This is a genomic window from uncultured Chitinibacter sp. (genome assembly GCF_945957625.1).
GTDB lineage: Bacteria > Pseudomonadota > Gammaproteobacteria > Burkholderiales > Chitinibacteraceae > Chitinibacter > Chitinibacter tainanensis.
This window is the reverse complement of sequence record NZ_CAMFLP010000004.1, coordinates 167,278-223,476: the sequence shown is the minus strand read 5'-3', so window position 1 is coordinate 223,476 and position 56,199 is coordinate 167,278. Positions and strand designations below refer to the sequence as shown.

General features: G+C 58.3%; 56 protein-coding genes and 1 riboswitch (2 of these 57 cut by a window edge). Of the genes, 37 read left to right on the top strand and 19 right to left on the bottom strand.

What is annotated here, in order from left to right; genetic code table 11:
• The 5 genes from QV747_RS07750 to QV747_RS07730 all read left to right on the top strand — a co-directional run.
• Nucleotides 1-923: the 3' portion of an HmuY family protein gene (locus tag QV747_RS07750; protein WP_273430188.1), read on the top strand. 343 nt of this gene lie to the left of the window's left edge; 923 of the gene's 1,266 nt are visible here — the last part of the coding sequence; its start codon lies off the left edge, out of view; its stop codon occupies nt 921-923.
• Between the two features lie 116 nt (nt 924-1,039).
• Nucleotides 1,040-2,089, top strand: coding sequence for a hemin-degrading factor (locus tag QV747_RS07745; protein WP_273430186.1), 1,050 nt, complete (start codon nt 1,040-1,042; stop codon nt 2,087-2,089).
• Between the two features lie 3 nt (nt 2,090-2,092).
• Nucleotides 2,093-2,947: a hemin ABC transporter substrate-binding protein gene (locus QV747_RS07740; protein ID WP_273430185.1), complete on the top strand. Its 855-nt coding sequence runs from the start codon at nt 2,093-2,095 to the stop codon at nt 2,945-2,947.
• Nucleotides 2,944-3,972, top strand: coding sequence for an iron ABC transporter permease (locus tag QV747_RS07735; RefSeq protein WP_273430183.1), 1,029 nt, complete (start codon nt 2,944-2,946; stop codon nt 3,970-3,972). The genes QV747_RS07740 and QV747_RS07735 overlap by 4 nt, the downstream gene beginning before the upstream one ends.
• A complete protein-coding gene (locus tag QV747_RS07730) occupies nt 3,972-4,772 on the top strand; it encodes a heme ABC transporter ATP-binding protein (protein WP_273430182.1) in 801 nt (266 codons plus the stop codon). The genes QV747_RS07735 and QV747_RS07730 overlap by 1 nt, the downstream gene beginning before the upstream one ends.
• On the opposite strand, the gene QV747_RS07725 is transcribed toward QV747_RS07730, so the two are convergent.
• The 9 genes from QV747_RS07725 to QV747_RS07685 form a co-directional block, all read right to left on the bottom strand.
• The gene (locus QV747_RS07725) at nt 4,769-5,167 is read right to left on the bottom strand and encodes a DUF2306 domain-containing protein (protein ID WP_273430180.1); all 399 of its coding nucleotides are present in this window, start codon (nt 5,165-5,167) and stop codon (nt 4,769-4,771) included. The genes QV747_RS07730 and QV747_RS07725 overlap by 4 nt on opposite strands.
• A gap of 33 nt (nt 5,168-5,200) precedes the next feature.
• Nucleotides 5,201-5,674, bottom strand: coding sequence for a DUF695 domain-containing protein (locus tag QV747_RS07720; protein WP_273430179.1), 474 nt, complete (start codon nt 5,672-5,674; stop codon nt 5,201-5,203).
• 196 nt (nt 5,675-5,870) lie between these two features.
• Nucleotides 5,871-6,929 (bottom strand): DUF1513 domain-containing protein, encoded by a 1,059-nt coding sequence (locus QV747_RS07715; RefSeq protein ID WP_273430178.1) that lies wholly within the window; start codon nt 6,927-6,929, stop codon nt 5,871-5,873.
• Nucleotides 6,930-6,942: 13 nt separating this feature from the next.
• Complete coding sequence (locus QV747_RS07710; RefSeq protein ID WP_273430176.1) at nt 6,943-7,935, bottom strand: imelysin family protein; 993 nt, start codon at nt 7,933-7,935, stop codon at nt 6,943-6,945.
• A gap of 13 nt (nt 7,936-7,948) precedes the next feature.
• Complete coding sequence (locus QV747_RS07705) at nt 7,949-9,340, bottom strand: di-heme oxidoredictase family protein (protein ID WP_273430175.1); 1,392 nt, start codon at nt 9,338-9,340, stop codon at nt 7,949-7,951.
• Nucleotides 9,341-9,436: 96 nt separating this feature from the next.
• The gene (locus tag QV747_RS07700; protein WP_273430174.1) at nt 9,437-9,676 is read right to left on the bottom strand and encodes a hypothetical protein; all 240 of its coding nucleotides are present in this window, start codon (nt 9,674-9,676) and stop codon (nt 9,437-9,439) included.
• Nucleotides 9,677-9,704: 28 nt separating this feature from the next.
• A complete protein-coding gene (locus tag QV747_RS07695; RefSeq protein WP_288791486.1) occupies nt 9,705-10,847 on the bottom strand; it encodes an imelysin family protein in 1,143 nt (380 codons plus the stop codon).
• A gap of 307 nt (nt 10,848-11,154) precedes the next feature.
• On the bottom strand, nt 11,155-12,015 hold the full coding sequence (locus QV747_RS07690; RefSeq protein WP_273430171.1) for a lysophospholipid acyltransferase family protein: 861 nt from the start codon (nt 12,013-12,015) through the stop codon (nt 11,155-11,157).
• A complete protein-coding gene (locus tag QV747_RS07685) occupies nt 12,012-12,899 on the bottom strand; it encodes a lysophospholipid acyltransferase family protein (protein ID WP_273430170.1) in 888 nt (295 codons plus the stop codon). The genes QV747_RS07690 and QV747_RS07685 overlap by 4 nt, the downstream gene beginning before the upstream one ends.
• Nucleotides 12,900-12,983: 84 nt before the next feature.
• On the opposite strand from QV747_RS07685, the gene metK reads away from it, so the two are divergent.
• The 5 genes from metK (at nt 12,984) to QV747_RS07660 (ending at nt 17,578) form a co-directional block, all read left to right on the top strand.
• The gene (metK, locus tag QV747_RS07680; RefSeq protein ID WP_028450260.1) at nt 12,984-14,153 is read left to right on the top strand and encodes a methionine adenosyltransferase; all 1,170 of its coding nucleotides are present in this window, start codon (nt 12,984-12,986) and stop codon (nt 14,151-14,153) included.
• Nucleotides 14,154-14,297: 144 nt separating this feature from the next.
• A complete protein-coding gene (locus tag QV747_RS07675) occupies nt 14,298-14,750 on the top strand; it encodes a hypothetical protein (RefSeq protein ID WP_273430169.1) in 453 nt (150 codons plus the stop codon).
• A gap of 79 nt (nt 14,751-14,829) precedes the next feature.
• Nucleotides 14,830-14,918: riboswitch (S-adenosyl-L-homocysteine riboswitch) on the top strand.
• 87 nt (nt 14,919-15,005) lie between these two features.
• Nucleotides 15,006-16,412 (top strand): adenosylhomocysteinase, encoded by a 1,407-nt coding sequence (gene ahcY / locus QV747_RS07670; RefSeq protein ID WP_373317294.1) that lies wholly within the window; start codon nt 15,006-15,008, stop codon nt 16,410-16,412.
• Between the two features lie 69 nt (nt 16,413-16,481).
• Entirely contained in the window at nt 16,482-16,748 is a 267-nt protein-coding gene (locus QV747_RS07665) for a Rho-binding antiterminator (protein ID WP_273430167.1), read from the top strand.
• A gap of 11 nt (nt 16,749-16,759) precedes the next feature.
• Nucleotides 16,760-17,578, top strand: a complete 819-nt coding sequence (locus QV747_RS07660; RefSeq protein ID WP_273430166.1) for a dienelactone hydrolase family protein — start codon at nt 16,760-16,762, stop codon at nt 17,576-17,578.
• On the opposite strand, the gene QV747_RS07655 is transcribed toward QV747_RS07660, so the two are convergent.
• Complete coding sequence (locus QV747_RS07655) at nt 17,559-18,410, bottom strand: LysR family transcriptional regulator (RefSeq protein ID WP_273430164.1); 852 nt, start codon at nt 18,408-18,410, stop codon at nt 17,559-17,561. The genes QV747_RS07660 and QV747_RS07655 overlap by 20 nt on opposite strands.
• Before the next feature lie 119 nt (nt 18,411-18,529).
• On the opposite strand from QV747_RS07655, the gene QV747_RS07650 reads away from it, so the two are divergent.
• Nucleotides 18,530-19,252, top strand: coding sequence for an SDR family oxidoreductase (locus QV747_RS07650; protein WP_273430163.1), 723 nt, complete (start codon nt 18,530-18,532; stop codon nt 19,250-19,252).
• Between the two features lie 14 nt (nt 19,253-19,266).
• On the opposite strand, the gene QV747_RS07645 is transcribed toward QV747_RS07650, so the two are convergent.
• From QV747_RS07645 to ftsY, 6 genes are all read right to left on the bottom strand, one after another.
• On the bottom strand, nt 19,267-23,196 hold the full coding sequence (locus tag QV747_RS07645; RefSeq protein WP_273430162.1) for an ATP-binding protein: 3,930 nt from the start codon (nt 23,194-23,196) through the stop codon (nt 19,267-19,269).
• 3 nt (nt 23,197-23,199) lie between these two features.
• A complete protein-coding gene (locus QV747_RS07640; RefSeq protein ID WP_273430161.1) occupies nt 23,200-24,738 on the bottom strand; it encodes a response regulator in 1,539 nt (512 codons plus the stop codon).
• A 141-nt stretch (nt 24,739-24,879) separates the two neighbouring features.
• Nucleotides 24,880-25,782 carry a permease-like cell division protein FtsX gene (ftsX, locus tag QV747_RS07635; RefSeq protein ID WP_028450253.1) on the bottom strand — a complete coding sequence of 301 codons (903 nt, stop codon included), beginning with the start codon at nt 25,780-25,782 and terminating at the stop codon, nt 24,880-24,882.
• Between the two features lie 10 nt (nt 25,783-25,792).
• Nucleotides 25,793-26,446 carry a cell division ATP-binding protein FtsE gene (ftsE, locus tag QV747_RS07630; protein WP_028450252.1) on the bottom strand — a complete coding sequence of 218 codons (654 nt, stop codon included), beginning with the start codon at nt 26,444-26,446 and terminating at the stop codon, nt 25,793-25,795.
• Nucleotides 26,447-26,454: 8 nt separating this feature from the next.
• Nucleotides 26,455-27,009 (bottom strand): GNAT family N-acetyltransferase, encoded by a 555-nt coding sequence (locus QV747_RS07625; protein WP_273430159.1) that lies wholly within the window; start codon nt 27,007-27,009, stop codon nt 26,455-26,457.
• Between the two features lie 30 nt (nt 27,010-27,039).
• The gene (gene ftsY / locus QV747_RS07620) at nt 27,040-28,272 is read right to left on the bottom strand and encodes a signal recognition particle-docking protein FtsY (protein ID WP_273430157.1); all 1,233 of its coding nucleotides are present in this window, start codon (nt 28,270-28,272) and stop codon (nt 27,040-27,042) included.
• Between the two features lie 69 nt (nt 28,273-28,341).
• Here ftsY and rsmD point away from each other — a divergent pair, with 69 nt between their 5' ends.
• From rsmD to QV747_RS07605, 3 genes are all read left to right on the top strand, one after another.
• Nucleotides 28,342-28,923, top strand: coding sequence for a 16S rRNA (guanine(966)-N(2))-methyltransferase RsmD (rsmD, locus tag QV747_RS07615; protein ID WP_028450250.1), 582 nt, complete (start codon nt 28,342-28,344; stop codon nt 28,921-28,923).
• Nucleotides 28,924-29,002: 79 nt separating this feature from the next.
• Entirely contained in the window at nt 29,003-29,254 is a 252-nt protein-coding gene (locus QV747_RS07610) for a YfhL family 4Fe-4S dicluster ferredoxin (protein WP_028450249.1), read from the top strand.
• Between the two features lie 139 nt (nt 29,255-29,393).
• Nucleotides 29,394-30,461, top strand: a complete 1,068-nt coding sequence (locus QV747_RS07605) for a hypothetical protein (RefSeq protein WP_273430156.1) — start codon at nt 29,394-29,396, stop codon at nt 30,459-30,461.
• A gap of 88 nt (nt 30,462-30,549) precedes the next feature.
• On the opposite strand, the gene QV747_RS07600 is transcribed toward QV747_RS07605, so the two are convergent.
• On the bottom strand, nt 30,550-31,302 hold the full coding sequence (locus tag QV747_RS07600; protein ID WP_273430154.1) for a DedA family protein: 753 nt from the start codon (nt 31,300-31,302) through the stop codon (nt 30,550-30,552).
• A 193-nt stretch (nt 31,303-31,495) separates the two neighbouring features.
• Between QV747_RS07600 and QV747_RS07595 the strand changes: the two genes are divergently transcribed.
• From QV747_RS07595 to QV747_RS07580, 4 genes are all read left to right on the top strand, one after another.
• A complete protein-coding gene (locus QV747_RS07595) occupies nt 31,496-32,440 on the top strand; it encodes a sodium-dependent bicarbonate transport family permease (RefSeq protein ID WP_028450246.1) in 945 nt (314 codons plus the stop codon).
• 9 nt (nt 32,441-32,449) lie between these two features.
• Nucleotides 32,450-32,752, top strand: a complete 303-nt coding sequence (locus QV747_RS07590) for a P-II family nitrogen regulator (protein WP_028450245.1) — start codon at nt 32,450-32,452, stop codon at nt 32,750-32,752.
• A 325-nt stretch (nt 32,753-33,077) separates the two neighbouring features.
• Nucleotides 33,078-33,935 carry an RNA polymerase sigma factor RpoH gene (gene rpoH, locus QV747_RS07585; RefSeq protein WP_047394953.1) on the top strand — a complete coding sequence of 286 codons (858 nt, stop codon included), beginning with the start codon at nt 33,078-33,080 and terminating at the stop codon, nt 33,933-33,935.
• A gap of 145 nt (nt 33,936-34,080) precedes the next feature.
• A complete protein-coding gene (locus QV747_RS07580) occupies nt 34,081-34,389 on the top strand; it encodes a hypothetical protein (RefSeq protein WP_047394956.1) in 309 nt (102 codons plus the stop codon).
• Nucleotides 34,390-34,396: 7 nt separating this feature from the next.
• Here the strand turns inward: QV747_RS07580 and QV747_RS07575 are convergent, their stop codons facing one another.
• Nucleotides 34,397-34,567: a hypothetical protein gene (locus QV747_RS07575; RefSeq protein ID WP_156129047.1), complete on the bottom strand. Its 171-nt coding sequence runs from the start codon at nt 34,565-34,567 to the stop codon at nt 34,397-34,399.
• 333 nt (nt 34,568-34,900) lie between these two features.
• On the opposite strand from QV747_RS07575, the gene mraZ reads away from it, so the two are divergent.
• From mraZ to msbA, 19 genes are all read left to right on the top strand, one after another.
• Entirely contained in the window at nt 34,901-35,338 is a 438-nt protein-coding gene (gene mraZ, locus QV747_RS07570) for a division/cell wall cluster transcriptional repressor MraZ (RefSeq protein WP_028450242.1), read from the top strand.
• Nucleotides 35,335-36,288, top strand: a complete 954-nt coding sequence (rsmH, locus tag QV747_RS07565; protein ID WP_273430153.1) for a 16S rRNA (cytosine(1402)-N(4))-methyltransferase RsmH — start codon at nt 35,335-35,337, stop codon at nt 36,286-36,288. Before mraZ ends, rsmH begins: the two co-directional genes overlap by 4 nt.
• Nucleotides 36,285-36,587, top strand: coding sequence for a cell division protein FtsL (gene ftsL / locus QV747_RS07560; protein WP_028450240.1), 303 nt, complete (start codon nt 36,285-36,287; stop codon nt 36,585-36,587). The genes rsmH and ftsL overlap by 4 nt, the downstream gene beginning before the upstream one ends.
• Nucleotides 36,584-38,437, top strand: coding sequence for a penicillin-binding protein 2 (locus QV747_RS07555; RefSeq protein ID WP_231550531.1), 1,854 nt, complete (start codon nt 36,584-36,586; stop codon nt 38,435-38,437). The genes ftsL and QV747_RS07555 overlap by 4 nt, the downstream gene beginning before the upstream one ends.
• Nucleotides 38,434-39,915, top strand: a complete 1,482-nt coding sequence (locus tag QV747_RS07550; protein ID WP_273430151.1) for a UDP-N-acetylmuramoyl-L-alanyl-D-glutamate--2,6-diaminopimelate ligase — start codon at nt 38,434-38,436, stop codon at nt 39,913-39,915. The genes QV747_RS07555 and QV747_RS07550 overlap by 4 nt, the downstream gene beginning before the upstream one ends.
• Entirely contained in the window at nt 39,915-41,294 is a 1,380-nt protein-coding gene (gene murF, locus QV747_RS07545) for a UDP-N-acetylmuramoyl-tripeptide--D-alanyl-D-alanine ligase (RefSeq protein WP_308445255.1), read from the top strand. The genes QV747_RS07550 and murF overlap by 1 nt, the downstream gene beginning before the upstream one ends.
• Before the next feature lie 3 nt (nt 41,295-41,297).
• Complete coding sequence (mraY, locus tag QV747_RS07540) at nt 41,298-42,383, top strand: phospho-N-acetylmuramoyl-pentapeptide-transferase (protein ID WP_028450236.1); 1,086 nt, start codon at nt 41,298-41,300, stop codon at nt 42,381-42,383.
• Between the two features lie 7 nt (nt 42,384-42,390).
• On the top strand, nt 42,391-43,800 hold the full coding sequence (murD, locus tag QV747_RS07535; protein ID WP_273430150.1) for a UDP-N-acetylmuramoyl-L-alanine--D-glutamate ligase: 1,410 nt from the start codon (nt 42,391-42,393) through the stop codon (nt 43,798-43,800).
• A complete protein-coding gene (gene ftsW, locus QV747_RS07530) occupies nt 43,800-44,987 on the top strand; it encodes a putative lipid II flippase FtsW (RefSeq protein WP_081986629.1) in 1,188 nt (395 codons plus the stop codon). Before murD ends, ftsW begins: the two co-directional genes overlap by 1 nt.
• Before the next feature lie 110 nt (nt 44,988-45,097).
• Entirely contained in the window at nt 45,098-46,165 is a 1,068-nt protein-coding gene (murG, locus tag QV747_RS07525) for an undecaprenyldiphospho-muramoylpentapeptide beta-N-acetylglucosaminyltransferase (protein ID WP_273430210.1), read from the top strand.
• Between the two features lie 65 nt (nt 46,166-46,230).
• A complete protein-coding gene (gene murC, locus QV747_RS07520; RefSeq protein ID WP_273430149.1) occupies nt 46,231-47,625 on the top strand; it encodes a UDP-N-acetylmuramate--L-alanine ligase in 1,395 nt (464 codons plus the stop codon).
• Nucleotides 47,622-48,533: a D-alanine--D-alanine ligase gene (locus QV747_RS07515; protein WP_273430148.1), complete on the top strand. Its 912-nt coding sequence runs from the start codon at nt 47,622-47,624 to the stop codon at nt 48,531-48,533. Before murC ends, QV747_RS07515 begins: the two co-directional genes overlap by 4 nt.
• A 91-nt stretch (nt 48,534-48,624) precedes the next feature.
• Nucleotides 48,625-49,395 (top strand): cell division protein FtsQ/DivIB, encoded by a 771-nt coding sequence (locus tag QV747_RS07510; RefSeq protein WP_028450230.1) that lies wholly within the window; start codon nt 48,625-48,627, stop codon nt 49,393-49,395.
• A 92-nt stretch (nt 49,396-49,487) separates the two neighbouring features.
• Nucleotides 49,488-50,720: a cell division protein FtsA gene (gene ftsA, locus QV747_RS07505; RefSeq protein WP_197053864.1), complete on the top strand. Its 1,233-nt coding sequence runs from the start codon at nt 49,488-49,490 to the stop codon at nt 50,718-50,720.
• Between the two features lie 44 nt (nt 50,721-50,764).
• Nucleotides 50,765-51,943 carry a cell division protein FtsZ gene (ftsZ, locus tag QV747_RS07500; RefSeq protein WP_051258975.1) on the top strand — a complete coding sequence of 393 codons (1,179 nt, stop codon included), beginning with the start codon at nt 50,765-50,767 and terminating at the stop codon, nt 51,941-51,943.
• Nucleotides 51,944-52,057: 114 nt separating this feature from the next.
• The gene (gene lpxC / locus QV747_RS07495) at nt 52,058-52,972 is read left to right on the top strand and encodes a UDP-3-O-acyl-N-acetylglucosamine deacetylase (RefSeq protein WP_028450227.1); all 915 of its coding nucleotides are present in this window, start codon (nt 52,058-52,060) and stop codon (nt 52,970-52,972) included.
• A 1-nt stretch (nt 52,973) separates the two neighbouring features.
• Nucleotides 52,974-53,159, top strand: coding sequence for a hypothetical protein (locus tag QV747_RS07490; protein WP_273430146.1), 186 nt, complete (start codon nt 52,974-52,976; stop codon nt 53,157-53,159).
• Between the two features lie 5 nt (nt 53,160-53,164).
• On the top strand, nt 53,165-53,896 hold the full coding sequence (locus tag QV747_RS07485) for a 16S rRNA (uracil(1498)-N(3))-methyltransferase (RefSeq protein WP_273430145.1): 732 nt from the start codon (nt 53,165-53,167) through the stop codon (nt 53,894-53,896).
• Nucleotides 53,897-53,962: 66 nt separating this feature from the next.
• Nucleotides 53,963-55,708, top strand: coding sequence for a lipid A export permease/ATP-binding protein MsbA (gene msbA / locus QV747_RS07480; protein WP_273430144.1), 1,746 nt, complete (start codon nt 53,963-53,965; stop codon nt 55,706-55,708).
• Nucleotides 55,709-55,728: 20 nt separating this feature from the next.
• On the opposite strand, the gene QV747_RS07475 is transcribed toward msbA, so the two are convergent.
• On the bottom strand, nt 55,729-56,199 hold the 3' portion of the coding sequence (locus QV747_RS07475) for a glycosyltransferase family 2 protein (RefSeq protein WP_273430143.1). 297 nt of this gene lie beyond the right edge of the window; only the last 471 of its 768 coding nucleotides appear in the window; its start codon lies beyond the right edge, outside the window; it ends in the stop codon at nt 55,729-55,731.

The following is a 56,199-nucleotide window of genomic DNA, read 5'->3' as shown; positions in this document are numbered from 1 at the left end:
CACTGCAAAAATGGCAGGCCGGCTTGCTCGACCCAACAACCGGGCAGGCGATTCCAGACACGCTGTATCTGAAAGACACCGCCGATAGCGTCTTTACCGGCAGCAATGGCATTCAAAGCAAGGCCTTTGAATATGGCGTGGGCGGCAGCAATGATCACAAGCTGTATCCGAATTTCCGCGTGTTCTTGGTGACCACCGACCATAGTGCGGCGAGTGCCACGGGCAATAGCACATCCCCGGTGTATGTGCTGCAAATGACCGGCTACTATGGCGGCCCAAGTGGTACCACCTCGGGGTATCCAAGTTTCCGCTGGGTTGACCGCAGTGTGGCCGGCGCGCCTGTGCGCACTGAGCAAGTCGATGCCCGCACCGGCTGGGTGTATTTCAACCTCACTAGCGGGCAAGCTGTGGCGGCGAGCGATGCATGGCATATCGCCTTTAACCGCTACAACGTGAAACTCAATAGCGGCACTTCGGGCACTGGCAAAGTCGGTGGCTTCCTCGCCAAAACCCCGGCGGGCTTCTACGCCGCCGATGGCAGCACCCCGGTGGCGGCGAAATTCACCGAAAACAATATTCTGGCTACGACCCTGCCTGACCTCACTGCCAGCGATTTGCAGCTGCCCACCCAAGCCAGCCAGTGGAAAAAAGACAGCGTGGCTTCCAAGCTCAACCCGGCTTATCAGGGCAATTACCCCGGCAAGCTCGATTTTGGTTGGTATAGCTACTACCCGGTGGCCAACGGCGCGATTGTGGCGCACAGCCAAGTGGCCAACCCGGATCGCGGCACGCTGCTGCGCTCGGCCGAGGGCAATAGCTACGCCCGCGTGCGGCTGAAGGAAATCCGCTACGCCACGCCGGGCAATGTGAGCAGCCAGCAAACCTGGCAGTTTGAATTCGAAACCTTGCCCGCGAACAAATAAGCCTCGGCGGCGCCCGCTGCAGCGCTGGCTGGCGGGCGCAAACCAAGCCTTTCTCTTTACGATCCGGCTGGCGTGCTGTGGCGCGCCGGCCAGCCTATTGCACAGGAAATTGAACCATGAATGCCATTACTTTTGCGGCCCAAGCTTCGGCTTTGCAAGCCAGTTACCAAAGCCTGAAAGACGCCGAGCCCAAGCTGCGCGCACGCGAGGCCGCTAAACGCCTGCAAGTGAGCGAGGCCGAGCTGGTGGCGGCGCAATGCGGCGTGACGGCAATCCCGCTGCAGGGCTTGCCGCAGGCCATGTTCCGCGCTTTGCCCCCGTTTGGCCGCGTGATGGTGCTAAGCCGCAACGAGCATTGCGTGCACGAGCGCCACGGTGAATACGAAGACCTGCACTGCGAAGACAAACCGGTGGGCATGGTATTGGGCAAGGATATTGACCTGCGTATGTTCTTTAACAACTGGGTGCATGCCTTTGCCGTGACCGAAGGTGAGCGCCGTAGTGTGCAGTTTTTTGCCGCGGATGGTGAGGCGGTGCACAAGGTGTATCTCACCGAGCACAGCAATGCGAGCTACTGGACCGAGTTTGTCGGCCGCTTTGCCGCCGAAAGTGCGACTTGGCCACAAATTACGCACTATCCGGCCGATACCGCGGCCACCGCAGTGGCCGATCCGGCCGCATTCCGCAAGGCTTGGCAGGCTCTGACCGATACGCATGGCTTTTTCCCGCTGCTGAAAAAATTCAATGTCAGCCGTTTGGCCGCTTTGCAGGCTGCTGGCGCCGATTTGGCGCAGCAAGTGGCGCAGGATGCCGTAGAGACGATGCTGAGCCGCGCTGCCGAGCAAGCTTTGCCGATTATGTGCTTTGTGGGCAATCGCGGCATTGTGCAGATTCATTCGGGCCAGGTGGCCAAATTGCTGCGCACTGGCCCGTGGTTCAATATTCTTGACCCCGATTTCAATCTGCATCTGAACACCACCGCCATTGCCTCATGCTGGGTGGTGAATAAACCGACCGATGATGGCTGGGTGACTTCGCTAGAAGTGTATGCCGCCGATGGCGAGCTGATTGTGCAGTTCTTCGGCGTGCGTAAACCGGGCGTGCCAGAGTTGCCCGCTTGGCGTGCGCTGCTGCGTGATTTGTGCAGCCAGCCTTTGGCGGAGTAAGCCATGCGTTTTGTGTTGTCATTATGGTTATTGGCCAGCGCCTTGATGCTGGGGACAGCGGCCAGCTTTGCCGCGCCTCCGCAGCGGGTAGTGAGCCTCGGTGGGCCGCTGACCGAGATTGTGTACGCCCTCGGTGGCGGCGCACAGCTGGTGGCGGTGGATCAGTCGAGTATTTATCCGACGGCGGCTGCGCGCCTGCCCAAAGTCGGTTACTACCGGCAGTTTTCGCTCGAAGGCGTGGTGGCGATGAAGCCCGATCTGGTGCTGGCCTCGGATCAGGCCGGCCCGCCGGAAGCGATTGAGCAGCTGCGTCGTCTGGGTTTGCGGGTGGTGGTGTTGCCGGCCAAGGCCGATCTAGAGTCACTACAGCGCCGGATTTATGGCGTGGCTGGGGCTTTGCAATTGAATCAGGATGGCAAAACGCTGGTCAGCCGCTTGCAGCGCGAGCTTGCGGCGGTACCCAAGCTTGCTGGCCAACCACGGGCGCTGGTGCTGATTAGCCGTACCGGCCAGCCCGAGGGTGCCGGCAAAGACACCGCCGCCGATGCCACGCTGCGGCTGGCGGGGTATCGCAATGTGCTGGCCCAGCAGCAAGGCTATAAGCCGCTGTCGGCCGAGGCCATTGCGGCGCTCAAGCCCGAGGTGATTATCACGTCGAGCATGTCGCTGCAAAGCTTGGGTGGGCTGGATAAATTGCTGGCCTTGCCTGGTTTAGCGCACACCAGCGCGGCCAAACAGCGCAAAGTGCTGGTGCTGGATGACTTGCTGTTGCTGGGCTTTGGTCCACGCTTGCCAGAAGCGATTCGCGCCTTGCGGCAGCCGGCCCTGCCCGCCGCCACTGCGGTGAGCGCGCCATGAGTCAAAGCTTGCGCGCGCCCTTGCCGATAATGCCCGGCCCGGTTGGGTTTGCCTGGCTGTGGCCGGTGCTGCTGGCGGTATTGCTGCTTTTGCTCTTGCTGTCGGCGGCTAGCGGTGCCGTGGAAATTCCGCTGGCGGAGTTACCGCGCGTGGTGCTGGGCCATAGCACGGCGGCCGAAGCCGAGCTGTGGCGCTCGATCGTGCTGGAAGTGCGCTTGCCGCGGCTGCTGTTTGCCGCGCTGGCCGGGGTCGTGCTGGCGCTGGCGGGGGCGGTGATGCAGGCGCTGTTTCGTAATCCGCTCGCCGAGCCAGGCTTGGTGGGTATATCGTCCGGTGCTTCGCTGGGTGCGGTCTGCGCGATTGTACTGGGTGGGGGTAGTTTTACTTTGCTGGCCAGTAGCGCCTTTGTAGGGAGCTTGCTGGCCACGGCGGCGGCCTATCATCTGGGGCGACGGCATCCGGGCATGGCGGGCTTATTACTGGCGGGCATTGCGATTAATGCGGTGTGCGGCAGCTTGATTGGGCTGTTTACCTATCTGGCCGATGATAATCAGCTGCGCAGCCTGACTTTTTGGAACATGGGCTCGCTGGCTGGCGCCAGCTGGCCGCGACTTTTAGTGTTGTTGCCGCTGTTGCTGCTGCTGAGTGCGCTGGTGCTGCGCTACTGGCGGGCGCTGAATGCCTTGCTGCTGGGCGAGCGCGAGGCGCTGTATTTGGGCTTTCCTTTTAAAAGCATTCGTCGGCAGCTGATTTTGCTGACAGCCTTGCTGATTGGCCCGCTGGTGGCGGCCACCGGTGGCATTGGCTTTGTGGGCCTGGTGGTGCCGCATGTGGTGCGCATGCTGCTGGGCGCAGATCATCGGCGGCTGTTGCCGGCGGCCATGCTGGGCGGGGCGATTGCGCTGGTGTTGGCCGATTGGCTGGCGCGTACCGTGGTGCAGCCAGCGGAATTACCGATCGGCATTGTCACCAGCTTGGTGGGTGGGCCGTTTTTCCTGTGGTTGCTTTTAAGCCGGAGGCGCTGATGCTGCAATTAGACCAAGTGAGTTTTCAGCGCGGTGAGCGACCGATTTTGCGCGGCATCGATCTGACCCTGCCGTGCGGCGAAATCACCGCCATTCTCGGGGCCAATGGGGCGGGGAAATCCACGCTCCTGCAGCTTTTGACCGGAGAGCTGGCGCCCAGCGCCGGGCGCGCGCTACTGGATGGCCGGCCCCTGGCGCAATGGCCCGCCGCCGAGCTGGCGGCGCGGCGGGTGGTGTTACCGCAGCAAGCGCAGCTAACTTTTCAGCTGAGCGCGCATGAGGTAATTGCCATGGGCGGGTATCCGTTCCCGCTGCTTAGCCCCGCCGAGATTCGCGCCCTGCTGTTGCAAGCGGCGGCGCTGGCGGATGTGAGCGAGCTCTTGCTGCGACCGTATCCGCAGCTATCGGGCGGCGAGCAACAACGGGTGCAGCTGGCGCGGGTGTTGTTGCAAACCTTGGCCGCACTGCAGCACAGCACGCAGCCGGTATATTTGCTGCTGGATGAACCTACCGCCAGCCTTGATCCGCGCCATCAGCAGCATGTGCTGGTGCAGTTGCAAAGCTTATTGGCTAGCCTGCCGGCTGGGCAGCAGCTGGCGGTGGGCGTGATTTTGCATGATGTGAATCTGGCCGCACGGTATTGCCAGCGGCTGGTGCTTTTAGCCGCGGGGCAGTTGGTGGCCAGCGGGCCGGTGGCGCAAGCACTCACCGGCGCGCATCTGGAGCAAACTTATCAGCTGCCCGCCACCGTGCTGCCGCATCCCTTGCATGTGGGGCAGCAGCTGGTGGTGTTTGCCTAAAAGCCCAGCCACTGCTGGGCCAGCTGATTGAGCAGGCGGCCGGGCAGAAAGGCCAGGCTGCCGGCCACCACCAGCGCGCCGATATATACCCCGCGCATTTTGGCGCGATGCACCGCAATCTGCCCCCGCCGCGCCGCCAGCACCGCGGTGGGAATCTCGTACCATACCAGCAGGCTAAACAGGTGAATCAGCCCCCAGTGGCCAAACAGCACCGGGCCAATGCTGGCCGGGATTAACAGCGAAATCGTTGCCGTGCCCAGCATCAGCAGCGCATACACCCGCCCCAGCCAGCGATGCAGCGCATCCCCTTTGCGCCGCCACAACAGCCAACTACCCAGCCCAAAGGCCGGCACCACCGTGGCCAAGTGCCACTGGACTAAAACAGGGATGGACATGCAGGCTCCTGTCGCTTACTAAGCGGGAAGTTGTTATTGCTGGACACGCGCTTTGAATGAACTAAGCAAGGCCCAGGTGGGGTCTGGTTCGTCACTGATGTTCAGAGCCAGTTGAGCCGCTTGAGCTGCTAGCGTGGCGGCATGGCGAAACTGGGCAGCATGGTTGGTGTAGTAAATCCAGCGGCGCTGATTATTGCCCGTGGAGATGAGTACCAACTTACCTTGCAGTGTTGCTACCAGCTGGGCCTGTATCGCGTCTTCAAACTGGTAAGCCCGTTTTAATTGGGCCTCACTCGGCATACCCTGACTGCCCTGGTATTGCCATCGCAGCGTCATCACGGTGGGGAGGTTTTGGATTTCAGCCGGTGTAGCTAGGTCAGCAATAAAACGATGAACGATCTTCCACCCATCCGTGGGGCGAATTGACACTGCGGTGGCCCAGAGATCGCCTGCCCGCACGGCATTGGTCGCAAAACACAAAATTATACTCAGGAGGAGCTGTTGCATAGTCTCGTTTTGGCGTGAGCATCAGCAAGCAGCTGGCGCGCGATCGGGGTCAAGGAAGGAGTTGCTTATTCGTTTGGCATGTTACCGATCACTCAAGGCCAGCCACAATGCCAGAGCGTGAGTTTTGGCAAGAAACGCACATCGACCAGAGTAGTGTATCGGGCGATGTGGAAGGCGAATGGTCGCACTTGCGTGCTTACACCAGCACCAAATGGTTATCCCATTTTTGCTGGGTATAGCCCGCTAGCCTTTGAATGGATTGGTCTGCAGCCTGATACTGGTAGAGACCACCTTCTTCGCTGCTAATCCAGGCTTGCTGGCCGCGGCTGGCGATGCCTGCGGGGCGGGGGACGGCGAGGGCGGGTAAGGGGCTGCCGTTGCTGCGCCAGCGGGCCAGCTGGTTGCCGCGCATGGCGCTGATGAGAAATTCGTTCCCCACCGCCGCAATGCTGGCGCCGTAGCCCATTAGCCCGGCGGGCTGCTCGGCGAGGATCAGCCGCTCGCCACCGGGTGGCAGCAGGGCCAGCAGCGGCGCATCGCGATGCTGGCTGGCGCTGGCATATTCGGCCTGCATAGCAATCCCCAGCGTGCCGTCGCTGGCGCGAGCCAGATGGCGCAGGCTGAGGGCTTTATCCGGCAGGCTGTAATTGGCCAGCAATTTACCCGATGGCCATTCGAGCAGCGCCACGCTTGGGTTCATGGCGCCGCGATTGAGCTTGGTGCGGCCGGTTTCCGGCAGGGTGAGAATCCCTCCATTGGCCACCGCCAGTATCTTGCCCGGTACTAACCAGAGCAATTCATGCGGGCCAATGCCCCCGGAGGGTATTTCGCCCAGCCGCTTCAAAGTGTGTGCTTCGTAAATGCCCAGTAGGCCAGCGCAGGTGTCGTCGTTGTTTTCGGTGGTCAATAAGGTTGACGCATCGGGGGTGAGCAGGGCGTGGCCGAAAAAGTGCCGGTCAAACGCCGCATCAGCCAGCTGCAGTAACTCGCCGCGCTGCCAGTTGATGCGGGCTAGCCACAATCCCAGCCTGCGGCTAATCACAATCGCCTCGCCGTCGGGCAAGGGCAAAATGGCGTGGCCACGGCTAGGTAGGTCAACCCCTTTGCCATTGATCGCGCCAAAGCCATTGACGGTCTCGCCCCAGTAGGCACTCAGCAGGGTGGGCGCGGGCTCGCTGGCTTTCACCCACGGGCTAAGCAGCGAAATGGCGCTAATTTGCAGCGAACAGCGCAGAAAATCGCGGCGGCTAGGCATGCATCACCATCGCTTAATCCCCATCGCCTTCGGTAAAACCCAGCGTCAGATCGAGCTTCTCGGCAACCTGATCTTGCAGGGTTTTGCGGGCCTGCTGGATGGCTTTGCTGCAGCCCAGTCGCGCGGCGCTGGTGGCCTTGTCGAGGTTGGCGGGCAGCTGGCCGCAGCTGCTTTGGGCGCTCGTAAGGGCTTGCTGCATGCGCTGATCCAGCTCGCTGTGGCCATCGTCCTGCAATTGCCGGCTAATGCCGCCATAGGCCAGCGCGGCCCCTTGCAGTTGTGCCAGAAGCTGGGCTTTGCTGCTGCCGCTGCGCCATTCCACAAATTGCTCGGCGCTTACCGCGTCGGCGGTGGGCATGCGTTTGCCCAGCCCGGTGAGGCTGGCGATCAGCAGGTTCACATGCTCAGAAAACATATTGCGGCGGAAAAACGGGTTTTCGGCGCCCAGCTGCTCGCGATAAATCCGCCAGCCTTCATCGAGGGTATGTGTCTCGGTGGCAATCTGCTGGGTGATTTGCTGCAGATACCCGCAGCGCGCTGGGTTTTTCAGCTTGGCCAGCTGGGCTTTGGGCTGGTTATCACCCCACAGCAGGTATTCGGCTGCGCCCAGCCCCTGAGTGGCCACATTGGCTGGCCCGCCGTTGATGGCGGCTTCGAGCTCCGCGATGCGGGTGGGGCGAAAATCAATTTTGCGGCCCAGCCGCGCCAGCACCATCGGCCCGGCCGGTGCGCCATCCAGCGCGCGCCAGGCGCTGCTGGTGGCTAGCCAAGCTTGGCGAGTGGCTTGCAGCTGCGCTTCGTCGGGTTTGGCACATAGCGTGGCGCTGCGGCTGGCCAGCTGCTCGGCCGCGCGGGTTAGCGCTTGCTGGCGTGGCAAATAGCCTTCATCCAGCCATTGCTGGGCTTGCGCGGCAGTGGGCTCGGGGCCGCTAAATTCGGGTTCGGCGGCTTGGGCGAGCTGCGTCAGCGCCAGCAGCAGAGGGGTAAAAAGCAATGAGTTGCGCATAGTGGCCTCGGGCTTAGAGCGAATTTAGGAAGGTCAACAGGTTTTCCCTATCCTGCGCCGTGAGTTTTAGTACGTATCGCTGGCTGGCTGCGGCTTCACCGCCGTGCCAGAGCACCGCTTCCATCAGGTTACGCGCGCGGCCATCGTGCAGAAAACGCGTGTGGCCGTTCACGGTATGCACCAGACCCAAGCCCCACAGCGGTGGCGTTTTCCATTGGCGACCATTGGCACGGCCATCGGGGCGACCATCGGCCAAACCTTCGCCCATATCGTGCAGCAATAAATCGGTATAAGGGTAAATCGTTTGATTGGCGAGCTGTGAAATCGCTTTGAATTCACCCGTTTTATAGCTTGGCGTATGGCAGCTGACGCAATTGGCGTCTTTGAAAATCTGCTTGCCGCGCAGCACAGCGGGGCTATCCGCATCGCGGCGCGTCGGTACTGCCAGCGTTTGCGAATACAAAATCACTTGTTTTAGCGTTTTGTCGTCGATCTCCGGCTTCCCTCCGCTCGGCGCTTTTTTGCAGTCGGTTTGCGCGGGCATGCAATCTTCTTTCGGATTAATGCTCGACGTAATGCCGATATCGCCTAGGAAAGCGCCCGCGCTTTGGTGGCCAATTGAGGCGACATTGGCCTTCCAGCCAAAGCGGCCGATGAGCTCTTTTTTGGCGAAAGCGTCGTACACATAGTTGGGCTCGCCAGCGATGCCTAGGTTGTCGGCCTTTTGCTTGGCCGCGTTGGCGAGGATGTCTGCCTCGGGTATAGCTTCCAATAGCCCTAGCCCAATCATCTGCGGGGCAATACGGGGGGAGAGCATTACGTCTTTATGCATCGGCCCATAAGCCAGATCGCTAATGCGGTAGTGCGGTTTCAATAGTTCATACGGCGTGCCATCGGCAAATTGGCCGGTGATGGTTTCGTATTTGATCTGCACTTGGCCTTCGGGCTTCACATGCGGAATGGCGCGATTATTCAGCTGGCCGCCGTAAACCGGATCGGGCTTCTGGCCGGGGATCGACAGGCGAATCAGCAAGGCCATTGGCTGCTCTTGTTGTACGCCATTGGCAAAGTCCGGTGGCGCGCCACGCCCATCGAGCGTGTGACAAGCACCGCATGATTGTGCGACAAAATGCGGGCCTAAGCCATCGCGCGCTTTGGTGGACGACGGGGCTTCCACCCAAGCTTTTTTAAAGAAAGAATTACCAACCACAAAATCGGTTTTTTGCTGATCGGTGAGGCCGGGGTAGGGCAAGGAGAAGGCATTTTTGCCGTGATCGTCGGTGGTGCCCACTTCGCCGCCGGGCGTTTCCTCGGCAGGCTCAAACGCCGCGAGCAGCGCCGCGCCTTCATACGCCAGCACCGAGCCCGCGAGCAGGCAGCCCAGTAGGATGAGTTTGGTTTTCATCGGGTTTCCCTAACAATGACAAAACCCCAGCCGTGGGCTGAGGTTTTGTAAGCGCTAATCAGTTAGCTGTATTTGTTGATAATTTGAGCCAGCGCCTTATCGTTTGAAAAGGGCGATGTAATCCGCCCATTTACCGCTGACCCCCAATCGCTCTAGCTTGGCGCGATTGCAGCGGTAAAACACGTACAGCGCCAGACCGAGCGCAATGGCAATGCCCAGCAGCAAGACCACAACGACCTCAAGGCTTTCATTGCGCAGCGTTCGCACAAAACTGTGGTCTGGGAACGCGAGTAACACCACTAACGCCCCAAGGATGCATGCTAAAAATTTGGCCATTTGCTTGCTCGATCAGGATTGAGTCGCCTTAAACGCTGGTATTCAGCCGCTTAATGCCCAGCTCTTTGGCTGCATTCACTAGATTTTTAGTCTGATTTTTCAGCGATTCCACCACCGCTTGCACGCGTTTGCGGCCCGGCGCGTCTTTTTTGCCGACGATTTCGCGATCGAATGGCGCTTGGATGGCTTCGGCGGCTTGCACGCTGGTGGCCATATCGCGGCTCACTGCGTCGGCGACTTCGGCATTTTTCTGCGCCACCAGCGCTTTCAAACTCGCGCCTTCAATCACTTCGCCCGAGCGGCGTACAAAGCGGCCTTCCCACACGTTTTGAATACCTTTGGCGTTAGCTACGATATCGCGGTGGGTGTTGTCTGAGAAGCACGAATGCTCGTCTTCCTGGTTTTGCGTATCCAGTGCCACTTCAATGCGCTCGCCGGCCAGCTCGCCGCGGCTTAAAGTGCCCAGGCTGGTAAAGATTTTCTTGATGCTGTCCTGACCGCCTTTTTCAAATTGAGCGCGGAAATTTTTCTGGTTGGGCTGCCATTCTTTTTCGACGCTCGCTAAATCGTCGATCAACATTTGCGTGACCAATTTCAGGTATTCGCCACGGCGTTTGGCGTTCGGCGCGGTGGTGTAGTCGGTGTACGGGCGCTGGCCGGCGCTATCGCGGCTCAGGTCTTGGCCCCACAGCAAGAATTCAATCGCGTGCCAGCCGGTGGCGATGTTTTCTTCGCCGCCACGCTCGTTCAGGCTGCGCAGTTTGGCTTCGGTAATTGGCGTTTTGCTATTGATAATGCCGGCTTTGGCCTTGCCTTTCACGCTGTCGATATAGGCCTCGTCGAGTGGCCACGCGTTGATAAAGCCTTCCGGGCCGGTTTCCGAGTCGATCGGGCCACCATAAAAGCGGAAAGCTTCGGTCTGGCCATACCATTCGCGCGCTTCCAGCCACGCCGCTTGCGCGGCTTTTTGCGTGTCGGCCGATGGATTGGCGATAAAGGCGTCGATCTTGGCTTGCATCTCGCGTGCGCTGCTCAAGCTGTCTTGATAGCCGGCCGCTACCTGTGTGGCGTATTGGCTGATGACTTGTTGCTGGGTGATCTCGGCGGCCATGGCTGGCGCGGCGTGCAGCAGGCCGCTGCAAAGCAGGGCAAGGGCTAGTTTTTTCATCATCGCTCGCTCGCGGCTAGGGGCCGCTGTGTCGTTATCAAAATGGAATGATTCTCAGTGTATTTGATAACGCTTCTCAATGGCAAGAGCTGGTCCGGTAGGGTTGGGCCACGCCTGCGGCGAGCTTGCTGCGCGGGTGGCGCAAGCACTCGGCGCAACCACCGTGCAGCGTGCGCAGCCGATGAGCCGGCAAGCGTCGCTTGGCCTGAGGCCGGTGCTGGGGTTGCCCGAGTGATAGGGGCTTAGTTATTGCTTTGGGGTATACGCTGTAGGATATTGCTGTTATTGAGCTTTAGCGCAATACCCACCCCTAGTAAACACTGGCTTCGCCTTCGGGGCGGGTTTTAAAGCGGCGGTGCAGCCAGAAATATTGGCTAGGATATTCCAGCACTTTACGCTCGATAAACTGATTCATGCGCAAGGTATCGGCCGCCGCATCGGCGCTGGGGAAATTGTCCCACGCCGCTTCGTAGCGCAACACCAGCTGCGAGCCGCGCAGTGTGGCGATCATCGGGATGACCGCCGCGCCGCTCATTTTGGCAATGCGCGAGAGCGCCGGAATGGTGGCAGTGGGTACGCCAAAAAACGGCACAAAGATGGACTCTTTCGGGCCCAGATCCTGATCGGGCAGGTAGTAAAAGGCGATGCCCTGCTTTAAAGCGCGAATAATCGGCCGGATACCGTCGGCGCGTGGCACCAGCAAAGGCTGGCGAAAGCGCCGGCGGATGCGCAGGCTAATTTCATTAAACGCACCGCGCTGCGAGGCCAGATAGGCCGAGCCATCGTGTTCCATCGCGTAGCGCACGCCACCAAAATCCAGCCCCAAGAAGTGCGGCGAGAGCAAAATCACCGGCTGGCCGGTATGCGCCGCCAGATGCTCTTCACCTTCAACTCGCACCAAGCGGCGAATGCGGGCGGCACTGCCCCAATACAAAATGCTGTAGGCCAGAAATAAATGCGCGGCCTGGCAAAAATGCTGGCGCAACACCTGCGCGCGCTGGGCGGGCGGCCAAGCGGGGAAGCACAGGCGCAAATTGGTTTCGCCAATGTGGCGTCGGCGTTTGAGCGTGGCGTAAAGCAGCAGCCCGATCGGCATACTGACCCAGCGCATCAGCGGGAAAGGAATCCAGTGCAGTAGCCACAAGAGGGCGGCGAGCAGGCGGGTACTCATGCAGCCTCCGACGGGTAGCTAGGCGGCAGTGGTGCCCCTGCCGGGTGTTTAAAGCGGCTGTAGCTCCAGAAATATTGCTCGGGGATCTGGCGGATCAGGTCTTCCAGATTTTGATTCATCACCGTGGCGTCATGCTCGGGCTCGCCGGTAAGCTCACCCACAAACGGCTGCACATGAAAGCGGTAGCCACGGCCAATGCCGAGGCGCTCGGTATAGCAGGGCAGAATAATGGCATTGCTGGCGCGGGCCATTTTGGCCAGCAAAATCATGGTGTAGGCCGGCTGCCCAAAAAATGGCGCCCACACGCCTTCACCGCCGCCCGGCACTTGATCGGGCAGCAGATAGGCCACGCCGCCTTGCTTGAGGGTTTTGAGTAGTACGCGCACGCCAGCGGCATTGGCCGGGGCGGGCTCGGCGCCGCCGCGCGAGCGTGAATAAATCATCAGTGGCTCAAGATAGGGCTGTTTAGGCGGGCGATACAGCGGGGCCAGTTTGCGTGGGATGAGCCCAGCGACGCAGACACCGGTCATCTCTAGCGCGCCCAAATGGGGCGACATAAATATAATCGGCCGACCGCTGGTCAGCGCGGCTTCAACATGCTCCCAGCCGCGTTTTTCCCGCACCAAGGCCGTGAGGCTATGCAAAGGTCTCATCCAGTGCGGTAAAAATTCGAGGGCCGCGATACCATGGGCAGGAATACTTGAGTGTAATAATCGGTTATAATCGCGGCTATTTTTCGCAATCGCACTTAACCTTAGATTGGTTCGCAGCACGCGCCGGTGACGGGGGGAGCCCCACCACACCAGCCAGCCAACGATCCAGCCTAGCGCTTGCAGCAAGGGCAGTGGCAGTCGGGCAAAGAGTTTGGTAATGGTCAGCAGCATTGACAATGTTGAAAGCCGGAATCAAATGCCGATTGTAGCTGCGATTGGCCCAAAAGGGGTCATGTAACCGAGGACAATACTGCAATGAAAGACTTTCTGTTTACTTCCGAATCGGTTTCTGAAGGCCATCCGGACAAGGTGGCAGACCAGATTTCCGACGCGATTCTGGATGCCATTCTGACTCAGGATAAAACGGCCCGTGTGGCAGCCGAGACTCTGGTGAACACGGGGTTGGTTGTGCTGGCCGGTGAAATCACCACCACCGCGAACATCGATTACATCCAGATCGCCCGCGATACCATCAAACGCATTGGCTACGATCATTCCGACATCGGCTTTGATTACAAAACGTGTGCCGTACTGGTGGCCTACGACAAACAGTCGCCCGATATCGCCCAAGGCGTGAACGAAGGCGAAGGTATCGATCTGGACATGGGCGCTGGCGATCAGGGCCTGATGTTTGGCTACGCTTGCGATGAAACGGCCCAACTGATGCCGGCATCGATTTACTACGCCCACCGTCTGGTACAGCGCCAAGCTGAATTGCGCAAAGATGGCCGCCTGCCTTGGCTGCGCCCCGATGCCAAATCGCAAGTGACCCTGCGTTACGATGGCGAAACCGGCAAAGTGAAAGAAGTGGATACCGTGGTACTGTCAACCCAGCACCACCCAGATGTATCGCACGAAGAATTGTCGGCCGCGGTGATCGAGCATGTGATCAAGCCGGTGTTGCCGGCCGAGTGGGTTACTGAAAACACCAAATTCATGGTAAACCCAACTGGCCGATTCGTGATCGGCGGCCCAATGGGCGATTGCGGCCTGACTGGCCGTAAAATCATCGTGGATACCTACGGCGGTGCCGCGCCACACGGTGGCGGCGCTTTCTCGGGTAAAGACCCATCCAAAGTGGATCGCTCGGCCGCTTATGCACTGCGCTATGTGGCGAAAAACATCGTGGCGGCCGGCATTGCCAAGCAATGTCTGGTGCAGGTGTCATACGCGATTGGCGTGGCTAAGCCGGTATCGATCATGGTCGATACCTGGGGCACTGGCGTGATCCCGAACGAAGCGATTGTGGAGCTGATCCAGAATAACTTCGATCTGCGCCCGAAAGGCATTATCCAGATGCTGGATCTGCAGCGCCCGGTGTATGGCCGCACTGCTGCCTACGGCCACTTTGGTCGCGAAGAGCCCGATTTCTCTTGGGAGCGCACCGATAAGGTTGAGCAGCTCAAAGCTGCGGCAGGCCTGTAATCTTGCGCTAGCTAAAAAAGCCGCCTTCGGGCGGCTTTTTTTATATCTTTTTTGGGCGAGGGAGATACAGATCAAGATCAAAGTCTTATCCCTGTGCTGAAATAAGCCCATAAATCCTCATAAATCAATCACCGGAGCTTCATCATGCGCATTGTTACTCGACTCGCCTCCCCGCCCGAATATCGCAAACTCGCGCCGTGGTTTAAAGCGGCCGGTCAGGCCGAGCCGACGCTGGCCGATATGGTGTTGCTGGCCGAAACCGAGGGCGAGCTTTGTGGTGCACTGCGCGTGGTGATGGCTGGGGTGATCCGGCTAGATAGTGTGATTGCCCGCGATGACGAAGTGCTCGCCACCTTATTGCAGCAGCTGGGCCGCTGGATCGGGCGCGAAGCCTGCTGGGCCGTGGTTAGCCCAGATGCCCTGCCGGTGTATCTGGCCGCAGGCTTTGTTGAGCAAGCCGCAGGGCCGGATACCCTAGTGAATGAAGCGGCAACTCAGGCGCGGGTGCTGTTGCAGCGGCCGGTGCCCGTCGATGCCGAGCCTACTGAGGCGATTGCGCTGGCGGCCAGTGGCGCGCAGCCCAGTGCTGGCGAATAGGCGTTTAGTCCTTGCCGCCCATCAGTTGGCTAGCCCGAAAGTAGGCAGCCAACGGCGCTAATTTACGCTAAAATTGCCCCACACCGAGGGGCGCTGCAGCCCGCCGGCCCTACCCGGGCCGCGTGAGTCAGGCTCGGTGCTTATCCAATTTAACGGCGCTCACCTATCGTTAAACCCTGCCGGGTTCGATGACCGTCGCTGCAGCACACCATCTGTTGCCGACTTAAGGTGAGCATCGACCCGGCCACATGGAGCATTATCGTGGCCGAATTCAAAGACTATCACGTAGCCGATATCAGCCTTGCCGCCTGGGGCCGCAAAGAGCTGAGCATTGCCGAAACCGAAATGCCGGGCCTGATGGCCGTGCGCGACCAATTTGGCGCGCAACAGCCATTGAAAGGCGCGCGCATTGCCGGTTCGCTGCATATGACGATCCAAACTGGCGTATTGATCGAAGCGCTGAAAGCGTTGGGCGCTGATGTACGTTGGGTATCGTGCAATATCTTCTCAACGCAAGACCACGCAGCTGCGGCCATCGCTGCCGCAGGCACGCCTGTATTCGCGTACAAAGGCGAATCGCTGGAAGAATACTGGGAATTCACCCACCGCATTTTCGACTTCGGCAACGGCGAATACGCCAATATGATTCTGGACGACGGCGGCGATGCAACGCTGTTGCTGCATTTGGGCGCACGCGCTGAAAGCGATCTGAGCCTGGTGGCCAACCCTACCAACGAAGAAGAAACCGTACTGTACGCCGCGATCAAAGCGCAAATTGCGAAAGATCCAAAATGGTATTCAACGCGCCTGAAACACATCATTGGTGTAACCGAAGAAACCACCACCGGCGTACACCGTCTGTACCAAATGCACGAGCAAGGCAAACTGGCCTTCCCTGCGATCAACGTAAACGATTCTGTTACTAAATCAAAATTCGACAACCTGTACGGCTGCCGCGAATCTTTGGTTGACGGTATCAAGCGTGCGACCGACGTGATGATCGCCGGTAAAGTGGCGGTGGTTTTGGGTTACGGCGACGTGGGTAAAGGTTGTGCGCAATCACTGCGCGGCCTGGGCGCTACCGTTTGGGTTACTGAAATTGACCCAATCTGCGCGCTGCAAGCGGCGATGGAAGGCTACCGCGTGGTGCGGATGGACGAAGTTGCCGGCGAAGCCGACATTTTCGTTACCACTACCGGTAACGTCGGCGTGATTACGCACGATCACATGAAAGCGATGCGCCACAATGCGATCGTCTGCAATATCGGTCACTTCGACTCTGAAATTGAAGTCGCCAGCCTGCGCCAATACAACTGGGACAACATCAAGCCACAGGTTGACCACATCGAATTCCCTGATGGCAAACGCATCATCTTGTTGGCTGAAGGCCGCTTGGTGAACTTGGGCTGCGCAACCGGCCACCCATCATTCGTGATGTCCAACTCGTTTGCCAACCAAGTACTGGCGCAAATCGAGTTGTTCACTAAACGTGAGCAATATCCAGTGGGTGTGTATGTACTGCCAAAACATCTGGATGAAATGGTAGCCCGTTTGCACCTGCAGAAAATCGGCGCGAAGCTGACCGTGCTGAGCCCAGAGCAAGCCGCCTACATCGGCGTGCCAGTGGATGGCCCTTACAAGTCAGCGCACTATCGCTACTAAGCAACTCGCAAAAACGCCCCTTGTGGGCGTTTTTGTTTTTTAGCACTTCAAAAAGATACCGAGGTCGTGATGAGCACTCCTGCTGCTTATACCCCGATTGCCTGCGCCGCCTACAATTATCTGGAAATCGCCGCGATGCACCGCGAGCCGGTGCAGCTGGTGCTCCGCGATGGCACGCGCCTGCAGGCCGTAGCCTGCGATGTGCAGGTGCGTGCACAGATTGAATATTTTGTCGTTGAATGTGCGGGTGCTGTGCAAGAGATCCGGCTTGATCAGTTAGTGTCGATCGAGTCGCTGGCGCAGCCCCCACGCTTTGCCTTAATCCAAATCCGCTAACGAGGATAATGATGACCACCGAAACTCGCCGTGATTTTCTCAAAGCATCTGTGGCCAGCGGCTTTGCGCTGGCCGTGCAGCCCGTGGCTGCGACTACGCTGCAAACCGATAGCACAGGCCTAACAGCAGGCATGGTGCAGATTGGCCCGCTGCCCGCCTACCGAGCGATGCCTGCTGCGGCCACTGGCCCCTTGCCAACTGTGATTGTGATTCAGGAAATCTTTGGTGTGCACGAGCATATTCAGGATTTATGCCGCCGGCTGGCCAAGCAGGGCTATTTGGCGATTGCGCCGGAGCTTTTTTACCGCTATGGCGATGCGCGGCAGTATGCCGAGGTGGATAGCTTGATTCGCGAGCTGGTGAGCAAAGTGCCCGATGCCGAAGTGCTGGCCGATCTGGATGCCACCGCCGCCTGGGCTGCCAGCCAGGGTGGTGATCCGCAGCGCCTGGCGGTAACGGGGTATTGCTGGGGAGGCCGCATTACATGGCTGTATGCAGCACATACCTCCAAGGTAAAAGCCGGCGTGGCTTGGTATGGCCGCTTGGTGGGACCAACGAACCCGAATACGCCGCGCCAGCCCATTGATGTGGCCAGCCAGCTAAAAGCCCCAGTGCTGGGCCTGTATGCCGGGCAGGACAAAGGCATTTCGCTTGAGAGCGTGGCGCAGATGCAGGCGGCGCTCAAAGCGCAAAAGCAATCGTTTGCCTTCCAGATTTACGATACGGCCGCGCATGGTTTTAACGCCGACTATCGCCCCAGCTACAACGCCGCCGCGGCGCAAGATGCGTGGGCAGCGATGCTGGCGTGGTTCAAGCGCTTCGGGGTGTAGCCATAAAGACGGGGGCTGCGCTAAGCGCGGCCACCGCTTGATTAAGAATCGGCTGCTCCAGCAGAGCGGCGCGGTAGCACAAACCATAGCGGATGCTGGGCAGTGTTTGCGCGAGCGTCACTGGGCGTACGGCATAATCGGCGGCGAGGCTAGCGGGCACCAGCGCCCAGCCTTGGCCCGCCTCGACCAGTTGCAAGACCAATGGCAGGGTATTAGCCCGATGATTGGTTTGCATCGCCACCGTATCCACCCCCAGCAACGCCAATAGCTGCTGCTGGCTCGGCGCATCCGGGCATAAAATCCAGTCATCCAGTGCGATATCGTGCAGCTGCTGAAGCGGCTTATCTTGTGGCCAATCGCGGGGCGCGACTACACACAGCGGGTCATCCAGCAGCGGTAAAAATAACTCATCCTCGCAGCGCTCTGCCTCGGCCGCGAGCCGCACATCGCCGGCGCAGCCAGCCTGTAATTGCCACTGCACTGCTGGCAATGCGCTAGCCAACACCGCTAGCCAATAATTCACCGCCTGTCGGGGTACATCGGCCGCCACGCCCAACGCCAGCGGCTGGCAATGATGTTGGGCGGTGAATTGCTGGCGAATGCCGGCCAGTTGCGCCAGCAGACGCTGCGCTTGCGGATACAGTAGCCGTGCCGCTTCGGTGACCGCTACGCCGCGTGGCTCGCGGATAAACAACGGCGTCGCCAGTTCTTCTTCCAGCTGGCGAATGGTGACCGACAAAGTGGGCTGGGTGATAAACAGCCGCTGGGCGGCCAGCGTGATATTGCGCTCTTCAAACACCGCCAGAAAGGCCTTGAGGTGACGGGTATCCATAGATTAAACCGATAGCAGCCAGCGATATTTCCCATTTTACGCCGCTTATGGCCGAGGAATACACTCTCTTTCATCGCAAGCCATTGTTAATGGCGATTACAGAACCAAAGGATGCCATCATGCAAAAGAAACTAGTCATTATCACGGGTGCCAGCTCAGGGATCGGCGCTGAATTAGCCCGCCAGGTAGCGGCCTTGGGCCACCCCATGCTGCTGTTGGCGCGCCGCATTGAGCGGCTGCAAGCGCTGAATCTGCCTAATACCCTGTGCCGCAGTGTGGATGTCTGCGATGGTGCCACGGTACAGGCCGCGGTGGCCGAGGCCGAGGCGCTGTATGGCCCGGCTGATTTGCTGGTGAATAATGCCGGGGTGATGTTGCTGGGCAAAATGGCCGAGCAAGCGCCGGGCGAATGGCAGCGTATGCTGGATGTGAACATCGGCGGCGTATTGAATGGCATTCACAGTGTCTTGCCCGGGATGGTGGCGCGCCAGCATGGCACCATTATCAATATCAGCTCGATCGCTGGGCGCAAAACTTTCCCTAACCATGCAGCCTATTGCGGCACCAAGTTCGCGGTGCATGCACTGAGCGAAAATCTGCGCGAAGAAGTGGCCGAGCACAATGTGCGGGTGATTACCATTGCCCCGGGCGCGGTGGAAACCGAGCTGTTAAGCCACACCACCGATGCGCAAATCAAGGCCGGCTACGAAGACTGGAAAACCGCGATGGGCGGGGTTTTGGCCGCCAGCGAGGTGGCGCAAGCGGTGTTGTACGCCTATCAGGCGCCGCAGTCGGTGTGTATTCGCGAGATTGTGCTTGCCGCCACGCGCCAGCCCGCGTAAACCACGCGGCGGGTTTAGGTTGGGCTGGCCAGGGTTTGGGCTACCCAGTCTGCCAGTGGCGCAAAATCATAGTCATCCAGCGCTGCTTGCAGTGCAGCCAGCTCGGCCCTTGGGTAATGCGCCGCGATGCTCGGGCGCAAGCGGGCAAAGGCGGCGCTAGCGCGGCGATCATTGCTTTCGAGCCACAGCTGCAGTATTTCCAGCTCATTCAGTAGCTCGGCTGGGCTGAGTAGTGGGGCGGTGGCCTCGGTGGGGCTGGTTGGCGCCGGTAGCTTGGCCTGAATTTCGGTGCAGGTGCTGCTTAGCGCCTTGGCCAATTCAGCCAGTAGCGCCTCAGTGGCGGTAGGCTGCGGGGCGGCGGGAGCGCAGGCGTTTTCCAGCTCGGCCGCCAGCGTGGGAATACGCTGCAGCCCCAGATTGCCGGCGACGCCTTTCAGCGTATGCGCTAGCCGCTGCGCACTGGCCCAATCGGCGCTGGCGATGTGGGTGGCGAGCGTGGCCGCAGCCTGTTGATAGTTACGAGCGAAATCGCCCAGCAGGCGGTTGAGGGTGTCGGCCTTATTGGCTAGCCGGCGCAGCGCCTGCGGGTAATCGAGGCATTGCCATTGGTTGGCTTCGGGGGTATTGCTCTGTGGTTCATAATTTTCAATATCTACAGCCGTATACCTCAGGTATTTGCTCAGCGTTTGGGCCAGCTGCTGCGGGTCAATCGGTTTGCTGAGGTAATCATTCATACCGGCGGCGCGCACCGCAGCCTGATCTTCGGCGCTGGTGTTGGCGGTCATGGCAATAATCGGCAGCGTGGCCAGCGCCGGCAAGCGGCGAATGGCGCGCGTGGCGGCATAGCCATCCAGCCGCGGCATTTGAATATCCATCAAGACCAAGGCATGGGCTGCTGGCGCGGCGCTCAGTTGCTCTAGCGCGGCCTGGCCATCACCGGCCACGCAAGCTTGCAGGCCCAGCTCGGCTAATAATTCACAGGCAATCTGCTGATTGATGGTGTTGTCTTCTACCACCAGCACACTGGCGGGGGTAAAACGCAGCGTAGGGGCGCTTGGCGTAATGTCTTGGGCTTCGCCTCGCCAAGCTGCGGGCAAGTAGGGCGCCGCAATAGCGCGCGCACCTAGCGCCTGCCAAGCTGGCCAATCTTCGGCGGCCGGCTCACCCAACAGACATAGCTCGGCCGCGGGCTGCGCCGCTCGCAGCTGGCGGGCGGTGGCTAGCAGGCTGGTCGCTGGCGCAAACAGTATATCCAGCAAATAGCACTCACTCGGCCCGATCGGGCTGTCGTCAATGATTTGCTGGAACGTCGTTGCCAGGCAGTAGCGCTGGGCCAGCTGCGCGAGCCCCGTATGCCGGCTTAATAGAGTGACATGGCCGCGCGTGGGCGGCTGAATGGGCGGCTGAATGGGCGCGGCGCAGGCGCTGAGCCGCACCTTAAAACGAAATACACTGCCTTGCTCGGGGGTACTTTCGACGCTGATTTCGCCCGCCATCAGCTGCACCAGTCGCTGCGCAATACTCAGCCCCAGACCGGTGCCGCCATATTGGCGGGTGGTCGAGCTATCGGCCTGCGTGAAGGGCTGAAACAGCCGCGCCAGCTGCTCGGGCTGCATGCCCACGCCGGTATCGCGCACAGCGGCGCTGAGCCAGCAAGCATCCCCTTCCTGAATTGCCTGCAAGTGCAGACTCACTTCGCCATGGGCGGTGAATTTGATCGCGTTATTGAGTAGATTGATCAGCACTTGCCCCAGCCGCAGCGGATCGCCTTGCCACTGCTCCGGCAGTGTGGGGGGCAGATCAAACCAATAGTGCAGGCCTTTTTCTTGCGCCCGCCCGGCCGTGACTGTCGCAACCTGGGCGAGCACATCGTTTAACGAAAAGGGGATCTGCTCTAAAGTGAGCCGATCAGCTTCGATCTTCGAGAAATCGAGCAGGTCATTAATCAGGCTGAGCAATACCTGGCCGGCATGACTGATTTTGTTTAGGTAATCGTGCTGGCGCGGATTGTCGCTGTGTTTCGCGGCCAGATGCGCCAGACCGAGTACGGCATTCAGTGGAGTGCGGATCTCGTGGCTGATATTGGCCAGAAAGCGAGATTTGGCCTCGGTGGCGGCTTCGGCTGTGTGGCGGGCTTGCTCCAGCGCGGCGGCTTGCTCTACCGCGCGGGTGATATCCATAAAAAAGCCATTCCAGTAATCTTGCCCATCGGCGCCACGCGCCGGCACACCTACGGTGCGAATGTGATGCAGCTCGCCCGCCAGCAGCACGGTATGTTGCACATCTGCGGTTCGCCGCTCGGCAATGGCCGCGCGGATTTCGCTACGGGCCTGCTGCATCTCCGCCAGCGGCACATGCCGCCAGCGCTGTGCCGGATCGGCGTAGATTTCCTGCAGACTCACGCCAAATAGCTCGGCGGTTTTGGCGCTGAGGAAGGTAAATTCGCCAGCTTCCCCTTGCTGGCGATATTGAAATACCGCCAGCGGCAGGGTGTTGGATAAATCCACAATCTGCTGTCGCGCCAATTCGGCGGCTTGTTTGGCATTGGCCAGCGCCGTTTGCTGCGCCAGCTGCTCGCTGATGTCGCGCGAGGTGACGAGCACGCTTTGCACCTGCCCGTGCGCATTCAGCTCGGGCGTGAGCATCCATTCACGCCAGTGCTCGGCCAGGCCATAAGCAAAGCTGCGGCGCAGTGGTTGCGCCAGCTGGCTCACACTGGCAATCGCGGCTTCACGCTCGGCCGCTTCGCTGGCGCTAAAGCCCAAATCGGCCAACCGACAGCTACTAACCTCGCGCGGAGGTTGCCGCAATTGGCGAAACAGCGCCGGGCTGGCATACAGCAGCCGGCCATCGGGGGTAAAGCGCATGATCACATCCGAGGCATTTTCGGCCAGAGTGCGAAACGCGGTTTCCCGCTCCTGCAATTGCCGCGCGGCGGCGGCTTGCTCGTCCTGATGGCGCTGTTGCAGCGCTCGCCAGCGCTGGCGGGCATACAGCAGCAGGCTCGCCACCAAGACCAGAATGCTAGCCAGGCTCGCTAACGGTAGCCAATGCCACCAGGGCGAGAGCTGGCTGCGATCTTGTAGCACCATCACTTTCCATGTTCCGCGCGGGTCGGGCCAGCTAAGTTGGGATTCCGCCACCATATAGCGCATGCCACCCAGCCGCAGCTCGCCCGCGCCCGCTGGCGCCCAATCCAGCAGGCTGGGCGGGGTATTGCCCAGCAAGGCATCAAATTGATGCAGCTGGCGCAAAGCCAGTAAATCATCGGCGGCGAGCGGCTTTAGCCACTGAAATAAATCTCCGGGTTGGCTGCTGCCAAAAATTAGCCCATCGGGCGAAAGTAGCCAGGCACGCGAGCCGTGCTTGCGCAGCAGCCCATCAATAAAGTCACCGCCCATTTTGATGACCAGCACGCCTTGCGGATAGTGTGGCACTTGCGGCAACCACACTGGGGCCGCGAAGTAGAGACCGCGCTCATGCGAATGAATGCCAATGGCCGGATAAATATGCGCTTCACCGCGCATGGCTTGCTGCCAGTACGGGCGCTGCCCCAGCTGTTCGCCCAGCAGCAGCTGGCGGTTTTGGTTGTCGGTGTAGGCCAGTACCTGGCCGGTGCCGCTCAGTAGGTAGGTGCTCTCAGCGCCAAATTGCCGCAACACATGCTGGCTATCTTCGACTAGGCGCGCCATGGCGCTCGCCTCGCCCAGTAGGCTGCCGCGTACACTGGCCGAGGTGCGGCCCATTAGCTGGGCAGCACCCAATACGCGCCCTTCGCTGGTATTGGAGCGAATCTCTAACGCCAGATCATGCGCCAGCAATTGCAAATGGGTTTGTTGGGACGCCTGCTGCTGTGCCGCCTGCCAGTGCACTGTGGCCCAGCCCGCGAGCCCCGCGAGCAGTAGGCTCAATAGCCACCAGCGCCAAGCAAAGCGGGCCTGCATGGCTTAGTCTGCCTGCCGCGGCAGACGCAGCGTAAGGGTGGTGCCGGTGTCGTCATCGGTCTGCATCTCTAGGCCGCCATGCTGGGCCTCGGCATACAGCCGGGCAGTGTAGGTGCCGATGCCATTACCCTTGGCTTTGCCAGCGGTGACATATTTCTCGAAAAAACGCTGGCGGATCGCCATGGGCACCGCGCCCTGATTGTGAATGGCCAGCTGAATGTCTTTCTGACCCACGGTGGCCGAGCAATGAATCTGGCTGCCTTCGGGGGCTGCCTCGGCGGCGTTTTTCAGTAGATTGGACAGAATCCTCAGGCTTAGGCCGGTATTGCCCAACACATTTAAAGGCTGCTCACCCAGGCCGGTGAGATCCATGCTGATTTTGCCAGCAAAGGCGAGCTCAACCTCGGCGGCCACGCGGCGCACCTGCTCGCCCAGCTCGAATACCTCGGCATCGAGCAGATAGCTGCCGGTTTCCATCCGTAATAAATCGAGGGTGCGGTCAATTTGCTCTAGCGCGGCATGCGTGGCATTGGTGGCCAGCCGTACCAATTTTTGCTGGCTACTGGTGAGGCCATCGGTGAGTAATTGCTCGGTGGCTTGCAGTACCGCGCTGAGCGGGCTTTTCAGATCGTGTTTATTGAGCTGTTCTACTTCCTCGCGTAAGCGGGCGTCTTCTTCCAGGCGGGCTGATTGCAGCTGCAGATTGCTCACAGCTTTGGCTAGACGCAGCTGGGTGCGCACACGTGCGCGCAAAATGGTGGGGTGAAAAGGCTTCACCACATAATCGACCGCGCCCATTTCCAGCCCCTTAGCAACATCATCCGGCTGATCTTTGGCGGTCATAAAGATAATCGGAATTTGGCGGGTGGCTGGGTCGGCCTGCAGTGCCTGACACACGGCATAGCCATCGGGCTCGGGCATCATCACATCGAGCAGAATCAGATCGGGCGGGGTGGCGCCGCGGGCGAGCTCCAGGGCTTTGGTTCCGCTTAAGGCCACTTGCAGCTGGTAATCATCTTCCAGCACCGTGGCGGCGGCTTCGATATTGTCTTTGGCGTCATCCACAATCAGGATGCTGGCGCGGCGGGTTTCCTGCTCGAGATTGAGTTCGCCAATCAGGGGGCGGCGGCTGGCGGGTTGAGGGCGAGCCGGCGCCGAGCGTTTGCCCAGCAGCATGCGGTGCATGCGGTTGGCAAAATGTTGGGTGGTAAAGGGTTTGATCAGGTAATCGGTAACGCCGTTTTCCAGCGCGGCCTCAATGCTGCTGCGCGTGGCATTGGCGGTGATCAGCATAAACGGGATATGCGCGGTGCCCGGCTGATTGCGAACCCATTGCAGCAGCTCCAGCCCGTCCATGCCGGGCATATTCCAGTCACTGATAATGCAGTTGATGGGCTGCTTTTTGAGGATCTGCAGCGCCTCGCGGCCGCTGCTGGCTTGCTCAATGCCGGTAAAGCCCTGCTCTGACAGAATGCTTTTTAGGGTTTGCCGGAAGGTGGTTTGATCATCAACGATCAGCACATTTTCTTTGCGGAGCGCCACGCGGTTGCCTCATCCAAACAATCATATTCCTGCTTGGATTATGCGTGGCACGGCAAGCCCTTGCCAAACAAAACGCCCCATTCACCAGCGCCTGTTGTAAAGCGCGGTGGGATGGGGCGTACGATTGGGCGCTATGTGGCTTTAACGGTATTGACGCAGATGGCGCCACACCGCCAGCAAGGCGCCAAGCAGGCACAGCGTGGCGACAATGCCGCAGACTGCGGCAATAGTCAGCAGATCAGGTGTTTGTAGCGCAAATTGCTGGCCATAGGACTGCGCCAGTGCATTAATGGCCGGATTCAGATGCCCGATCACGCCCCAAACAATGCCGGTGGCCACCAGCCCACCCAGAATACCCTGCAGCAGCGCGCTGTGGATAAAAGGGCGGCGGATAAAGGCATCGGTGGCGCCGATCAGTTTCGCCACTTCGATTTCATCTTTGCGGGTCAGGATCTGCATACGGATCGCATTGCCGGTAATCAGTACCAAGGCAGCACCGAGCATGCCGGCAACAACCTCAAATACGTTCGCCCCCAGCTGGGTAATGCGCGCCAAGCGGCGAGCCCATTCGGCATCCAGCTGCACTTCTTCCACGCCAGTGTGGCCGCTGAGCTCTTTTTGCAATGCTTCCAGCGCGGCCGGATCAACGCTTTTCGGTTGCAGTACAAAGGCATCGGGCAAGGGGTTATCTACCAGCCCAGCCAGCAAATCGGCATTGCCAAAGCTGCCTTGCAAGCTTTTGAGTGCTTCATCTTTCGGCGTGAAAGTGAGCTTGGCGATGCGCGGGTCGGCTTTGAGCTGCTGCTGCAGGGCACTAACTTGCGCGGGCTCGGCGCTGGGCGCCATAAAGATCGAAATCTGTGGCTCGATGCTGATATGTTGGCTGATCTGCCCAACGCTATTCACGATCAGCCACAGGGCGAGTGGAAAAGCGGCGGTGATGCCAATCACCAGCAGATTCAGCAGGCTGCCGATGGGCTGGCGCACCAGCGCCCCGATCGAGCGAGTAAAAGCTTGTAGGTGAGAGCGGAACCAGGCTGTCATTGTGTGTCCCTCAAGCGGTAAATTGGCCGTTTTTCAGGCGCAGAATGCGGCGGCCATAGTCGGCCATCAGGCTTTCATCGTGGGCCGAGATCACCAATGTGACACCCACCTGATGGAAGGATTTGAACAGCTCCAGAATATCGTGCGCGTAATCGCGATCGAGATTGGCGGTGGGCTCATCAGCCAGCAAAATCGACGGACGATGCACAACTGCGCGGGCAATACACAGGCGCTGCTGCTCGCCACCCGAGAGCGAAATCGGGTTGAGTTTTTCTTTGCCGGCGAGGCCGACTTTATCCAGCGCGGCCAATACGCGGCGGCGGCCTTCCTGATGATCAAAACCGATGATATCCAGCGGCAGGCGCACATTATCAAAGACGCTGCGGTCGTACAGAATTTTGTGATCCTGAAAAATCAGGCCAATATGCCGGCGCACAAAAGGCAGCGAGGCGCGGCTCATCCGCGCCAGATTTTGCCCATTCAGCAATACCGCCCCGGCGGTGGGCTTTTCGATGCCGGCCATTAATTTGAGTAGCGTCGATTTACCCGCGCCAGAGTGGCCGGCCAGAAACACCAGCTCGCCGCTGGGGATTTCGAAGCTCAGATTCTTGATGGCATCAAAACCACCCGGATAGCTTTTGCTAACTTGCTGAAACTGAATCATACAAATCCTCAATTAAAACTGGGGTCAGCTCGACTGCTATCCCAATGTCCATCTAGATGATAAAACATCAGCTCAACGCCTGCGCCCTCACGCCCCTCGCCAAAATACTGCCCTTTAGGCTGAAACCCCAGCTTTTCCAACACGCGACCACTACGAGGATTGCTGACTAAATGCTCGGCATAAAAATACTGTGGGGCTTGTGCCTGTCGGCAGTAAGCGATGGCGGTCCGAGCGGCTTCAGTGGCGTAACCTTGCCCCCAGAATGCCTGGCCAAACCAATAACCTAATTCGGTGTGTTGCGGCTGGTAGACCAGCCCGACACACCCAATCAAGTTGCCGCTGCCGCGTAAAGTGACCGCAAAGACATCTTCAACCCGATCCCGGCTGGCTTGCGCTTGCCAGGCGAGAAACTCTTGCGCCATTGTTAAATCATAAGGATGCGGAACCCGGCGGGTATTGCCCGCAACCGCCCATTCACCCGCAAGTTCAGCAATATACGGGGCATCCGTATCTTGCAGCGGCCGTAGAATTAGCCGGGCGGTGGTGAGGGTAGGCAGTTGCATCCGCGGGTGTTTTAAACTGGGCTGAAACGGCTATTCAAACAGCGCGTCGATGTAATCTTTCGCCACAAACGGGCGCAGATCATCAATGCCTTCACCCACGCCAATAAAGCGCAGCGGTACTGGGCGGTTTTTGGCAATGGCGGCGATCACGCCACCTTTGGCCGTGCCATCCAGCTTGGTGAGCACCAGCCCAGTCAGACCCAGCGCATCATCAAAAGCCTTGGTTTGCGCCAGCGCATTCTGGCCGGTATTGGCATCGAGCACCAACAGCACTTCGTGCGGGCCAGTCGGCTCGGCTTTTTGCACCACACGTTTTACTTTTTTGATTTCTTCCATCAGATGGAGTTGGGTGGGCAGGCGGCCGGCGGTGTCAACGATTACCACGTCAATGCTGCGCGCTTTGGCGGCGTTAACCGCGTCAAAGGCCACGGCGGCGGCGTCGCCCGACTCCTGGGCTATCACATGCACGCCATTGCGCTCACCCCACACCACCAGCTGTTCGCGTGCGGCGGCGCGGAATGTATCGCCAGCAGCCAGCAGCACCGATTTGCCTTGGCTTTGGAAATACTTGGCCAGCTTGCCGATCGAGGTGGTTTTGCCGGCGCCATTCACGCCCGCCACCATCAAGATAAACGGCTTGTGCCCGCTGACATCGAGCGGGATTTGCAGCGGCTGGATCAGCTCGGTGAGGCTGTCTTTCAGCGCGCCTTTGAGCTCGGCCGCGTCTTTCAGGCCCTTGAGCGACACGCGATCGCGCACGTCATTCAGCAAATGCTGGGTGGCATCGACACCCATATCGGCCGTGAGCAAGACGGTTTCCAGCTCGTCATACAGATCGTCATCGATCTTGCCGCCGCCAAACACGCTGGCTAGGCTTTTGCCGAGTTTGTCGCGGGTTTTCGCCAGGCCCAGCTTCAGGCGTTCGGTCCACGAGAGCTTGGGTTTTTCTTGTGGCTGCGCCACTGGGGCCAGTTGGGCGGGATCGCTCTCGATGTATGCGTCTGCAGTTTGCGTAGTAGCTGCTTCTGCAGGCGATACCTCGGCAGGGTATTCTGGGGCTGCGCTGAGCGCAGGCGCCGCCGGCTCGGTGTGCTCGACGGCGGCAGGGGGCAAGGGCTCGCTGGCGGCCGCTGGCGGGCTAATCGGCTCGGCCGCGCTCGGGTTCAGCGTCGGGCTGTCCGCCGCGGGCGTGGTGGTGTCCGGGGCCGGTGAAGTCGTTACCGGGGTGTCGGCCGGCTTCTTTTTACGAAAAAAACTAAACATGGTGTTGGCTTGATTCCTGCAAATCGCGGAAAATACGAATCTATTTGCGAGATTTTAACTGGAGCAGCCGTGTCCGCACAGCACAAAAATCAGGTGCGTATTATTGGCGGCCAATACCGGCGCCGTATCCTGAAGTTTCCCGATTCACTGGGCCTGCGCCCCACCCCCGACCGCGTGCGCGAAACGCTGTTCAACTGGCTGGGGCAAGACCTCACGGGCTGGCACTGTCTGGATCTGTTTGCCGGCAGCGGCGGGCTGGGTTTTGAAGCCGCCAGCCGCCATGCCAAACAAGTGGTGATGGTAGAGATGGCCCGGCCGGTGTATCAGGCCTTGCAGTCCAGCCAGCAAACGCTGGGTGCGCGCGAGATTCAGCTATTGAACGCCGATGCGCAGCGCTTTTTAAGCCAGAATCGGCAAGCTTTTGATCTGGTGTTTCTTGATCCACCCTTTGCCAGCACCTTGCTGGCCGATACATTGGCGCTGTTGCCGCCCCATCTGAGCGAGCGGGCGCGGGTGTATATTGAATGCGAAACGCTGCCCGATTTAAGCGGCTGGGAGATCTTGCGCGAAGGCAAAGCCGGCACGGTGCGGTATGCTTTACTCTGCCGTGCGGCGGCTGGGGATGCAGAAAACAGCACTGAATCTGCATAGGAAAGTTGTTCTTCCCGCATGAAAGTGGGAGAATTCCGCATATCTAGTTTTTCGATTGTTTTGTTAAGGATTATCTGTCATGGCTCTGATGATTACGGACGAGTGCATCAACTGCGATGTATGCGAACCAGAATGCCCCAATAGCGCGATTTCTCAAGGCGAAGAAATCTATGTGATCGATCCGAACCTGTGTACCGAGTGCGTGGGTCACTATGATGAGCCACAGTGCCAGCAAGTTTGCCCAGTGGACTGTATCCCGCTCAATCCGGAACACAAAGAAAGCAAAGAAGAGCTGATGCAAAAGTACATGATCATCTCTGGTCAAGCCTGATTGAGCACCCTATGCAGCTGACAAGCGGGCTTTATGCCCGCTTTTTTGTCGCCTTATAATTCAGTAAGCACTAATATTTTAATAAAAAAGCAGTAAGGCGGGGAGATCGTGCGTCAGTCTCGCCCGTGAGGAGGCAGCAATGGGTCACTACAATGTCCGCAATCAGGTCATCGAACTATTAGATATCGCACAAACGCTGGTGCATTCCAGCCCGGCACAAGCCGTTGAATTGGCCAATCAGGCCGCCGACCGGGCGCAAGCCCTGGGCTATGGGGAGTTAGAGGCGCAAGCCTGGCTCACCCGCTTGCAAGCCTACCGCGCCCAACCGCGCACCACCCTCGATCAAATCGAAGTCACTGCCCTGCAGGCGATTGACCTCACCCGTGCCGCCGGGCAAACCGCAGGCTGGGTCGAGGCGATGAACTGCTACAGCGACATCATGTATGGCATTGGCCAATATGATGTGGCCATGAGCTACTGGCTGCAGCTCTTAGAGGCCGGGATCGATCAAGATTTACCGCTGGCGCGCGCCTATGGCTATATCGGCGTCGGCAAGCTTTTTTGGACTTTTGAAGACCCGAGCTCCAGCCTGCAATACACCGATAAAGCCAGCGAAGCTTTGCAGGCGGTGGCGCTGATCAATCCGAAAGTCTGTTTGCTGATCAATCAGGCCTCGTATTGCTATCAACATCGCGATTACCCGGGCGCGCATGGCTATCTGGATCAGGCCGAAGCCTTGTTGCAGGATGTGGCCTTTTGCGAGTACGAGCCGGAAATCTACTACTACCGCGGCTATTTGCTGCGTGCGGCGGGCGATTTGCGCGGGGCGCAAGAGCAATTCAAACGCGCGCTACTGCTCAATGCCCACAGTAGTAATTTCTGGGGCAAATCAGTCACCATGATTGGCTTGGGTGAGGTTTCGCTGGATCTGCATGAGCCGCATAAAGCGATGTACTTTATGCAGCAGGCGCTAGAGATCGCCAGTGCTACCCCGAATTCCTACCGCTATATCGTGATGCAAGCGCATCATGGGCTGGCGCGCTGCTATCAGGCGCTGGGGCAAACCGAGCGCGAATTCCGCCACTGGACTTTGCATTTCGATTTGGCTGATGAGCTACTCAATCAGGTGATGAACAAACGCCTGGCCGCATTCAAGCGCAACTCGCTGCAGCTGCGGGTGCATGAGCTGGAGCAGTTGGTGGCCTAAGCGCAAGCAGGTGCGTTTTTGATTTGATAAAGGGGTATTTTATTGTGGGCCATATAAACCATGGCTCGCAGGAAAATACCCCCTGTTGTTAGCTCATTACTGCCCACAGCCGCGCGCCGTAGGGGCCGGCCTGCGGGTGAGTGAGCAGCAGCCAACCTAAGCCGATCACCGCCAAGCCGCTACTTGGTGTGCCCCAGCGCAGGTGGCGGGGCAGGGCTTGCCAGCGGCCGTGCTGCCAAAGCTGTAGCCCGCTTTGCCAGTTCAGCCAAATGGCCAGCGCCACGGCGCACAAAGCTGCCGTGAGGAGCGCTGGAAAGCCTACTAGCCCTTGTTCGGCCAGCCCAACACTGGCGCCTGCCAAAATCCCCGGCAATAGAAATGCAGGTGTCCACAGCAGGCAGGCCACCACGCACGCCGGGGCAAAGCGCCGGCGGGGCATGGCTAGCATGCCGGCCACCAGCGGCAGCACTGGGCGGGTGGGGCCGATAAAGCGCCCGGCAAAAACCCCCACCGGGCCATGTTGGCGCAATACCATTTTGGCCTGCACCAGCAATTTGCGTTGCTGTTGCAAGATCGGTAACCGCTGCAGCCACTGCCGGTGGCGATAGCCCAGCCAGTACGACACTCCGTCGCCAATCAGGGCGGCCACGAAACCCACCGCGCAGGCGGCCCAGAAATCCATTTTGCCCTGACCGATCATCGCACCCATGGCCAGCATTAGCACCGTGCCTGGGATCAGCAGACCTAGAATGGCGGTGGACTCGGCCAACACCAGCACAAAAAGTAAAACCAAGGCGTAATCTTGGGCCTGTTGCAGCAGTAGGGTTAGCCAGTCGCTCATCGGGTGGTCTGCAGTAGAAAAATCGCAGTTTGGAGAGCGCAGGCAGGGAAAGGTTCCATGCGGTATTCATTTGACATGAAATGTATTTTTACTACGTAGCTTTAAACAAAACCACATTGTTTTTAGGCGTTTTTTCTTGGGGTGAAATGTAGTAAATTCGCACCCATATCTAAAAAAGGTGAAATAAATCTACATGCAGATGGATCCGGTAGTGCTCTTTTTCCTGCTCGGCCTGTTGGCCGGTTTGGCGAAGTCCGATTTAAAGCTGCCCAGCGCGCTGTACGACACCTTGTCGGTGTTTCTGCTGCTGGCCATCGGGATTAAAGGCGGGCTGGAGCTCGCAAAACAACCCTTTCTGCAAGTGCTGCCGCAGGCTTTGCTGGTGCTGGCGATGGGGTTTGTGATTCCGCTCTTGGTGTACCCGGTATTGCGGCTGAAATTTAGTCAGGTGGATGCCGCCAGTATGTCGGCCCATTATGGCTCGGTATCGGTGGTGACCTATGCCGTGGGCGTCGCCTATCTCTCGCGGCTGGGGGTGAGTCACGAATCACAAACCACATTGTTTCTGGTCTTGTTGGAAATGCCGGCGCTGATTGTCGGGGTGATTCTGGCGCGGCAGGGTGCGAATCAGGCCGGCAAAGGCAGTGGCCACGGCTGGGGCAAATTGCTGCATGAAGTACTGCTGGGCAAGAGTATTGTGCTGCTGATGGGCGGCTTGCTGATTGGCCTTTTGGCTGGCCCAGAAGGCATTAAGCCGCTGGATCGGCTGTATCTGGATTTATTCAAGCCCGTGCTGACCTTGTTCTTGCTCGAGATGGGCCTGGTGGTGGCAGGGAAATTTGGCGCGCTGCGCCAGCAAGGCTGGTTTATCCTGCTGGCCGGCATTGGCTTGCCGCTGTGCCTGAGCTGGATCGGCATTGGCGTGGGGCATTTGCTGGGCTTGTCGGTGGGCGGCGTAACCCTGCTGGCGCTGTTGGCCGCATCGGCCAGTTATATTGCCGCGCCAGCCGCCATGCGGATGGCCGTGCCGCAGGCCAACCCGGCGCTGTCGCTGGGCGCGGCGCTGGGGATTACCTTTCCATTTAACTTATTAATCGGCGTTCCGCTGTATTACCAATTTGCCCATTGGGTAGCCTAAGGAGTCATGATGCAGTTTCATTCTAAATCCATGCTGACCATCGTGACCGAAGCGCTGCTGGAAAATGATCTGGTTGAATTATTTGAGGCGCGCAAAATTCGCGGCTGGACCATCGTGGCGGCTCGCGGCAAGGGCGCTCACGGCGAAAAGCGCGGCAGCTTTGATGCTAACGAGAATATCCAGATCGAGCTGATCGCCAGTACCGCCACGGCCGAAGCCTTGGCCGAGGAAATCCAGCTGGAATACGGCCAGCACTACGCGCTGGTGCAGTGGCTGTCTGAGGTGCGCGTGCTGCGGGCGGATAAGTTTTAAATTTGCCTTGGGGTATTTCCTTCTAGCTCTTTTATTTAAAGGCTTGTAGAGCAATACCCCTTTACTTGATTGTTTGAGTTTGCTGCGCTCGGGTCGCTTCAGTGAGCTGTGGGCTGGGCGCTAGCGCAATGAGGCCCTGACCGTTAGGCTTAATTCCCGCTCCTGCCATCCCGATTGGCGCAAGCTATCAATCAGATAGTAATAATTACCGTGCATGCTAAGCGGGCATGTGATTGAATCAGTGAACTTCTTGCACCATTAGCACTCCCATGGTATGAGTGCTAATATTGCAGTAACCGAATGAATTTCATCAGGAGATCTAACCATGAGCACAGCCCTGGCGCTACCGACTCTAGCGGTCGGCGATAGTATCGAGCGCTATGTTCAGCGAGTTAACGCATTTCCGATGCTCACGCCGGAAGAAGAATACGATCTGGCTAGCCGCCATCAAGAGCAAAATGACCTCGAGGCAGCCCGCCAGCTCGTGCTCTCGCACTTGCGCGTGGTGGTGTCGATTGCCCGCGGTTATAGCGGTTATGGCCTGCCGCAAGCCGATCTGATTCAGGAAGGCAATATTGGCTTGATGAAAGCTGTGAAACGCTTCGAGCCCAGCCGTGGCGTGCGCCTGTACTCTTTTGCCGTGCACTGGATTAAAGCCGAGATTCACGAATACATCCTGCGCAATTGGCGTCTGGTGCGGGTAGCAACCACGAAAGCCCAACGCAAATTGTTTTTTAATCTGCGCTCGATGAAAAGCAGCTTTGCCGCGCTAACGCACAAGCAAGCGCAGGAAATCGCTGACGATTTGGGTGTGAAGCCCGAAGAAGTGCTCGAGATGGAAACCCGCATGAGCGGGCAAGATGTCGCGCTGGTCGCCGATGAAGGCGATGACGAAGGTTTTGCGCCGATCGACTGGCTGGCCGATCATCACAGCGAGCCGACTGCGGTGCTGGCGCGTCAGCATATGGATCGCCTGCAATCGACCGGCATTAGCGCCGCACTGGATACGCTGGATGAGCGTAGCCGCCGGATTATCGAGGCGCGCTGGCTCACCGATGAGGGCGAATCCTCTACGCTGCATGATTTGGCGGCTGAATTTAAAGTCTCGGCCGAGCGAATTCGCCAGATTGAAGCCAAAGCGCTGCAAAAAATGAAGCAGGCTTTGTTGCCAGCAACGGTATAAAGCGCATTTGAATCGATCGGCCGTCCGGCCGATGGTGTAACTAGGGAGCCCGCGGGCTCCCTTTGTTTTGTAAGCTTCATCACTTCAAGAAAATGCGTATTTTGCCGATAATTGGCTAAGTGCTTGAATTGATTTCATAATTTACATGAAGCTAACCTCTGCCTATGTGCGAAATCGCTTTTTCTCTGACATGTCAGTTAAGAAGTATGCCGATTTGCATCCTCATGACCAGCCATTGCCCCCTGATGATTTAAGCGGCGCAGCGGTGGGCGAGCTGTTGCCCAGTTCTGGTGGTTGGAACGGCATTGAGCGGCGTGCCGGCGAGCGCCGGCAGATTGAGCGCCGCCAACAGCGCGGCGCAACCCCGCTCGATACCCGCACCGAAGAGCGGCGGCGGCAAGGGCGGCGGCTGACCGATCGGCCGCAATGGGTCTTTATACCCTGTAAAATCTGACCCCGACTTAGTGCGACCAGAAGTGCAAGCCCAGTCCCAGGGTGGCGGCCACTAACAGCACGATGGCACTGGTGCGGGCGGTATGCCGAATGGCCGCGCGGTTGGGGCGGACGAAGTGACGCCACACCATCAGTACAATTAAACCGAGCAGCAAGAGCGAGAAAAGGCGACCGTTCATCGGGGAAAGCGCGTCCTAAATGTAAGAATAAGGGAAAACGAGGCGGTTTTTGGTAAGCTTGGTCAGAAGACAGGAACTTACTTAAAGTAATACTTTAACTTTTGAATGTTTCTTATTGATTTGATATGAAATGATTTTTTCTAAAAATTAAATCTAAATCATTGTATCAAAACAGAAAAACGCCCGACGCAACTTGTGTCGGGTTTTTTTTTCCTCTATAGTGGGGCGCAGTGGGAGAAAGTGGGTAAAAGTGCATTTTTCGGGCAGAAAACGCACGCTTAGTCACTCCGAGTGGTGATCAATTCCGGGCACATTGCGCAAGGCTATTTGTTCATGTTTGGTGGTGTTTCGTCTTTAAACCTCGACAGCAAAGGGCGGTTGGCCATTCCGGCTAAGCACCGTGACGCCCTGTTGTCGCGGGCTCAGGGCAAACTGGTGATCACCATCGAGCCGGCAGGTTGCTTGCTGATTTATCCGGAACCGGACTGGATTCCAGTGCGGGATCAGCTCAATCAACTCTCAGGCGTGCATATGCCAATTCGCCGTTTGATTGTCGGTCATGCGGAAGAGCTGGATATGGATGCGGCTGGACGGGTGTTGATTCCGCCCACATTACGGCAACGCGCTCAGCTGGATAAAAGCGTGGTGTTGGTGGGAATGGGTAGCAAATTTGAGTTGTGGGATGAGGCGAAATGGAATGCCGTGACCGATCAGGTTATGGCCATGGCGCCGCATGAGTTGGAAAGCAATATGCAAGGGATTGTGCTGTGAGCGAAGGCGCGGCAGGAAACTTCGTGCACCGCACGGTATTACTGCAAGAGGCAGTAGACGCACTGGCGATCAAGCCGGATGGCGTGTATGTCGATTGCACATTTGGTCGTGGTGGTCATTCGCGTTTGATTTTGTCGCGCTTGGGGCCGACGGGCCGGCTGATTGCGTTTGATAAAGATCCATATGCGATTGCCGAAGCGGCCACGATTAGCGATCCGCGTTTCACCATCGTGCACGAGGGCTACGTCACGCTGACTGAATCGCTGGCGCAACTGGGCGTCTCCCGCATCGATGGTCTGCTGATGGATTTGGGGGTTTCCTCGCCACAGCTGGATGACGGTGCCCGGGGGTTTAGCTTCCGGTTTGATGCTCCGCTTGATATGCGCATGGATACCACGCGGGGTATAACCGCGGCCGATTGGTTGAATACGGCCGATGAGAAAGACATTGCAGAGGTGGTAAAAGATTATGGCGAAGAACGGTTTGCTAGGCAGGTTGCAGCAGCGATTGTTGCGCGTAGGGCAGTCCAACCTTTTGCAACAACAGGCGAACTTGCCGCGGTCGTGGCAACGGCAGTCCGGACCCGTGAGCCGGGCCAGGACCCGGCGACGCGTACCTTCCAAGCTATACGGATTTACGTCAATCGCGAGCTTGAGGAGTTATCGCTAACGCTGCCGCAGGCGCTGGCGCTGCTTGCACCCGCCGGTCGGTTGTCGGTGATTGCCTTTCATTCGCTGGAAGACCGGATCGTGAAGCGCTTTATGCAGGATCAGGCCACGGCTGATCAGCTGCCCAGCCGTTTACCGGTGATGGCCAGCGAAATTGCGCCCGCGCCGCTGAAGGTCTTGGGCAAGCCCGTGCGGCCGTCGGCAGACGAGGTGAGCGCTAACCCGCGTGCGCGCAGTGCGATTCTGCGCATTGCCGAGCGCACCAGCGGGGCGCTGCGATGACCCGTTTGAATCTGTTTTTGCTCAGTATCTTGATTGTGTGTGCGATGGGGGTGATTACCAGCCAGCATAAAGCGCGCAAGTTGTATATCGAGCTGCAGAAACAAGATGCCCAAACTCGCAAACTGAATGTTGAATGGGGCCAGCTGCAGCTGGAACAAAGCACCTGGGCGATGCATTCACGGATTGAATCTGAAGCGGCAAACCGCCTGAGTATGCAGGTGGCACCGGCTAATCGCACCCAAGTCATTCTCGAACACGGGCAACAAGTCCAAAAACCGCAGGTGTCGGACTTGCCATGATGAAACAGGCCCGTCTGATGACCAGTGGTCGTCGCCAACCCAAATACGCGGTCAAGCCCAAATTAGAACGCTGGCGGGTGTGGTTTGTCCTCACCTGTCTGCTCGCCCTGTTTGCGACCCTCTTGGGTCGCAGTATTTATTTACAGGTCATGAATGAAGAGTTTCTGCAGGATCAGGGCGATGCACGCTATCGCCGGACGCTGAAACTCGAGCCTAATCGCGGCATGATCACCGATCGTAATGGCGAGCCATTGGCGATCTCGACGCCAGTGCAATCCATTTGGCTAAGCCCGCGCAATATGCGCGTATTGCCCGAAGGCGAAACGCGCCACAAAGAATGGAAGCAGGAAAGTGATGATGATCAGGTGCCAGTGTCACGTGCCGAGATCAAATCGCTGGCCGGCCTTTTGGGGCTCTCTTACGACGACTTGCTGGGCAAAGTCACCGTTACCCGCAAAAACAAAGAGGGCAAGGAAACTCGCCCCGATTTTCTGTGGGTGAAGCGGCATATTTCGCCGGCTGACGCCAAGCGGGTGCTGGCGCTGAATATTCCGGGCGTGTATTCGCAAACCGAATACCGCCGCTACTATCCGGCCGGTGAAGTGATGGCCCATGTGGTGGGCTTTACCAATCTGGATAGCAAAGGCCAGGAAGGCTTTGAGCTGACCAAAGACGCTATGCTGGCCGGCAAACCCGGCTCGCGCACAGTCATTCGCGATCGTCGCGGCTACATCGTTGAAGACGTCTCTACCATAGTGCCGCCGCAAGAAGGGCAAAATCTGCAGCTTTCGATCGACCGGCGGATTCAATATCTGGCCTATCGCGAGCTGAAAAATGCCGTGGATAACAGCAAGGCCGTGGGCGGCGCGATTGTGGTGCTGGATGCCCGCACCGGCGAAGTGCTGGCGATGGCCAATGCGCCGTCTTACAACCCCAATAGCCGCGCCCGTATCGATCCGGCCCACAAGCGCAATCGCGCGCTCACCGATCTGTATGAGCCCGGCTCGACCATGAAAGCCGTAACCGCGGCCATGGCGCTGAATGCTGGCAAGGTCAAACCCACCACCGTGCTCAATACCGATGGCGGGCGGATGACCATCGGCCCAGCCACCATTCGCGATGATCACCCCGGTGGCGCGATGACCATCGAACAGATCATCCAGAAATCATCCAACGTCGGCGCCGTGAAAATGGCGCTGATGATGGAGCGCGAGGAGATGTCGAATTTCCTGCATGACGTTGGCTTTGGCGAAAAACTCAATACCGGCTTCCCGGGCGAATCGCCAGGCCGGGTGCGGCCATGGAAAACCTGGCGCCCCATCGAGCAGGCCACCATGTCTTATGGCTACGGGGTATCGGTGACCGTGATGCAGATGGCGCGGGCGTATCAGATGTTTGCTGGCAATGGCGAAGTGCACCCAGTGACCTTTACCAAATTGGTGGCCCCGGCGCCGGGTAAGCAGGTCATTAGCGCTGAGACGGCCGCACAGGTGCGCAAGATGCTGGAAATGGTGACCTTGCCGGGTGGTACCGCCACCCGCGCCCAAGTGGTCGGCTACCGTGTGGGCGGTAAAACCGGTACGGCGAAAAAGCTGGTGAATGGGGTGTATTCCGACACCGCACGGGTGGGCTCGTTTGTCGGTTTGGCGCCGATTTCTAATCCACGCCTGATTGTGGCGGTGATGATCGACGAGCCGGCTTTTGAAATGCGTTATGGCGGTTTGGTGGCCGCGCCGGTGTTCAGTAATGTGGTGGCGGGCAGCCTGCGTTTGCTGGGTGTACCGCCGGATGCGCCGACCAACAATATCCTGCTACCAAGCGAAGAGCTGGAAATCAAGGAAGAAACATGAAACCTGCGAGCTGGACACTCCCTGCATATGATTTCGCCGCCATCGCCGCCTTGGTGAATGGCCGACCGCTGGTGACTGATAGCCGCAAGGTACAGACCGGTGATGTGTTTGTGGCCTATCAGGGTGAATACGCGGATGGCCGGCGCTACATCGCCAGCGCGCTCGCCAATGGCGCGGCGGCAGTGATCTGGGAAGCCGAAGGTTATCGGTGGGATGAAAGCTACCAAGTGCCCAATATCGCCGTGCCCGGTCTGCGTGATCAGGTGGGTATCTTGGTGGGGCGCTTATTAAATAATGACTTCAGCCAGATACCGGTGGTTGGTATCACTGGCACCAATGGCAAAACTTCCATTGCGAACTGGTTGGCACAGGCGTTTAATGCGCTGGGTGGCAAGGCCGGCGTGCTCGGTACACTGGGTAATGGTTTTGTCGGTGAATTGGAAAGCTCGACGCATACCACGCTCGACCCGGTTAGCCTGCAGCATTGGCTGGCGCGCTTTCAGCATGCCGGTGCGACCCAGGTGGCGATGGAAGTTTCTTCGCATGGATTGGTGCAGGCGCGCGCGCATGGCGTGCCGTTTCATACCGCGGTGTTTACCAATTTAACCCGCGATCATCTGGATTATCACGGCAGCATGCAGGCCTATGGCGCGGCCAAGGCCAAATTGTTTGAGTGGGACGGTTTGCAAGCTGCGGTGATCAATGCTGATGATCCGTTCGGGCGGGAACTGCTGGGCTTTACCAGCGCCAAAACGGTCTTTTCGTATGGCTTTTTTGCCGGCGATTTGCGCTGCACCCAGCTTGATTCTTCGCTGCAAGGGCTCACGCTAACGGTGCAAACCCCGCTGGGCGAAACGCAAATTCGCTCGCCAATGCTGGGCCGCTTTAATGCCAGCAATCTGCTGGCGTGCTTGGGCGTGCTGCTGGCGCAAGGCGTGGCCTTGGAGGCTGCCAGTGCCGCGCTGGGCGCGGTGCAGCCGGCGGCGGGGCGGATGCAGCGGCTGGGTGGTGATGGCCTGCCGCTGGTGGTGGTGGATTACGCCCATACCCCTGATGCGCTGGAAAAAGTGCTGATGACGCTGCGCGAAGCCATGCCAACAGGGGCGCGGCTGTATTGCGTGTTTGGCTGCGGCGGTGACCGCGATAGCGGCAAACGCCCGCTGATGGGCGAGATTGCCTGCCGGCTGGCCGATTCAGTGGTGATTACCAGTGACAATCCGCGCAGCGAAACCCCGAAAGCGATTATTCAGGACATCGTTGCTGGCGTGTCGGGGGTGCCGGGCACGGGCCATGCCAATTACGCGATTGAATCTGACCGCGCCGCGGCGATTGCCGACGCGATCGAGATGGCGCATGCCAATGATGTGATTCTGATCGCCGGCAAAGGGCACGAAAACTATCAGGAAATTCAGGGCCAGCGTTACCACTTCGATGATGTGGAACAGGCTCAAAAAGCGCTGTTAAGGAAAAAGAAGTAATGATGTTGAGTTTGCGGGAAGCCGCGCAAGCGCTTCAGGCCCAACTGCAGGTCAGCGATGCTGAGCTGCAATTTAGTCGCGTCACGACCGACAGTCGTGATGTGCGACCGGGCGATCTGTTTGTCGCGCTCAAGGGCGAGCGTTTTGACGCTCATGATTTTGTCGCCGGTGCTCTGGCGCAAGGCGCCGTGGCCGCGCTGGTGGAGCAGCCGGGTGCAGGCAATCGCCTGCAAGTAGCGGATACGCTGGCCGCGTTGGGGCAGCTGGCAGCCTATTGGCGGCGCCAGCATGCGGCGATTCCGCTAGTGGGTGTCACCGGCAGTAATGGCAAAACCAGTGTGAAAGAAATGCTGGCGTCGATTTTTGCCGTTGCCGCAGGCGGTAGCGAGTATGTACACGCCACCCAAGGCAATCTGAATAACCATATTGGTTTGCCACTGACCGTGCTGGGTATTCGAGCCCAGCATCGCTATGTGGTGGCCGAAATGGGGATGAATCATTTTGGCGAAATCGATTACCTCACCCATATTGCCCAGCCCGATGTGGCGCTGGTGAATAACGCAGGCGCAGCGCATCTGGAAGCGCTGGGCTCGGTGGAAGGCGTGGCGCGGGCGAAGGGCGAGATTTTTGCCGGGCTGGTGACGCGCGGGGTAGCGGTGATTAACGCCGATGACCCGCATGCCCCGCTGTGGCAGCAATTGGCTGGCGCGCAAACGCAGCTCACCTTTGGTCTTGCGGGCGATATCCGGGCTCACGCTGTGCAGCTGGCCGCCACGGGCAGCCAGTTCGAATTGCAGACCCCTGCGGGCACCGCAGCGGTGAATCTGGCCGTGCCGGGTGAACACAATGTGCGCAATGCCTTGGCGGCAGCTGCCGCAGCTCATGCCTGCGGCGTGAGCGTGGCGCAGATTGCGCAGGGCTTGTGCCAGTGGCAGGGCGTGAAAGGCCGCCTGCAAGCCAAGCAGGCCTTTAATGGCGCCGCGGTGCTGGATGACACCTACAACGCCAATCCCGATTCGATGAAAGCGGCGGTGAATGTGCTGGCCGCGATCGGGGCGCAAGGCCGCCCCACCTTGCTGATCTTGGGCGATATGGGCGAAGTGGGCGCAGATGCGCCGGAACGCCACGCCGAGATCGGGGGGTATGCGCGTGAAAATGGTATTCAGCAATTGATTGCAGTGGGTACCCATATGCAGTATGCGGTAGCGGCCTTTGGCGCCGGCGCGCAGCATTGTGCTGATCACGCTAGCGCCATCGCCGCCGCCCGCGCGCTGCTCACGCCAGAGACGCAAGTGCTGGTCAAAGGGTCGCGCTTTATGCGCATGGAAACGGTCGTGGCCGGTTTGGCGCACGAGCAAGCATCAACGGAAGGAGCTTAAGTCATGTTGCTTATTCTCACGCAATGGCTGGGCGAATCGATCCGGGCCTTTAATGTATTCAACTACCTCACGCTGCGCGCGGTGCTGGCCACCATCACGGCGTTGGGCATCTCCTGGGTGCTGGGGCCGTATGTGATCCGCAAGCTCACCGAGCTGAAAGTGGGGCAGGCCGTGCGCGATGATGGCCCGCAAACCCACTTGGTGAAGGCCGGTACCCCCACCATGGGCGGTACGCTGATTCTGCTCTCGATCGGGCTGACCACCTTGCTGTGGGCCGATCTGAAAAACCCGTATGTCTGGTTGGTGCTGATTGTCACCCTGAGTACCGGGGTGATTGGCTTTGTGGATGATTACAAAAAAGTCGCACTGAAAAACCCGAAAGGCCTGTCGGCCAAGGCCAAGATGATTGGCCAATCGGCGATTGCCATTGGTGCGGCGCTGTTTCTGGTGAACGTGGGCCCGGATGCATCCAACACCGGCTTTATCATCCCGTTTTACAAAGAAATCATCTATCCATTTGGTGCGCTGGGTTTTTGCGTGCTGACTTATTTCGTGATCGTTGGTACCAGTAATGCGGTGAATCTGACCGATGGCCTGGATGGTCTGGCGATTATGCCGACCGTGCTGGTCGCAGGGGCGTTCTGCATCTTTGCCTATGTGGCCGGTAATGCCAAATTTGCCACCTATCTGGGCGTGCCGCATGTGGTGGGCGCGGGCGAATTGATTGTCTTCTGCGCGGCCATGGTCGGTGCGGGCTTGGGCTTTTTGTGGTTCAACGCCTATCCGGCCGAAGTGTTTATGGGCGATGTGGGCGCGCTGGCGCTGGGTGCTGGCTTAGGCACTGTGGCGGTGATCGTGCGCCAGGAAATCGTGCTGCTGATTATGGGCGGCGTGTTTGTGGTGGAGGCGCTGTCGGTGATGATTCAGGTCGCCAGCTTCAAGATGACGGGAAAACGGGTGTTCCGCATGGCGCCACTGCACCATCACTACGAACTCAAAGGCTGGAAGGAAACCCAGGTGGTGGTGCGCTTCTGGATTATCACCATGCTGCTGGTGTTGGTCGGTCTGGCCACGCTGAAACTGCGCTGAGGCAAAGATGACGCTCGATCAATTGCACAATCAACATTGCATCGTGGTGGGGCTGGGCGATACCGGCCTGGCGACCGCGCGTTGGCTGGCCAGTAAAGGCGCCCGGGTGACGGTGGCCGATTCACGCGCCACCCCACCCAATCTGGAACATCTGCGCACCGCCTTGCCAGAGGTGGCAGTGCGCTTGGGCGCTTTTCATGCCGACACGTTTGCCGACGCCGATGTGCTGATTACCAGCCCGGGCGTGCCACTGGCCACGCCTGAAGTGGCGGCCGCACTGGCGCGCGGGGTTCCGGTGCTGGGCGATGTCGAATTGCTGGCGCTGGCTTTGCAAGGCCAGCCGGGCAAAGTGATTGCCATTACCGGCTCGAACGGTAAATCCACCGTCACCACCATGGTGGCGCAAATGTGCGAGGCCAGCGGCCTGCGCACGGTGATGGCCGGCAATATTGGCGTACCGGTGCTGTCGGCACTGGCCGAATGGGAAGCTCGTGGCGAATGGCCCGATGCCTGGGTGCTGGAGCTATCGAGCTTTCAGCTGGAAACCACCTATTCGCTGCGCCCAGCGGCGGCCACGGTGCTGAATGTGTCGGAAGACCACCTGGATCGCTATGCCGGCATGAAAGAATACGCCGCCACCAAGGCGCGGATTTTTGAAGGCCTGGGCGTGCAAGTGCTGAATCGTGAAGATGGCTATTGCCGGGGTATGGCACGTCAAAGCCGCGATGTGATTTGGTTTGGGGCCGATACCCCCCGTAATGACAGCGAATATGGTCTGGTGGAAATCGCCGGTGACTTTAGCCTGCGTTGTGGCGAGTTTGAATTGCTGCGCGCCAGCGAATTGCCGGTGGCCGGTTTGCACAATGCCGTGAATGCCTTGGCGGCCATTGCCCTGTGCCGTGCAGCCGGTATGGCCACAGACCCGCTGGTGGCCGCGCTGAAAGCCTTTAAAGGCCTGCCGCACCGGGTGGAATTTGTGGCCGAAGTGGCTGGCGTGAAGTATTACGACGACTCGAAAGGCACCAATGTGGGCGCTACCGAGGCCGCACTCAAAGGTATGACCCAGCCAGTGGTGCTGATTGCCGGTGGCGATGGCAAAGGGCAGGATTTCCGCCCGCTAGTGCCTGCGTGCGAGCGGATCTGCCGCGCCGTATTGCTGATTGGCCGCGATGGCCCGCAAATTGCCGAAACCCTGAACGAAGCCCGTTCGGCCTTCCTGCCCGACGATGAGGATAATTTCCTGCCAGTGCTGCAGCTGCCCTCACTGGAAATGGCGGTGATGATGGCCAGCAATATCGCCGAAGCCGGTGATGTGGTGCTGCTGTCGCCTGCGTGCGCCAGCTTGGATATGTTCCGTAACTACCATCACCGCGCCGAGGTGTTTATCGCCGCCGTGAAAGGGCTGGAGCAGCACTAATGCGCCAGATTTTCTATCAGGCCATGCGCCGCATGAAACCCACCATGAGCAGCTACGATCAGGCGCTGTTCTGGACGGTATTGCTGCTGCTGTCGATTGGCCTGGTGATGGTGTATTCGGCCTCGATTGCGATGGCCGAGGTGGATAAAGACACCGGTTTTCGCTCGCATTATTTCCTCGTGCGGCACGCGATTTTCCTGTTTGTTGGCGGTTGTGCGGCGCTGGTGGCGTTTAATATCCCGACCGAAAAATGGCGGCAATGGGCACCATCGCTATTTATTGTGGGCACGATTTTACTGGTGTTGGTGCTGATTCCGGGCATTGGCCGTGAGGTTAACGGTAGCCGGCGCTGGCTGAGCCTGGGTCTGATCAATCTGCAGCCATCCGAGCTGATGAAGTTTTTTGCCGTGCTATATGCCGCCGATTACACCGTGCGCAAAGCCAATAGCATGGAAGCCAAGCTGGGCGAGAGTATTAGCAAAGTGTTGCTGCCCATGGCCTTGGTGATGGCGGTGGTGGGGGGCTTGCTGCTGCTGGAGCCGGATTTTGGCGCGTTTACCGTGATCACCGCGATTGCGATGGGTGCCTTGTTTCTTGGCGGTTTTAACTGGCGGCTGTTTCTGGGGCTGATTGTCTTTCTGGGCGTGGCCTTTGTCGGGCTGATTGCCTCAAGCCCGTATCGGCGCGCGCGGGTGCTGGGTTTTCTAGATCCGTGGCAAGACCCGTATGGCAAGGGCTATCAGCTGAGCCACTCACTGATCGCGTTTGGGCGCGGCGAATGGCATGGCGTGGGTCTGGGCGGCAGTGTGGAAAAACTGTCGTACCTGCCGGAAGCACACACCGACTTTTTGATGGCGATTATTGCAGAAGAATTTGGCCTCATGGGCGTGGCGGTGGTGATTTGCCTGTTTGCCTTTCTGGTGTTCCGCACCTTTGCGATTGGCGTGCAGGCTACCAAGCTTGAGCGGCATTGGCATGCGCTGGTGGCACAGGGAGTTGGGATCTGGATTGGCTTTCAGTCGTTTATCAATATGGGCGTGAATATGGGCCTGATGCCCACCAAGGGGCTGACCTTGCCGCTGTTGTCGTTCGGGGGCTCTGGCATTGTGGCCAATCTGCTGGCCTTGGGGCTGGTGATGCGGATCGATTATGAAAACCGGCAGCAAATCCGGGGGTATCGCGTATGAGCACCTGGATTATGCTCGCGCTTTGCGCTCTGTTTTTCTGGCTTGCTTGGCAAAGTCGCCGCCGTCGCCAAGGTGCAGAGGCTAAAAATGTGCCTGCGTCGCAGCGCCCAGTGGCCGCTAGAACCTTGCTCGTGATGGCCGGTGGTACCGGTGGGCATATTTTCCCCGCGCTGGCAGTCGCCAATGCGCTGCGCGACAAAGGCTGGGATGTGGTTTGGCTCGGGGCTGCCGGCGCGATGGAAACGCGGGTGGTGCCACAGCACGGAATTGATTTGGTGACGTTGCAAATCACCGGGGTGCGCGGCAAGGGTTGGCTGAAAAAGCTGGTGCAGCCGTGGGTGCAGCTGAAAGCGATTTATAGCGCGCTGGATCTCATTTTCCGCCGCCGCCCCGATGTAGCGGTCGGGTTTGGCGGATTTACGGGTTTTCCGGGCGGCGTGGCAATGCGGCTGTGCTGGTTACCGCTAGTGATTCACGAGCAAAACTCGGTGGCCGGGCTCACCAACAAGGTGCTGGCCAAAATTGCGAATCGGGTGCTGTTTGCTTTCCCGAGCGCGTTTCCTGGTCGCGAGGGCTGCATTGGCAACCCAATTCGACCCGAGCTACAGCAAGTGGCCTTGCCTGCTGCGCGTTTTGCCGGGCGAACTGGGCCGCTAAAAGTCTTGGTGGTCGGCGGCAGTCTGGGGGCGCAGGTATTTAACGAAGAAGTGCCCAAGGCGCTGGCGCTGCTGGCGCCGGATCAGCGCCCGCACGTGATTCACCAGGCCGGCGAAAAGCATATTGATGCGCTGCGGGCCAATTATGCTGCCGCCGGGGTGACGGCGGAGTGTGTGGCCTTTATCGCCGATATGGCGAATGCCTATGCCGAGGCTGATCTGGTGTTGTGCCGCGCGGGGGCGCTGACGGTGTCTGAGCTGGCGAGTGTGGGTGCCGCGGCGATTTTGGTGCCATTCCCGCATGCGGTGGATGACCACCAGACGGGGAATGCCCGCTATCTGAGTGCGCAAGATGCCGGCATTTTGTTGCCACAACAGGAATTGAACGCCGCGAAATTGGCGGATTGGTTTAGTCGACTGGATCGCGGTGCCTGCCAGCAAATGGCTGAGCGGGCACGGGCGCTGGCCCAGCCGGATGCGACGGCCAAAGTGGTGGCCGCCATTGAGGAATTAGCCGGATAGGAGTATGGGGTAGTGCCTTGAAAGGTATATAATTCTTGCCTTTCGGGCGTATACCCTAAGAAAAGATGAAACATAAAGTTAAACGAATTCATTTTGTCGGGATTGGCGGCGTCGGTATGAGTGGGATTGCCGAGGTTTTGCTCAATCTGGGCTTTGAGGTCAGCGGCTCTGACCTCGGTAGCAACGCGACCACCCAACGTCTGGCGGCGGCCGGTGCTGAAGTGCATCAAGGGCATGCGGCTGAGTTTGTCGCCCATGCCGATGTGGTGGTGATTTCCAGCGCGGTGAAAGACGACAATCCGGAAGTGGTGGAAGCGCGTGCGCGGCAGATTCCAGTGGTGCCGCGCGCCATGATGTTGGCCGAGTTGATGCGCCTGAAGCAGGGGATTGCGATTGCCGGCACCCACGGTAAAACCACCACCACTAGCCTGAGTGCCAGTGTGCTGGAAGCGGCCGGCTTAGATCCGACCTTTGTCATCGGCGGCAAACTGCACGCTGCGGGCTCGAATGCCCGTTTGGGGCATGGCGATTTTCTGGTGGCCGAAGCGGACGAAAGCGATGCGTCTTTCCTGCTGCTAACCCCGGTGATTTCTGTGGTGACCAATATCGATGCCGACCATATGGATACCTATGGCCATGATTTCGAAAAACTGAAGCAGGCGTTTATCGATTTCCTGCATCACCTGCCGTTTTATGGTCGCGCGATTTTGTGTATTGATGATCCGCATGTGCGCTCGATTCTGCCGAAAGTCACCAGCCCGATTACCACCTATGGCACTTCGGCCGATGCCATGTTGCGCGCCGAAAATATCGTGGCCGCGCATGGGCAGATGAAATTTGATGCGGTTTGGCAAAACGGCGAAACCCGTCGTCTGGCCGTCACGCTGAATATGCCGGGCATGCACAATGTGCTGAATGCACTGGCCGCGATTGCCATCGGGATTGAAGTTGGCGCCGATGAAGCGGCGATTGTGGCTGCGCTGGAGAAATTCCAGGGCGTGGGTCGGCGCTTCCAGCGCTATGGCGAAATCGCCCTGGCCAGTGGCGGCCGCTTTACCTTGGTGGACGATTATGGCCATCACCCGGTGGAAATGGCGGCGACTTTGGCTGCGGCCCGCGGCGCGTTTCCCGGCCGCCGTTTGCTGCTGGCTTTCCAGCCCCACCGCTACACCCGCACGCGTGATTGTTTTGAAGACTTTGTGAAAGTGCTCAACACCGTTGACGGCTTGTTGCTGGCTGAAGTGTATGCCGCCGGGGAAACCCCGATTGTGGCCGCCGATGGCCGTTCGCTGGCGCGGGCGGTGCGTGTAGCCGGCAAGATTGAACCGGTATTCGTGGAAAACATTGCCGAGATGCCGGCGGCAATCCTTGCCGCTGCCCGCGATGGGGACGTGATTGTGACGATGGGGGCCGGCTCGATCGGCAACACCCCAAAACTGTTGAGCGAGCAGAAGGCATGAAAGAATTTGGCAAAGTAGCCGTCGTGATGGGTGGTAGCTCTAGCGAGCGTGAAGTGTCGTTGATGAGCGGGCAGGGGGTCTTGGCCGCGCTGCAGGCGCAAGGCGTGGATGCGCATGCGTTTGATCCGGCAGAAAAACCGCTGTCGGCACTGAAAGACGAGGGCTTTGCACGCGCATTTCTGATTTTGCATGGTGGCCAGGGCGAAGATGGCACGATTCAGGGTGCACTGGAGTTTATGGGGATTCCCTACACCGGTTGCGGCGTGATGGCCTCGGCGATCGGGATGGACAAATGGCGCACCAAGCTGATGTGGCAAGCTGCGGGCTTACCTGTGCCGGCGTATGAGCTGCTGGCCGCGGATAGCGATTTTGCTGCCGTGGTGGCGCGCTTGGGCCTGCCTTTGTTTGTGAAGCCCGCCAATGGCGGCTCTAGCGTGGGTGTGACCAAGTGCAAGAGCGTGGCTGATGTGGCGGCCGCTTATCAGGCAGCGGCGCAATACGATCCGCTGGTCTTGGCCGAAAAGGCGGTGCTGGGCGGGGAGTTTTCTTGCGCGGTGCTGGATGGCCAGGCCTTGGCGACGGTCAAAATTCAGCCTGCAACCGAGTTTTACGACTACGACGCGAAATACTATCGCGACGATACCGTTTACACCTGCCCAGGTTTGGTGGGTGAGCAGGAGCAAACTGCCCGCCATCTGGCCGAGCAAGCCTATCGCGTACTGGGCGCAGATGGCTGGGCGCGGATTGATTTTCTGCAAGATGAAGCGGGCGAGATCTTCCTGCTGGAGCCAAATACCGCGCCGGGTATGACCAGTCATAGTCTGTTCCCGATGTGTGCTCGCGAAGCGGGAATGAGCTATGAGGCCTTGGTATTGCGGGTGTTGGCCACCACGCTGGAGTCGCGTTAAGCCATGAACCAGCACCGTAACCTCGTTTGGCAGCGCTACGCTGGCGGCACTGTGTGCTGCGGTTGGCGGGCGCGTGCGCCGGAGGTGGCGGATGTGGAATAAACCGCAGTTGATGATGTGGGTGGCCAATTTATTAACGGCGCTCGCCTTGTTGTTACTGTTTTACTCGCTGCTGTTTTTGGCGGTGCATTCGCCCTTATTTCCGATTCGGCAAATTAAAGTCGATGGTGATTTGGCGCACACCACCCGCGAGCAATTGCAATACGTGATTAAAAACGAATTGAAAGGCACGTTTTTTACGCTGGATTTGCTTAAAACCCGGCAGGATTTTGAAAAGCTGCCGTGGGTGCGACGGGTTGAGGTGCGCCGCCGCTGGCCCGACAAACTGGAAGTCAATATCGAAGAGCATCGTGCAATTGCGCGCTGGGGTAATTCGGCATTGCTGAATCAGCATGGCGAGCGCTTTGATGCCGCAAGTAATGAAAGTCTGCCCATTCTGGAAGGCCCGGAGGGCACCGAGCGGGTGATGGTGGAAGGTTTGCAGCGGCTGACGGAAGTATTGGCGCCGCTGAATCGTAAGCCGACCCAATTGTGGTTATCCGAGCGCCGCGCTTGGCGCTTTGAGTTGGATAAACAGTTAATGGTTGAAGTAGGCCGCGAAGAGCCAATTGAACGGGTAGAGCGTTTTGTGAAGGCGTACCCCAATTCATTGGCCCTGTTGCAGCAGCCATTTGATTATGTGGATTTACGCTATCCGAATGGCTTTGCGGTGAAACTGCCGCAATTTGTTCCGGTAGAGAAAAGTACTGTGGCAAAACCACCCGTTGCAGCAAAACCAAAAGCACTTAAAGCTTCGGCATGATTTATGCTTTTGGTTTGGTAAAAGCAAATAGAAAGATTGGGTTGTCGCGGTTTTTTAAAGTTAATTATTAAGATTGGTAAAAGAGGCTGTCAGTGACTAGGGACGCTAAAAATCTCATCGTAGGGCTGGATATCGGCACCTCGAAAGTCGTGGCTGTAGTGGCCGACGTGACTGAGGATGGCGCACTGAATGTAGTGGGCATGGGTTCAGCATCGTCCAAAGGCCTGAAACGCGGTGTAGTCGTTGATATTGAAAAAACCGTGAATGCCATTCAGGCCGCATTGGGCGAAGCTGAATTAATGGCGGATTGCAAAATCAGCGAGGTGTATACCGGCATTGCGGGTAGCCACATCAAGAGCATGAATTCGCACGGCATGGTGGCCATTAAGGATAAAGAAGTGACCCAGCAGGATATCGACCGGGTCATTGAAACCGCTAGCGCGGTGAATATCCCGGCCGATCACCAAGTGCTGCATATTCTGTCGCAAGAATATGTAATCGATGGCCAAGAAGACGTAAAAGAGCCGCTGGGCATGTCTGGCGTGCGGCTGGAAGTGCGGGTACATATTGTGTCCGGTGCGGTGTCTGCCGTGCAAAACATCACCAAGTGCGTGCGCCGGTGCGGGCTGGAAATCGCCGAAGTGGTATTGCAACCACTGGCCAGCGCCCATGCCGTGTTGACCGATGACGAGCGCGACCTAGGCGTATGTCTGGTTGATATTGGCGGTGGTACCACCGATATGGCGGTATTTATTAATGGCGCCATTCGCCATACCGCGGTAATTCCTATTGCTGGCGATCAAATTACCAACGACATCGCCATGGCGCTGCGTACGCCGACTGGTGAGGCCGAAAACATCAAGATTCAATACGGTGTGGCTCTGCGCCATATGACCGATCCACAAACCATGATCGAAGTGCCAGGCGTCGGTGAGCGTGGTGCACGGCAAATGAGCCGCCATACCTTGGCTGAAGTGATCGAGCCACGGGTGGAAGAGCTGTATAGCTTTGTGCAGGCCGAATTACGCCGGGTAGGGCTGGAAGATCGTCTTTCCAGCGGGATTGTGATTACCGGTGGTGCGGCATTAATGCCGGGTATGTGTGAATTGGCAGAAGAAATTTTCCATATGCCAGTTCGATTAGGTTTACCCCGTTATGTGGGTGGTTTGGCGGAAGTGGTTAAAAATCCGCGCTATTCCACGGCGGTGGGTTTGTTGCTGGTTGCGCGGCAACAAATGCAGAAAATCCCTGGGCAAAGGGGTGATAAAGGCTCAATTGGAGACATTTTGGGTCGGATGAAGTCCTGGTTTCAAAATAACTTTTGAAATTTTCGGGTAAGCGGTAAAATCGGGTTAACAGGAGAGACAGCATGGCATTAACCATTGAAGTTCCAGAAGTATCCCATCACGTTAATATCAAAGTGATTGGCGTGGGCGGTGCAGGTTGCAACGCAATCAACAATATGATCGAACACCAATTACAAGGTGTTGAGTTCATTTCTAGTAATACCGATGCGCAGGTATTGAAATTATCCAAAGCGGATAATGTGGTTCAACTCGGTGTGCAATTAACCAAAGGTTTTGGCGCCGGTTGTAATCCAGAAATCGGTCGTCAGGCGGCTGAAGAAGATCGTGAGCATATTTCCGAATTAATCGCGGGCGCTGATCTGCTGTTTATTACCGCCGGTATGGGCGGTGGTACAGGTACTGGTGCGGCACCAGTGATTGCGCAAGTGGCCCGTGAAAAAGGCATTTTGACCGTTGGCGTGGTAACCAAGCCAGGTCTGGACGAGGGTGGTCGCCAGAAAGTGGCGCAAACCGGGATCGACGAGCTGTCACGCTATGTAGATTCACTGATCGTGGTATCAAACCAGAAACTGGAAGAAGTACTGGGTGATGACGTCACGATCGATGAAGCATTCCGCGCGGCGGATAATGTATTGCGCAATGCCGTGGGTTCTATCGTTGAGATCATCAACTACCCAGGTCTGATTAACGTTGACTTTGCCGACGTGAAAACCGTGATGCGTGAAATGGGCATGGCCATGATGGGTTCTGCTCACGCCACCGGCCCAGATCGCGCGATTCGTGCTACTGAAGAAGCCATCCGCTGCCCGCTGCTGGACAATATCAGCTTCAAAGGCGCGCGCGGCGTGCTGGTGAATTTCTCAACCGCTCCCGGCAAGCTGAAAAAATCAGAAACTCGCCAAGCGCTGGAAATCATCGAGTCGCATGTGGCTGATGGCGCCTTGGTTAAACACGGTGTGGTTTACGATCCAACGCTGGCTGAAGACGAAATCCGCGTGACTCTGGTCGCTACAGGCCTGGGTGGCGGCAGCAAAGATATGAATAAGCCACAGCTGTCAGTGGTCAGCAGTCAGGCTCTGAAAACCGGTACCGACAATGCCGGTTACGATGATGCCTACGATACTCCGGCTATCTGGCGTAACAACCGTCGCAGCGCCGCCAGCGATGCGCCGGCAGCCCGTCCGGCCATGTCGAATATTGATATGGATATTCCAGCCTTTTTGCGTCGTCAGGCAGACTGAGGCGCGGCCGTAAATAAACGGCGACTATCAGGATCATTGGTACGATTCATCCAGCTTTCTGCCCGAGGCTGCTAAAATTGTGCCGGTAACTGATGATCAAAAGGCAGAATGCCCATGTTTTTGCAACGCACTTTGAAAAGCACGATCCGCGCGACTGGCGTGGGGCTGCATTCTGGCGAAAAGGTGACCCTGACCTTGCGCCCCGCCCCGGCCGATCATGGGATTGTGTTCCAGCGCTCTGATTTGCCCGAGTCAAAGCCTTTCAAAGTGGGGCCTGAATTGGTGAACGACACGCGTCTCTCCTCCACGCTCGTCCAAGACGGCGTGCGTGTCGGCACCATCGAGCATCTGATGTCGGCGTTTGCCGGCCTTGGCATCGACAATGTGCTGGTCGATGTTGATGCGCCGGAAATGCCGATCATGGATGGTTCTGCTGCGCCGTTTATTTATTTGCTGCAAAGCGCCGGCGTGCGTGAATTGAATAAACCCAAGCAGTTTATTCGTGTGCTCCAGCCCGTGGAGGTGCACGATGGCGACAAATGGGTGAAATTCGAGCCGCACAATGGCTACAAAGTGGAACTGACCATCGACTTTCAGCACCCGGCTTTCAAAAAGTCGGCCCAAACCATCAGCATTGATTTTGCCAATACCAATTATGTGAGCGAAATTGCCCGCGCCCGCACTTTTGGTTTTATCCATGAAGTGGAATACCTGCGTGCCAATGGTTTAGCCCGCGGTGGCAATATGGATAATGCGGTGGTGATTGATGAATTTCGTGTGCTGAATGATGGCGGTTTGCGCTTTGAAGACGAGTTCGTCCGGCATAAAATTCTGGATGCCATTGGCGATCTGTATATCGTGGGCTACCCGCTGATCGCGGCGTTTTCCGGTTATAAATCCGGTCACGCCATGAATAATAAGCTGCTGCGCGCGTTGCTGGCGGATGAGCGCAACTATGAGCTGGTCAGCTTTAGCGATGATGATGAAGTGCCTTCTTCTTTCCACGATTTGCCGCCGCTGAGTATCTGACATGTTTGCCGTGTTACGCCTGCTGTTGGTGATTGCCTTGGTGGTAATCACTTATGCCGGCGTACGCTACAGCCGGGATCGGCAGCCGCACTGGCTGCGCCTGATCCGCGCCGTGTTGTATCTTCTGCTAAGCCTGACCTTGCTGGCCGGCATTGGCTTATTCATTGAACGCCTGTCTTTGAGTTAATCACCATGGCCTTACCCCGTTTCTTTGTCGCCCAGCCCTTAGCTTTGGGGGCGCAATTTGATTTGCCGGAAGGGGTGGCGCGGCATGTGCAAGTGGTGCGGATGCAGCCCGGCGAAATGGTGACCCTATTTAACGGTGAGGGCGGTGAGTATCAGGCGCAGATCACCGCGATGGGCAAGAAAACCGTGAGCGTGCAGGTGCAAACATTCGCCGAAGTGAATCGCGAATCGCCCTTGCGCCTAACCCTTGTGCAGGCGATTTCGGCGGCCGAGCGCATGGATTACACCGTGCAAAAGGCTGCTGAACTCGGCGTTACCGTGTTCCAGCCAGTGATTTCGCAATATTGCCAGCAGCGCTACAGCGGCGAGCGAGCGGAAAAACGCATCGCGCATTGGCAAGGCGTGGCGGCTAGCGCGGCCGAGCAATGTGGCCGCACCCGCCTAATGGAAATTCGCCCCATCATCACGCTGGCACAATATCTGCAGGCTGGGCTGCAAAGCGAATTAAATTTGCTGATGTGCCCAACCGGCGCGGTCCATCATTCCCTGCTGCCCGCCGCCGTGGCCAGTGCCACCGTACTGGTGGGGCCGGAAGGGGGGTATTCGCCTGAAGAGGACGAATCAGCTATTGCTGCAGGGTATACCCCGCTGATTTTAGGTCCGCGCATCTTCCGCACCGAAACCGTGGCACCGGTGATCGCTGGCTTGCTGCAATTACGCTATGGTGATTTTGCCTAGCTGCATGCACGGCGCTTTGTCATGGATTGCAGCGTATAATTGCCGCAAATCATTTTGCGCGCCGCCATGAATACCAACGCCCTCTACCGCCGCTTACTCACACATTTTCGCCCGTATCTGGGCGTGATCATTGCCACCATCATCTGCATGGCGCTGGCTTCCGCCTCGGAAGCGCTGTTGACGCTGCTGCTCAAACCCTTGATCGATCAGAATCTGGCCGGCGCCAGTGCGCTGGCTAAGCACGCGGCTTGGATTGTCCCTGCGCAATTATTCGGCTTGGCCATCATGCGCTTTGTCGGTAATTTCGGGAATGATTATGGCAATGCCTGGCTGGCGCAACGGGTGATGCGCGATTTTCGCGAGCGGATTTACGCCAAGCTGATGCGCCTGCCAACGCGCTATTTCGATCAAACATCCACCGGCGTTTTGCTCTCGCGCGTGACCTACGATGTAACCCAAGTGATGGAAGCCGGTACCTCCACCTTAACGGGGCTGGTGCGTGATGGGGTCGCGGTGATTGGGTTTCTGGCGGTGATGTTTTATTCCAGCTGGCAGCTCACCTTGTTCTGTCTGTTTTTGCTGCCGCTGGTGGCGCTGAGTATCCGCTTGGTAGCGAAGCGCCAGCGGCGGTTGGCGCGCGAAACCCAAGACAAAATGGGGGAGATGAATTCGCGGCTGGATGAATCCTTGTCGGGGCAGCGCATTGTGAAAGTGTTTGGTGGGCAAGACGTTGAAGTGCGCCGGTTTGCTGAAGTGAATAACCGCGTGATGCGCCTGGGGATTAAGCAGGGCATGATGGTGGCGGTGAATTCGGGCGTGATTGTGCTGCTGATTGGCCTCACGATTTCAGTGGTATTGTACTTTGCCAGCCTGCAGGCCCAAGCCGGGCAGCTCAGTGCCGGGTCGTTTATGTCGTTTATTGCGGCGATGGTGGCGATTCAAGGGCCGGTGCGTAACCTCACCAAAATCAATGAGCGTCTGCATCGCGGTCTGGCCGCGGCGGAGTCGATTTTTGCGCTGCTGGATGAAATTGAAGAACCCGACCAAGGCCGCCATCAGGTGGCCCGCGTGCGCGGTGAGCTGGAATTACGCCAGCTGCGCTTCTGGTATCAGCCCGAGCACAAACCGGCGCTGGATGGCATCGATTTGCAGGTGCAGCCCGGTCAGACGGTGGCCTTGGTGGGGCAATCTGGCAGTGGTAAGACCACGCTGGCCAATTTGTTGCCGCGCTTTTATGAGGCGAGCAGCGGTGAAATCCGGCTGGATGGCGTGCCGCTTGCGGATTATCAATTGGCCAATTTGCGCCAGCAGATCGCCTTGGTGAGTCAGGATATGGTGCTGTTTAATGACACCGTGACCGCCAATATTACTTATGGCGCTGGTGTCGTCGATATGGCCCGGGTACGCGCAGCGGCCGAGGCCGCGCACGCGCTGGAATTCATCGAAAAAATGCCACATGGCTTTGATGAAATGCTGGGTGAAAATGGCGGCCGCCTGTCGGGTGGGCAGCGCCAGCGCATGGCCATCGCCCGCGCGATCTACAAAGACGCGCCACTGCTCATTCTGGATGAAGCCACCAGCGCACTGGATACTGAATCGGAGCGCAAAGTGCAGGCCGCGCTCGAAAACCTGATGCAGGGCCGCACTACGCTGGTCATTGCCCACCGCCTTTCCACCATTGAAAAAGCTGATCTGATTGTTGTGATGCAAAACGGTCGCATTGTCGAGCGCGGAAGCCACGCCGAGCTGATCGCTCAGAGTGGCGTGTATGCGCAGATGCATGCGGTGCAGTTTGGTGCGGAAGTGGCTTAGGGGTATACGTTAGAAGCTATTCATCTGTCTTGCTTTGACGTTGATACCTGATCTAGGTATTGCAGTTTGATAAAGCGATAAAACGTCGTCTCGGCATTCATCAGCGCAATCAGAAAACCGGCGCGGCCATCGAGAAAACCGCGCTTCATGATGTAGGTACGAAGAAAGGCCCACAGGCCGCGCAGAATGGCGACCGGCAGGCTGGCCCGCTGGCCGCGCTGAAAGCGCTGCTGGGCGCCGGCGCTGGAGTAGGCATTGATTTTTTGCAGCACGGTTTCGTAGTCGTCATAGGAATAGTGCAGCAACTCACCGCTCAGCCGCCCTGCCTGACCGTTAAAGACCAGCTTTTCATGGACCAAATCGTCAGAGTAGTGCGCGGTATCGCGGCGAAATAGTCGTGCCACCCAATCCTTGTTCCAGCCGCTGTGGTGCACCCATTGCCCGCAGAAGCTAGAGCGGCGCAGCAGCTGCCAGACAGCGACTTCTTGCTG

Excerpts from the sequence above, each read along its gene's own strand:
- QV747_RS07745 (WP_273430186.1), top strand. The coding sequence starts at position 1,040 with ATGAATGCCATTACTTTTGCGGCCCAAGCTTCGGCTTTGCAAGCCAGT.
- QV747_RS07740 (WP_273430185.1), top strand. The coding sequence starts at position 2,093 with ATGCGTTTTGTGTTGTCATTATGGTTATTGGCCAGCGCCTTGATGCTG.
- QV747_RS07735 (WP_273430183.1), top strand. The coding sequence starts at position 2,944 with ATGAGTCAAAGCTTGCGCGCGCCCTTGCCGATAATGCCCGGCCCGGTT.
- QV747_RS07730 (WP_273430182.1), top strand. The coding sequence starts at position 3,972 with ATGCTGCAATTAGACCAAGTGAGTTTTCAGCGCGGTGAGCGACCGATT.
- QV747_RS07725 (WP_273430180.1), bottom strand. The coding sequence starts at position 5,167 with ATGTCCATCCCTGTTTTAGTCCAGTGGCACTTGGCCACGGTGGTGCCG.
- QV747_RS07720 (WP_273430179.1), bottom strand. The coding sequence starts at position 5,674 with ATGCAACAGCTCCTCCTGAGTATAATTTTGTGTTTTGCGACCAATGCC.
- QV747_RS07715 (WP_273430178.1), bottom strand. The coding sequence starts at position 6,929 with ATGCCTAGCCGCCGCGATTTTCTGCGCTGTTCGCTGCAAATTAGCGCC.
- QV747_RS07710 (WP_273430176.1), bottom strand. The coding sequence starts at position 7,935 with ATGCGCAACTCATTGCTTTTTACCCCTCTGCTGCTGGCGCTGACGCAG.
- QV747_RS07705 (WP_273430175.1), bottom strand. The coding sequence starts at position 9,340 with ATGAAAACCAAACTCATCCTACTGGGCTGCCTGCTCGCGGGCTCGGTG.
- QV747_RS07700 (WP_273430174.1), bottom strand. The coding sequence starts at position 9,676 with ATGGCCAAATTTTTAGCATGCATCCTTGGGGCGTTAGTGGTGTTACTC.
- QV747_RS07695 (WP_288791486.1), bottom strand. The coding sequence starts at position 10,847 with ATGATGAAAAAACTAGCCCTTGCCCTGCTTTGCAGCGGCCTGCTGCAC.
- QV747_RS07690 (WP_273430171.1), bottom strand. The coding sequence starts at position 12,015 with ATGAGTACCCGCCTGCTCGCCGCCCTCTTGTGGCTACTGCACTGGATT.
- QV747_RS07685 (WP_273430170.1), bottom strand. The coding sequence starts at position 12,899 with ATGCTGCTGACCATTACCAAACTCTTTGCCCGACTGCCACTGCCCTTG.
- metK (WP_028450260.1), top strand. The coding sequence starts at position 12,984 with ATGAAAGACTTTCTGTTTACTTCCGAATCGGTTTCTGAAGGCCATCCG.
- QV747_RS07675 (WP_273430169.1), top strand. The coding sequence starts at position 14,298 with ATGCGCATTGTTACTCGACTCGCCTCCCCGCCCGAATATCGCAAACTC.
- QV747_RS07665 (WP_273430167.1), top strand. The coding sequence starts at position 16,482 with ATGAGCACTCCTGCTGCTTATACCCCGATTGCCTGCGCCGCCTACAAT.
- QV747_RS07660 (WP_273430166.1), top strand. The coding sequence starts at position 16,760 with ATGACCACCGAAACTCGCCGTGATTTTCTCAAAGCATCTGTGGCCAGC.
- QV747_RS07655 (WP_273430164.1), bottom strand. The coding sequence starts at position 18,410 with ATGGATACCCGTCACCTCAAGGCCTTTCTGGCGGTGTTTGAAGAGCGC.
- QV747_RS07650 (WP_273430163.1), top strand. The coding sequence starts at position 18,530 with ATGCAAAAGAAACTAGTCATTATCACGGGTGCCAGCTCAGGGATCGGC.
- QV747_RS07645 (WP_273430162.1), bottom strand. The coding sequence starts at position 23,196 with ATGCAGGCCCGCTTTGCTTGGCGCTGGTGGCTATTGAGCCTACTGCTC.
- ftsX (WP_028450253.1), bottom strand. The coding sequence starts at position 25,782 with ATGACAGCCTGGTTCCGCTCTCACCTACAAGCTTTTACTCGCTCGATC.
- ftsE (WP_028450252.1), bottom strand. The coding sequence starts at position 26,446 with ATGATTCAGTTTCAGCAAGTTAGCAAAAGCTATCCGGGTGGTTTTGAT.
- QV747_RS07625 (WP_273430159.1), bottom strand. The coding sequence starts at position 27,009 with ATGCAACTGCCTACCCTCACCACCGCCCGGCTAATTCTACGGCCGCTG.
- ftsY (WP_273430157.1), bottom strand. The coding sequence starts at position 28,272 with ATGTTTAGTTTTTTTCGTAAAAAGAAGCCGGCCGACACCCCGGTAACG.
- QV747_RS07610 (WP_028450249.1), top strand. The coding sequence starts at position 29,003 with ATGGCTCTGATGATTACGGACGAGTGCATCAACTGCGATGTATGCGAA.
- QV747_RS07605 (WP_273430156.1), top strand. The coding sequence starts at position 29,394 with ATGGGTCACTACAATGTCCGCAATCAGGTCATCGAACTATTAGATATC.
- QV747_RS07600 (WP_273430154.1), bottom strand. The coding sequence starts at position 31,302 with ATGAGCGACTGGCTAACCCTACTGCTGCAACAGGCCCAAGATTACGCC.
- QV747_RS07595 (WP_028450246.1), top strand. The coding sequence starts at position 31,496 with ATGCAGATGGATCCGGTAGTGCTCTTTTTCCTGCTCGGCCTGTTGGCC.
- QV747_RS07590 (WP_028450245.1), top strand. The coding sequence starts at position 32,450 with ATGCAGTTTCATTCTAAATCCATGCTGACCATCGTGACCGAAGCGCTG.
- rpoH (WP_047394953.1), top strand. The coding sequence starts at position 33,078 with ATGAGCACAGCCCTGGCGCTACCGACTCTAGCGGTCGGCGATAGTATC.
- QV747_RS07580 (WP_047394956.1), top strand. The coding sequence starts at position 34,081 with ATGAAGCTAACCTCTGCCTATGTGCGAAATCGCTTTTTCTCTGACATG.
- QV747_RS07575 (WP_156129047.1), bottom strand. The coding sequence starts at position 34,567 with ATGAACGGTCGCCTTTTCTCGCTCTTGCTGCTCGGTTTAATTGTACTG.
- mraZ (WP_028450242.1), top strand. The coding sequence starts at position 34,901 with ATGTTTGGTGGTGTTTCGTCTTTAAACCTCGACAGCAAAGGGCGGTTG.
- ftsL (WP_028450240.1), top strand. The coding sequence starts at position 36,285 with ATGACCCGTTTGAATCTGTTTTTGCTCAGTATCTTGATTGTGTGTGCG.
- QV747_RS07555 (WP_231550531.1), top strand. The coding sequence starts at position 36,584 with ATGATGAAACAGGCCCGTCTGATGACCAGTGGTCGTCGCCAACCCAAA.
- QV747_RS07550 (WP_273430151.1), top strand. The coding sequence starts at position 38,434 with ATGAAACCTGCGAGCTGGACACTCCCTGCATATGATTTCGCCGCCATC.
- murF (WP_308445255.1), top strand. The coding sequence starts at position 39,915 with ATGATGTTGAGTTTGCGGGAAGCCGCGCAAGCGCTTCAGGCCCAACTG.
- mraY (WP_028450236.1), top strand. The coding sequence starts at position 41,298 with ATGTTGCTTATTCTCACGCAATGGCTGGGCGAATCGATCCGGGCCTTT.
- murD (WP_273430150.1), top strand. The coding sequence starts at position 42,391 with ATGACGCTCGATCAATTGCACAATCAACATTGCATCGTGGTGGGGCTG.
- ftsW (WP_081986629.1), top strand. The coding sequence starts at position 43,800 with ATGCGCCAGATTTTCTATCAGGCCATGCGCCGCATGAAACCCACCATG.
- murC (WP_273430149.1), top strand. The coding sequence starts at position 46,231 with ATGAAACATAAAGTTAAACGAATTCATTTTGTCGGGATTGGCGGCGTC.
- QV747_RS07515 (WP_273430148.1), top strand. The coding sequence starts at position 47,622 with ATGAAAGAATTTGGCAAAGTAGCCGTCGTGATGGGTGGTAGCTCTAGC.
- QV747_RS07510 (WP_028450230.1), top strand. The coding sequence starts at position 48,625 with ATGTGGAATAAACCGCAGTTGATGATGTGGGTGGCCAATTTATTAACG.
- ftsZ (WP_051258975.1), top strand. The coding sequence starts at position 50,765 with ATGGCATTAACCATTGAAGTTCCAGAAGTATCCCATCACGTTAATATC.
- lpxC (WP_028450227.1), top strand. The coding sequence starts at position 52,058 with ATGTTTTTGCAACGCACTTTGAAAAGCACGATCCGCGCGACTGGCGTG.
- QV747_RS07490 (WP_273430146.1), top strand. The coding sequence starts at position 52,974 with ATGTTTGCCGTGTTACGCCTGCTGTTGGTGATTGCCTTGGTGGTAATC.
- QV747_RS07485 (WP_273430145.1), top strand. The coding sequence starts at position 53,165 with ATGGCCTTACCCCGTTTCTTTGTCGCCCAGCCCTTAGCTTTGGGGGCG.
- msbA (WP_273430144.1), top strand. The coding sequence starts at position 53,963 with ATGAATACCAACGCCCTCTACCGCCGCTTACTCACACATTTTCGCCCG.